Origin of the sequence: Pseudomonas sp. ANT_J28 (assembly GCF_008370005.1) — a bacterium.
In the GTDB taxonomy this organism is placed as follows: domain Bacteria; phylum Pseudomonadota; class Gammaproteobacteria; order Pseudomonadales; family Pseudomonadaceae; genus Aquipseudomonas; species Aquipseudomonas frigoris.
Genome location: NZ_VOBM01000018.1, coordinates 1 through 57,671 on the forward strand (window position 1 = coordinate 1; position 57,671 = coordinate 57,671).

General features: G+C 59.4%; 46 protein-coding genes, 2 tRNA genes and 2 pseudogenes (1 of these 50 running past the window's edge). 14 read left to right on the top strand and 36 right to left on the bottom strand.

What is annotated here, in order from left to right:
• Positions 1-197 precede the first annotated feature (197 nt).
• From FQ187_RS14585 to rnr, 11 genes are all read right to left on the bottom strand, one after another.
• Positions 198-1,088, bottom strand: coding sequence for a transglutaminase family protein (locus FQ187_RS14585; protein ID WP_149630022.1), 891 nt, complete (start codon positions 1,086-1,088; stop codon positions 198-200).
• Positions 1,088-3,574 carry a circularly permuted type 2 ATP-grasp protein gene (locus FQ187_RS14590; protein ID WP_149630023.1) on the bottom strand — a complete coding sequence of 829 codons (2,487 nt, stop codon included), beginning with the start codon at positions 3,572-3,574 and terminating at the stop codon, positions 1,088-1,090. Before FQ187_RS14590 ends, FQ187_RS14585 begins: the two co-directional genes overlap by 1 nt.
• Positions 3,575-3,662: 88 nt before the next feature.
• A complete protein-coding gene (locus FQ187_RS14595) occupies positions 3,663-6,938 on the bottom strand; it encodes a DUF2126 domain-containing protein (RefSeq protein WP_149630024.1) in 3,276 nt (1,091 codons plus the stop codon).
• Positions 6,939-7,325: 387 nt separating this feature from the next.
• Positions 7,326-9,629 carry a YgiQ family radical SAM protein gene (locus tag FQ187_RS14600; protein WP_149630025.1) on the bottom strand — a complete coding sequence of 768 codons (2,304 nt, stop codon included), beginning with the start codon at positions 9,627-9,629 and terminating at the stop codon, positions 7,326-7,328.
• A 101-nt stretch (positions 9,630-9,730) separates the two neighbouring features.
• Positions 9,731-11,125, bottom strand: coding sequence for a replicative DNA helicase (dnaB, locus tag FQ187_RS14605; RefSeq protein WP_046044831.1), 1,395 nt, complete (start codon positions 11,123-11,125; stop codon positions 9,731-9,733).
• Positions 11,126-11,246: 121 nt separating this feature from the next.
• Positions 11,247-11,693 carry a 50S ribosomal protein L9 gene (gene rplI / locus FQ187_RS14610; protein WP_003197251.1) on the bottom strand — a complete coding sequence of 149 codons (447 nt, stop codon included), beginning with the start codon at positions 11,691-11,693 and terminating at the stop codon, positions 11,247-11,249.
• 19 nt (positions 11,694-11,712) lie between these two features.
• Complete coding sequence (locus FQ187_RS14615) at positions 11,713-12,606, bottom strand: hypothetical protein (RefSeq protein ID WP_149630026.1); 894 nt, start codon at positions 12,604-12,606, stop codon at positions 11,713-11,715.
• A 36-nt stretch (positions 12,607-12,642) separates the two neighbouring features.
• Positions 12,643-12,873, bottom strand: coding sequence for a 30S ribosomal protein S18 (gene rpsR / locus FQ187_RS14620; protein WP_002551829.1), 231 nt, complete (start codon positions 12,871-12,873; stop codon positions 12,643-12,645).
• 28 nt (positions 12,874-12,901) lie between these two features.
• On the bottom strand, positions 12,902-13,324 hold the full coding sequence (gene rpsF / locus FQ187_RS14625; RefSeq protein ID WP_054595362.1) for a 30S ribosomal protein S6: 423 nt from the start codon (positions 13,322-13,324) through the stop codon (positions 12,902-12,904).
• Positions 13,325-13,642: 318 nt separating this feature from the next.
• A complete protein-coding gene (rlmB, locus tag FQ187_RS14635; RefSeq protein WP_149630027.1) occupies positions 13,643-14,410 on the bottom strand; it encodes a 23S rRNA (guanosine(2251)-2'-O)-methyltransferase RlmB in 768 nt (255 codons plus the stop codon).
• Positions 14,407-17,037 (bottom strand): ribonuclease R, encoded by a 2,631-nt coding sequence (gene rnr, locus FQ187_RS14640; protein ID WP_149630028.1) that lies wholly within the window; start codon positions 17,035-17,037, stop codon positions 14,407-14,409. The genes rlmB and rnr overlap by 4 nt, the downstream gene beginning before the upstream one ends.
• A gap of 226 nt (positions 17,038-17,263) precedes the next feature.
• On the opposite strand from rnr, the gene FQ187_RS14645 reads away from it, so the two are divergent.
• Together FQ187_RS14645 and FQ187_RS14650 are read left to right on the top strand one after the other, a co-directional pair.
• Positions 17,264-17,350, top strand: a tRNA-Leu gene (locus FQ187_RS14645).
• Between the two features lie 166 nt (positions 17,351-17,516).
• Positions 17,517-17,603 (top strand) — tRNA-Leu (locus tag FQ187_RS14650).
• 29 nt (positions 17,604-17,632) lie between these two features.
• Here the strand turns inward: FQ187_RS14650 and FQ187_RS14655 are convergent.
• Positions 17,633-17,842: a hypothetical protein gene (locus tag FQ187_RS14655; protein ID WP_149630029.1), complete on the bottom strand. Its 210-nt coding sequence runs from the start codon at positions 17,840-17,842 to the stop codon at positions 17,633-17,635.
• Between the two features lie 23 nt (positions 17,843-17,865).
• Here FQ187_RS14655 and FQ187_RS14660 point away from each other — a divergent pair, with 23 nt between their 5' ends.
• Complete coding sequence (locus tag FQ187_RS14660) at positions 17,866-18,876, top strand: iron ABC transporter substrate-binding protein (RefSeq protein WP_149630030.1); 1,011 nt, start codon at positions 17,866-17,868, stop codon at positions 18,874-18,876.
• Positions 18,876-20,441: an iron ABC transporter permease gene (locus tag FQ187_RS14665; RefSeq protein WP_149630031.1), complete on the top strand. Its 1,566-nt coding sequence runs from the start codon at positions 18,876-18,878 to the stop codon at positions 20,439-20,441. Before FQ187_RS14660 ends, FQ187_RS14665 begins: the two co-directional genes overlap by 1 nt.
• A 52-nt stretch (positions 20,442-20,493) precedes the next feature.
• On the opposite strand, the pseudogene FQ187_RS30915 reads toward FQ187_RS14665, so the two are convergent.
• The 13 genes and pseudogenes from FQ187_RS30915 to FQ187_RS14725 form a co-directional block, all read right to left on the bottom strand.
• Positions 20,494-21,039, bottom strand: a pseudogene (locus FQ187_RS30915) (methyl-accepting chemotaxis protein); the annotation flags it as partial.
• A 360-nt stretch (positions 21,040-21,399) separates the two neighbouring features.
• A pseudogene (locus FQ187_RS30920) lies at positions 21,400-22,092 on the bottom strand (methyl-accepting chemotaxis protein); the annotation flags it as partial.
• 485 nt (positions 22,093-22,577) lie between these two features.
• Positions 22,578-23,870, bottom strand: a complete 1,293-nt coding sequence (locus FQ187_RS14675; protein ID WP_149630033.1) for an adenylosuccinate synthase — start codon at positions 23,868-23,870, stop codon at positions 22,578-22,580.
• A gap of 54 nt (positions 23,871-23,924) precedes the next feature.
• Complete coding sequence (locus FQ187_RS14680) at positions 23,925-25,112, bottom strand: ATP phosphoribosyltransferase regulatory subunit (protein ID WP_149630034.1); 1,188 nt, start codon at positions 25,110-25,112, stop codon at positions 23,925-23,927.
• A 315-nt stretch (positions 25,113-25,427) separates the two neighbouring features.
• The gene (gene hflC / locus FQ187_RS14685) at positions 25,428-26,297 is read right to left on the bottom strand and encodes a protease modulator HflC (protein WP_056746351.1); all 870 of its coding nucleotides are present in this window, start codon (positions 26,295-26,297) and stop codon (positions 25,428-25,430) included.
• Entirely contained in the window at positions 26,297-27,466 is a 1,170-nt protein-coding gene (hflK, locus tag FQ187_RS14690) for an FtsH protease activity modulator HflK (RefSeq protein WP_149630035.1), read from the bottom strand. The genes hflC and hflK overlap by 1 nt, the downstream gene beginning before the upstream one ends.
• Before the next feature lie 96 nt (positions 27,467-27,562).
• The gene (gene hflX, locus FQ187_RS14695) at positions 27,563-28,864 is read right to left on the bottom strand and encodes a ribosome rescue GTPase HflX (RefSeq protein WP_149630036.1); all 1,302 of its coding nucleotides are present in this window, start codon (positions 28,862-28,864) and stop codon (positions 27,563-27,565) included.
• Between the two features lie 12 nt (positions 28,865-28,876).
• A complete protein-coding gene (gene hfq / locus FQ187_RS14700) occupies positions 28,877-29,137 on the bottom strand; it encodes an RNA chaperone Hfq (protein ID WP_007902656.1) in 261 nt (86 codons plus the stop codon).
• A gap of 94 nt (positions 29,138-29,231) precedes the next feature.
• The gene (miaA, locus tag FQ187_RS14705) at positions 29,232-30,203 is read right to left on the bottom strand and encodes a tRNA (adenosine(37)-N6)-dimethylallyltransferase MiaA (RefSeq protein ID WP_149630037.1); all 972 of its coding nucleotides are present in this window, start codon (positions 30,201-30,203) and stop codon (positions 29,232-29,234) included.
• The gene (mutL, locus tag FQ187_RS14710) at positions 30,203-32,113 is read right to left on the bottom strand and encodes a DNA mismatch repair endonuclease MutL (protein WP_149630038.1); all 1,911 of its coding nucleotides are present in this window, start codon (positions 32,111-32,113) and stop codon (positions 30,203-30,205) included. Before mutL ends, miaA begins: the two co-directional genes overlap by 1 nt.
• Entirely contained in the window at positions 32,110-33,537 is a 1,428-nt protein-coding gene (locus tag FQ187_RS14715; RefSeq protein ID WP_149630039.1) for an N-acetylmuramoyl-L-alanine amidase, read from the bottom strand. Before FQ187_RS14715 ends, mutL begins: the two co-directional genes overlap by 4 nt.
• A complete protein-coding gene (gene tsaE, locus FQ187_RS14720; protein ID WP_149630040.1) occupies positions 33,538-34,008 on the bottom strand; it encodes a tRNA (adenosine(37)-N6)-threonylcarbamoyltransferase complex ATPase subunit type 1 TsaE in 471 nt (156 codons plus the stop codon). It lies immediately after the preceding gene.
• Positions 33,996-35,495 carry an NAD(P)H-hydrate dehydratase gene (locus FQ187_RS14725; protein ID WP_149630041.1) on the bottom strand — a complete coding sequence of 500 codons (1,500 nt, stop codon included), beginning with the start codon at positions 35,493-35,495 and terminating at the stop codon, positions 33,996-33,998. Before FQ187_RS14725 ends, tsaE begins: the two co-directional genes overlap by 13 nt.
• A 63-nt stretch (positions 35,496-35,558) precedes the next feature.
• Here FQ187_RS14725 and queG point away from each other — a divergent pair, with 63 nt between their 5' ends.
• Positions 35,559-36,638, top strand: coding sequence for a tRNA epoxyqueuosine(34) reductase QueG (gene queG / locus FQ187_RS14730; protein WP_149630042.1), 1,080 nt, complete (start codon positions 35,559-35,561; stop codon positions 36,636-36,638).
• Here the strand turns inward: queG and FQ187_RS14735 are convergent.
• Together FQ187_RS14735 and orn are read right to left on the bottom strand one after the other, a co-directional pair.
• A complete protein-coding gene (locus FQ187_RS14735) occupies positions 36,620-37,231 on the bottom strand; it encodes a trimeric intracellular cation channel family protein (RefSeq protein ID WP_129438987.1) in 612 nt (203 codons plus the stop codon). The genes queG and FQ187_RS14735 overlap by 19 nt on opposite strands.
• Positions 37,232-37,426: 195 nt before the next feature.
• Positions 37,427-37,969, bottom strand: coding sequence for an oligoribonuclease (gene orn, locus FQ187_RS14740; RefSeq protein ID WP_008035288.1), 543 nt, complete (start codon positions 37,967-37,969; stop codon positions 37,427-37,429).
• A 107-nt stretch (positions 37,970-38,076) separates the two neighbouring features.
• Here orn and rsgA point away from each other — a divergent pair, with 107 nt between their 5' ends.
• The 4 genes from rsgA (at position 38,077) to FQ187_RS14765 (ending at position 41,175) form a co-directional block, all read left to right on the top strand.
• Entirely contained in the window at positions 38,077-39,108 is a 1,032-nt protein-coding gene (gene rsgA / locus FQ187_RS14745) for a small ribosomal subunit biogenesis GTPase RsgA (protein WP_008153263.1), read from the top strand.
• A gap of 211 nt (positions 39,109-39,319) precedes the next feature.
• The gene (locus tag FQ187_RS14755; RefSeq protein ID WP_149630044.1) at positions 39,320-39,727 is read left to right on the top strand and encodes a TIR domain-containing protein; all 408 of its coding nucleotides are present in this window, start codon (positions 39,320-39,322) and stop codon (positions 39,725-39,727) included.
• Between the two features lie 3 nt (positions 39,728-39,730).
• On the top strand, positions 39,731-40,690 hold the full coding sequence (locus FQ187_RS14760; RefSeq protein WP_149630045.1) for a caspase family protein: 960 nt from the start codon (positions 39,731-39,733) through the stop codon (positions 40,688-40,690).
• The gene (locus FQ187_RS14765; protein ID WP_149630046.1) at positions 40,690-41,175 is read left to right on the top strand and encodes a toll/interleukin-1 receptor domain-containing protein; all 486 of its coding nucleotides are present in this window, start codon (positions 40,690-40,692) and stop codon (positions 41,173-41,175) included. Before FQ187_RS14760 ends, FQ187_RS14765 begins: the two co-directional genes overlap by 1 nt.
• A gap of 40 nt (positions 41,176-41,215) precedes the next feature.
• Here the strand turns inward: FQ187_RS14765 and FQ187_RS14770 are convergent, their stop codons facing one another.
• The 7 genes from FQ187_RS14770 to motA form a co-directional block, all read right to left on the bottom strand.
• Complete coding sequence (locus FQ187_RS14770) at positions 41,216-41,485, bottom strand: hypothetical protein (RefSeq protein ID WP_149630047.1); 270 nt, start codon at positions 41,483-41,485, stop codon at positions 41,216-41,218.
• Positions 41,486-41,819: 334 nt separating this feature from the next.
• Entirely contained in the window at positions 41,820-42,800 is a 981-nt protein-coding gene (locus tag FQ187_RS30395) for a hypothetical protein (RefSeq protein ID WP_256667316.1), read from the bottom strand.
• Positions 42,791-45,484 carry a toxin VasX gene (locus FQ187_RS14780; RefSeq protein WP_149630048.1) on the bottom strand — a complete coding sequence of 898 codons (2,694 nt, stop codon included), beginning with the start codon at positions 45,482-45,484 and terminating at the stop codon, positions 42,791-42,793. The genes FQ187_RS30395 and FQ187_RS14780 overlap by 10 nt, the downstream gene beginning before the upstream one ends.
• Positions 45,481-46,047, bottom strand: coding sequence for a DUF4123 domain-containing protein (locus FQ187_RS14785; protein ID WP_149630049.1), 567 nt, complete (start codon positions 46,045-46,047; stop codon positions 45,481-45,483). The genes FQ187_RS14780 and FQ187_RS14785 overlap by 4 nt, the downstream gene beginning before the upstream one ends.
• The gene (gene tssI / locus FQ187_RS14790) at positions 46,044-48,137 is read right to left on the bottom strand and encodes a type VI secretion system tip protein VgrG (RefSeq protein WP_149630050.1); all 2,094 of its coding nucleotides are present in this window, start codon (positions 48,135-48,137) and stop codon (positions 46,044-46,046) included. Before tssI ends, FQ187_RS14785 begins: the two co-directional genes overlap by 4 nt.
• 237 nt (positions 48,138-48,374) lie before the next feature.
• Positions 48,375-49,409: a flagellar motor protein MotB gene (gene motB / locus FQ187_RS14795; RefSeq protein ID WP_149630051.1), complete on the bottom strand. Its 1,035-nt coding sequence runs from the start codon at positions 49,407-49,409 to the stop codon at positions 48,375-48,377.
• Positions 49,410-49,412: 3 nt separating this feature from the next.
• A complete protein-coding gene (gene motA / locus FQ187_RS14800; protein ID WP_046045709.1) occupies positions 49,413-50,264 on the bottom strand; it encodes a flagellar motor stator protein MotA in 852 nt (283 codons plus the stop codon).
• A 166-nt stretch (positions 50,265-50,430) separates the two neighbouring features.
• Between motA and FQ187_RS14805 the strand changes: the two genes are divergently transcribed.
• From FQ187_RS14805 to asd, 3 genes are read left to right on the top strand one after another with little or no spacing between them, the layout of a single operon-like run.
• On the top strand, positions 50,431-51,969 hold the full coding sequence (locus FQ187_RS14805; RefSeq protein WP_149630052.1) for an HDOD domain-containing protein: 1,539 nt from the start codon (positions 50,431-50,433) through the stop codon (positions 51,967-51,969).
• A gap of 42 nt (positions 51,970-52,011) precedes the next feature.
• The gene (locus FQ187_RS14810) at positions 52,012-52,827 is read left to right on the top strand and encodes a rhodanese-like domain-containing protein (RefSeq protein WP_149630053.1); all 816 of its coding nucleotides are present in this window, start codon (positions 52,012-52,014) and stop codon (positions 52,825-52,827) included.
• 19 nt (positions 52,828-52,846) lie between these two features.
• Positions 52,847-53,707: an archaetidylserine decarboxylase gene (gene asd / locus FQ187_RS14815; RefSeq protein ID WP_149630054.1), complete on the top strand. Its 861-nt coding sequence runs from the start codon at positions 52,847-52,849 to the stop codon at positions 53,705-53,707.
• A 56-nt stretch (positions 53,708-53,763) separates the two neighbouring features.
• Here the strand turns inward: asd and FQ187_RS14820 are convergent, their stop codons facing one another.
• Entirely contained in the window at positions 53,764-54,165 is a 402-nt protein-coding gene (locus FQ187_RS14820; protein WP_042932429.1) for a hypothetical protein, read from the bottom strand.
• Between the two features lie 199 nt (positions 54,166-54,364).
• Between FQ187_RS14820 and FQ187_RS14825 the strand changes: the two genes are divergently transcribed.
• Positions 54,365-56,143: a molecular chaperone gene (locus tag FQ187_RS14825; RefSeq protein ID WP_149630055.1), complete on the top strand. Its 1,779-nt coding sequence runs from the start codon at positions 54,365-54,367 to the stop codon at positions 56,141-56,143.
• Between the two features lie 26 nt (positions 56,144-56,169).
• Here the strand turns inward: FQ187_RS14825 and serB are convergent, their stop codons facing one another.
• Entirely contained in the window at positions 56,170-57,384 is a 1,215-nt protein-coding gene (gene serB, locus FQ187_RS14830) for a phosphoserine phosphatase SerB (RefSeq protein WP_008153333.1), read from the bottom strand.
• A gap of 135 nt (positions 57,385-57,519) precedes the next feature.
• Between serB and FQ187_RS14835 the strand changes: the two genes are divergently transcribed.
• Positions 57,520-57,671 carry the beginning of an AhpA/YtjB family protein gene (locus FQ187_RS14835; RefSeq protein WP_149630056.1) on the top strand. The gene runs 1,381 nt beyond the window's last position, so only the first 152 of its 1,533 coding nucleotides appear in the window; it begins with the start codon at positions 57,520-57,522; the stop codon falls past the right edge of the window.

Below are 57,671 nucleotides of genomic sequence, written 5' to 3' on the forward strand. Positions count from 1 at the left end.
ACATCGTTGGGTTTTACAACAACGAACGGCTGCACTCGAAACTGGGATATCTGCCACCGACCGTTTACGAACGGGCGATGGCGTCAAAATCACCTATCGAGGTGTCCGGAATTAGTTGACCACTACATGTCATTCAACATTAATATCGACTGACACACCGCTTTCGCGAGCAAGCCCGCTCCCACAGGGGATCTGCGTTAGTCCAGCGGCATTACGGTGACACGGACTTCCGGGTCATGATTACCCCCTCCCAGAATCACCCCACGCAACGGCGAGACATCGGAAAAATCCCGGCCCCAGGCCAAGGTGATGTGTTCCAGCGCCGGCTGCACGTTGTTGGTCGGGTCGAAATCCACCCAACCGAGCACCGGGCAAAACACTGAAACCCAGGCATGTGACGCATCGGCGCCGATCAGTCGCGGCTGGCCCGGTGGTGGCTGGGTCAGCAGGTAGCCACTGATGTACCGCGCCGCCAACCCACGGGAGCGTACGCAGGCGAGCATCAGGTGAGCGAAGTCCTGACAAACACCGCGCCGGCGCTCCAGCACTTCCACCAGCGGCGTCGCCACTTGGGTCGCTTCAGCGTCGAAGGTGAATTCGCTGAAAATCTTCTCCATCAGCGCCTGTACACCCAACAGCAGCGGCCGCCCCGGTGGAAAACAGCTTTCGGAAAACTCGACGAAGTTGCGCTTCAAATGCACGTAGGGTGATTCGAACCGGTAACGGCACGCTTCCAGCAATTCGGGGGAAAGCGGCTGACTGCTGTAGGTCAGCGCGTTGCGGGTTTCTCCCCACGCGGGGGATTGATTGAAATCCAGCACAGGCCGGGCCAGCACTTCGACGGTGAGCCGAGCATTGACCAGCAATTCATCATGCGGCCGCTCGAACGCCAACCGGGTCAGCGGATTACCGAACACATCCAGTTCATCGCGGCGCGAAGTCGGGTCGGGACTGATCTGCAGTTGCTGCTCGGTGCAACGCTGCCAGGCACATGCACGCGGCCACAGGTGCGCGAGCTGCTGAGCCAAGGACACCGGGCTGTCGTAGTGATAATGGGTGTCGTGGAGAATCTGGTAATGGGCGCTCATCAAACGGACACCGTGCGCTGGCTGACGTCATCGACATGGGCGAAATGGCGTAAGGCCAGACGATCCGAAACTTGCCCGCTGGCGTCGGCGATCTCTTGCAACAGGTCGGCCAGCCCCTCTATGGCTGCCCGAACGCTGGCTTCGCCGAACAGCGAGTTCTCCAGGCATCCCAGATCGAACTGTGCCAAGCGTTCCACTAACTGCGGCAACCCCGCTTCGCGAGGCACGTCGAAGTCGTCATTCAAGCGTTTCAAGGTACGAGTCACCAATTTCAACTGAAACAGCACGGCGTGGGGGTTCTGCTCGTCGAGCAGCAACAGGTCGAGCACCGGAATCAATTGCGCCACTGCCAGATACCGCGAACGGTAAGTGATGCTGCTGTTGCCCAGCTCCAGCAGCCATTCCAGTCCGGCCTGATCGAAAGCACCGGCACCGTGCAGAAATGCCGCCAGGCTGGCGCTGAGAAATTGCAGGCGTTCGATCCGGCGGCCGATCATCAGGAAGCGCCAGCCTTCGTCCCGGGTCATGTCGTCGAGGGCGAAACCGGATAACGCCGCCAGGGACATCACCAAACGGTTGAGGAAATCCAGCAATTCGCCGAAATCCGGCTCTTCGGCTTCCAGTTCCATGGCCTCGCGCTGCAGCTCCACCAGCGCTTGCCAGTTTTCCCGCGAGAGCTTGCCGCGCACCTGCGAGGCCGCCCACTGCAAACGTTGCAGGTTGGAGCGCAGGCTGAACGACCAGTCGTCGCCGAGCAATGCCGCCAGCAAACGCTCCGACAACTCGCCTTCATCGGGCAACAACATCAACCGTTCGCCCAGATCAACCGCCGCCTCCAGGGCTTGCGGGTCATCGCCATCGACGTAACGCGCCAGCATGATTCGCAGCAGCCGCGCGCTGTCATCACAGCGTTCGCAATAACGGCCGAACCAGAACAGGTTTTCCACCACCCGCGACGGCAGATACGGATCGCGTCTTACCAGGTCGTGCACACCGATCGTACGCTGGGTTTTCCATTGCTCACCGCTCGGAGGGCGATCGCCCAATACCCAGGTGTCTTTGCTGGCGCCACCGCGCTGCATCGACACCACTTCGGCGTCAGCCTCGGCGGCAACGCGGGTGAGGCCGCCGGGCAGAACCCGATAACCCTCACGGCTGGCCACGGCGTACACACGCATGCCGATGGCCCGCGGTTGCAGATGACCCTCTTCAGCCTGCCAGATCGGGGCTTGAGAGAGTTGAGCCAATTCTTGCGCAACATAGGCATAAGGCCGAGCCTGCATGCGCTCAGCCAGTTCCTGACGCTGTTTCTCACTCAAATCACGGCCAAATACCGGAGCGAAGCTCTGTGACGGGAAAGCCGGTTTGATCAACAACTCCGGCAATTTTTCCAGGGCCTGAGCCAGCACCGGTGCTTCACCGCACCACCAGGTTGCAATGGAGGGCAGGATCAGTTCTTCGCCGAAGAGGAATTGATTGATCTTCGGCAGGAAGCCCAACAATCCCGGTGACTCCAGCACACCGCTGCCGAGGGCGTTGGCCACCAGCACTCGCCCTTGGCGTACCGCTTCCAGTAATCCCGGCACGCCAAGGGCCGAGTCAGTGCGCAGCTCCAGCGGATCGCAAAAGTCATCGTCGAGCCGCCGCATGATTGCGTGGACCCGGCGCAGTCCGCTCAAGGTTTTCAGGTAAACCGTGGCATCCCGGACGGTCAGGTCGCCGCCCTCTACCAGTGGGTAACCGAGCTGACGCGCCAGATAGAGGTGCTCGAAATAGCTTTCGTTGAAACGTCCCGGTGTCAGCAGCACGATCAGCGGCGCTTCGTCATCACTAGGCGCCTGACGGGCCAGGGTTTCCTGAAGCGTGCGGAAGAACCCTGCCAGGTGCTGCACTTTCAAATCGCGGTACAACTCGGGAAAGGCCCGGGACACGATGGTGCGGTTTTCCAAGGCGTAACCGGCACCGGATGGCGCTTGCGTCCGGTCCGCCGTGACCCACCAGCGACCGTCGGGTGAACGCGCCAGATCCACGGCGTACAGATGCAGAAAAGCCCCGTTGGGCGGCGTGATGCCCTGACAGGGCCAGAGGAAATTGTTGTGACCGAAAACCAGCTCAGCAGGCAGAAGGCCCTCGGCGATCAACCGTTGCGGGCCGTACAGATCCGCCAGCACAGCATTGAGCAAGCGTGCCCGCTGGGCGATACCGGCTGATAACTGCTGCCATTCATCCGCAGCAATCACGTGCGGTAGCAGATCGAGTTCCCACGGCCGATCGGCACCCTTAGGGTCGGCGTAAACGTTGTAAGTCACGCCGTTTTCCTGGATCTGCCGGGTCAGCAGCGCCTGACGCTGCACCAATTGCGTTGGTGTGCTGCGTTGCAATTGGTCGAACAACCGACGCCAGTGCGGGCGCACCGCGCCGCTGTCGTCGAGCAGTTCGTGATAAGTGCCCGCCGTCAGCGGGTAGCGGTCAAGCAGGTCAGGCATGGAAAGCTCGGCAGACAGCAAAGAACGGTCAGACTAACGCAGGCTCATGACGCCCGGATATACGAAAAATCCGAGCGTCGCGTACGGTTTAGAAACGTCGTAAATCGAGAGTCATCGGCAGCTCGTCGTTAATTTCCATATTGGGTATAGGAAGTTTCCCAGGGCTGTGTCCGATGCGGAAGAAACGCGCCATGCGCCGGCTCTCTGCCTCATTGGCGTTCACCGGCAAGCTGTCGTAGTTGCGCCCGCCCGGATGGGCGACGTGGTACTGACAACCACCCAGCGAGCGCTGCATCCAAGTGTCGAGCAGGTCGAACACCAGTGGAGCATGGACCGGGATGGTCGGCTGCAGGCAGTTGGCCGGTTGCCAGGCGCGGAAACGCACACCGGCCACAAATTCGCCGACCCGCCCGGTGGGTTGCAATGGCACCGGGATGCCATTGCACGTCAGAAGATAACGCTGCGGCGCCAGGCCCGAGAGTTTGACCTGCAAGCGCTCCAGCGACGAATCCACATAACGCACCGTACCGCCGACTGCGCCCTCCTCGCCCAGCACATGCCAGGGCTCCAGCGCCTGACGCAATTCCAGCTCTATGCCACTGACGGCGTAATCGCCGACCTTGGGAAAACGGAATTCCAGATGCGCCGCAAACCACTCGGCGCGCACGGGATAACCGGCGGCATTGAGGTCCACGATGACGTCGGCGAAATCCTGTTCAATGAAGTGCGGCAACAGGAATCGGTCGTGCAGTTCAGTGCCCCAGCGCGCCAGCTTCGACGGCGCATAAGGCTCGCGCCAGAACCGAGCCACCAGCGCACGTAACAACAATTGCTGAGCCAGGCTCATGCGCGCATGGGGCGGCATTTCAAAGGCGCGCAATTCGAGCAATCCAAGGCGACCGGTAGCACCGTCCGGTGAATACAGTTTGTCGATGCAAAACTCGGCACGATGGGTGTTGCCGGTCACGTCGATTAACAGGTTGCGCAGCAGCCGATCCACCAGCCACGGCGCGCACTCCTCGCCCGGTTCAGGCATCTGGGCAAAGGCGATTTCCAGTTCATACAACGCATCATTGCGCGCTTCATCAACCCGTGGCGCCTGAGACGTCGGGCCGATGAACAATCCGGAAAACAGGTAGGACAAGGACGGGTGGTTATGCCAGTAGCTGATCAAGCTGCGCAGCAGATCGGGGCGGCGTAGAAACGGTGAGTCAGTCGGTGTCGCGCCGCCCAGTACGAAATGGTTACCGCCACCGGTGCCGGTATGCCGGCCGTCGATCATGAATTTCTCGGTGGTCAGTCGGGTCTGGCGTGCCTCTTCGTAAAGAAATTCGGTGCGCTCGACCAATTCATCCCACGTGGCAGACGGCTGCACGTTGACCTCGATCACACCCGGGTCGGGCGTGATCCGGAAGTTGCTCAGGCGCGGATCGCTCGGCGGCTCATAGCCTTCCAGCAATACCGGGCAATGCAGTTCCTCGGCGGTGGCTTCGATGGCGCTGACCAGTTCCAGATAATCCTCGACCCTTTCCAGCGGCGGCATGAACAGGTACAGCCGCCCTTCTCGCGCTTCGGCGCAGAACGCCGTGCGCGTCAGCCAGTCGGCGGATTCGTCGATCTTTGGCGTGCGTTCATCAGCAACCGCAGGCTCGCCTTGGCTCTGAAGTTGTGCAGTGTCGGGCAGTGCAGGGAAATCCTGATTCGGGTCCACTGGATGAATGAACGGGTACTCCGCCGCTTTCACCCAAGGCTGCGAGCCGAGCGGCAAGCGATAGCCCAGCGGCGAATCCCCCGGCACCAGTCGGCAATGCTCATCGCGCAGATACCAGCGGCCGCTTTGCCACTGATCACCCTTGGCGGTGCGCGCCAGCGGCAGGACCTGACCGATGACTTTGTCCAGCCCCTGACTGAAGACTTTGCGCAGGCGCGCACGCTCCAAAGGTTCTTCAAGGCGTGAGTCTTCGGCGCTGACGTTCTGCGGCAAAGTGCCTTCGCGCCAGAGGTAATAGAAATTGTCTTCGTAGGCCGGAAATACAAAGCGTGTCGGAATTTTCAGGCGCTCGGCGACGCTGGCCAGAAAACGCCCGGCCAGCTCGCCATTGGCACCGTAGTCTTGCTGCTCATCGGCAATTAACGCGCTGTTGTGCCAGATCGGCACATCGTCGCGGCGCCAGTAGCAGTTCAGCGACCAGCGCGGCAATTGCTCGCCGGGGTACCACTTGCCCTGACCGAAATGCACTAGGCCATTGGGGGCGTAGTGCTTGCGCATGCGCTGGAACAGTTCGGCGGACAGACGACGTTTATCTGGCCCTAGTGCCGCCGTGTTCCATTCGGCCCCGTCCGGATCGTCGATGGAAACAAACGTCGGTTCACCGCCCATGGTCAGGCGCACGTCACCCTCCAACAGGTCGGCATCGATCTGCCGACCCAACGTCTGAATCGCCAGCCATTGGTCTTCGGTGTAGGGCTTCGTTACCCGTGGCGCTTCCCAAATCCTCTCCACGGACATCTCGTGGGTGAATTCACACTCGCACGGTTCAACCAAGCCACTGATCGGTGCCGCAGAGCCCGGATCGGGGCTACAGGCCAACGGAATGTGTCCTTCACCGGCAAACAGCCCTGACGTCGCGTCCAGGCCGATCCAGCCGGCACCGGGCAAATAGACCTCACACCAGGCGTGCAGGTCGGTGAAGTCCACGTCAGTGCCCGACGGGCCGTCGAGGCTTTTGACGTCGGCAGTCAGTTGAATCAGGTAGCCGGAGACGAAACGCGCCGCCAGACCAAGGTTGCGCAGCAGTAGCACCAGCAGCCACGCCGAGTCGCGGCAAGAACCGGAGGCATGTTCGAGGGTGTGCTCGGGGGTTTGTACACCGGGCTCCATGCGGATCAGGTAGCCAATGTCTTCACTCAGGCGCTGATTGAGCGCGACGAGGAAATCCACACTGGGCAGTGGCGTGCGGTCGATGCCATCCAGATACGCCTTGAATTTCGGCGTCAGGGGCAAGGTTTCCAGGTACGGCGCTAGTTCCTTGCGCTCATCCGCGGCGTAGGCGAACGGAATCTTTTCCGCGTAGGGTTCAAGGAAGAAATCGAACGGATTGAAGACCGCCATCTCTGCCAGCAGATCGACTTCGATCCGCAGCTCATCGGTTTTCTCCGGGAACACCAACCGCGCCAGGTAATTGCCCTGGGGGTCTTGCTGCCAGTTGATGAAGTGCTGCTCGGGCGACACTTTCAGCGCGTAGGAGAGTATCCGCGTGCGACTGTGGGCGGCCGGGCGCAGGCGAACGATCTGCGGACCGAGCTCGACGGCGCGGTCGTAGCGGTAATGCGTGACATGGTGCAATGCGACATGAATCGACACGGCGTGCCTCCTGCGAGCCTTAAGCGTTATCGAAAGCGCGCAAGACTTATGCCATCCAGCAGCGCTGGCGCTTTCTCCGGTTGCTTGAGGCAGTACAGCACCAAAATCGGGCGATGCGGGAATTTGGTTTGCATCGATTGCACGGATTTGTGGCGTTCAGCTGCATAGTCGCCACCAACACCGGCCTCTTCGCGGGCAAGCCCGCTCCCACAGTGTTCGAGGTTGTCTCCGGTTCTGTGTTCACAGCAGATCCCTGTGGGAGCGGGCTTGCCCGCGAAGAGGCCGGTTGCCCCAACACAGCTTCCGACCCAGCGCCCCGGTTTTCCGTGGCGCAGAAACGCAAAACGCCAACCCGAAGGTTGGCGTTTTGTTCAGCTCAAGCGAGGCTTAGCGTGGTACGACGGGCTTACGCGCAGGCTTCGGTCCTTTGCCTTTGGCCGCGTCCTTGCGATCCTTGGCCGCCTGCTGGTTGCGGGCGAACGCCGCTGCCTTGGCCTGTTCACGCTTGTCCCACGGATTGCCGCCATCACTGGCGCGTGGTGGCAAGCCCGTGTGCTGAGTCAGGATCTTGGTGGTCTTTTCCCCGGCCACTTTGTGGCTGCCGGCCGGCGTCGAGTTCTTGCGACGGGCGCTCTGGTAGCTGTCGGTCGCCGGCTGATGCAGCGGGATCAACTGGTTCTTGCCCGGCCCGATCAGGTCGGCGCGGCCCATGCGGGTCAGCGCCTCACGCAGCATCGGCCAGCCTTTCGGATCGTGATAACGCAAGAACGCTTTGTGCAGACGACGCTGCTCTTCGCTCTTGACGATGGTCACGGCATCGCTCTTGTAAGTGACCTTACGCAGCGGGTTCTTGCCCGAGTGGTACATCGCGGTGGCGGTGGCCATCGGCGACGGGTAGAACGCTTGCACCTGGTCGGCACGGAAGCCGTTGCCCTTGAGCCACAGGGCCAGGTTCATCATGTCTTCGTCGGTAGTGCCCGGGTGAGCGGCGATGAAGTACGGAATCAGGTACTGCTCTTTCCCGGCTTCCTTGGAGTACTTCTCGAACATGCGCTTGAACTTGTCATAGCTGCCGATGCCCGGTTTCATCATCTGATTGAGCGGACCTTCCTCGGTGTGTTCCGGGGCGATCTTCAGGTAACCACCGACGTGGTGGGTCACCAGCTCCTTGACGTACTCCGGCGACTCGACCGCGAGGTCATAGCGCAGACCGGAAGCGATCAGGATCTTCTTCACACCCGGCAAGGCACGGGCGCTGCGGTACAGCTGAATCAGCGACGAGTGATCGGTGTTCAGGTTCGGGCAAATGCCCGGGAACACGCACGAAGGCTTGCGGCACGCGGATTCGATTTCCGGGGTCTTGCAGGCGATGCGGTACATGTTCGCGGTCGGGCCGCCGAGGTCGGAAATGACGCCGGTGAAGCCGGGGACCTTGTCACGGATCTCTTCGATTTCGCGAATGATCGACTCTTCGGAGCGGTTCTGGATGATCCGGCCTTCGTGCTCGGTGATCGAGCAGAAGGTACAGCCGCCGAAGCAGCCACGCATGATGTTCACCGAGAAGCGGATCATGTCGTAGGCAGGGATCTTTTCCTTGCCGTACACCGGGTGCGGAATGCGCGCATAAGGCATGCCGAACACGTAGTCCATTTCTTCGGTGGTCATCGGAATCGGAGGCGGGTTGAACCAGACATCGACTTCGCCGTGCTTCTGCACCAGCGCACGGGCGTTGCCCGGGTTGGTTTCCAGGTGCAGCACGCGGTTGGCGTGAGCATAAAGAACCGCGTCACCGCGGACTTTCTCAACCGAAGGCAGACGAATCACGGTCTTGTCGCGAGTCATCTTCGGGCTGGCGAGGATCTGCACGACCTTGGCTTCGCTCGGATCCTCAAGCGGACCCTTTTCCTGCTCGATGGCGCAGGCCTGGGTGTCCTGGGTGTTCACGTACGGGTTGATGATCTTGTCGATCTTGCCCGGACGGTCGATGCGCGTTGAATCGACTTCGTACCAGTCTTTCGGCGTATCGCGACGGATGAACGCGGTGCCGCGCACATCGGTGATGTCTTCGATCTTGTGACCATAAGACAGACGCTGGGCGACTTCGACGATCGCACGCTCGGCGTTGCCGTAAAGCAGGATGTCGGCGCAGGCGTCGATCAGGATCGAGTTGCGCACCCGGTCCTGCCAGTAATCGTAGTGGGCGATGCGGCGCAGGGAAGCTTCGATGCCACCGAGAACGATCGGCACGTCCTTGTAGGCTTCCTTGCAACGCTGGCTATAAACCAGGCTCGCGCGGTCCGGACGTTTGCCCGCCAGGCCACCGGGGGTGTAGGCGTCATCGGAGCGGATTTTCTTGTCGGCGGTGTAGCGGTTGATCATCGAGTCCATGTTGCCGGCCGCGACACCGAAGAACAGGTTCGGCTCACCGAGTTTCATGAAGTCGTCTTTGGACTGCCAGTTCGGCTGGGCAATGATCCCGACGCGGAAGCCTTGCGACTCCAGCAGCCGGCCGATGATTGCCATGCCGAACGACGGATGGTCAACGTACGCATCACCGGTGACGATGATGATGTCGCATGAATCCCAGCCAAGCTGATCCATCTCCCCCCTGCTCATCGGCAGGAATGGCGCTGGACCGAAACATTCGGCCCAGTACTTGGGATAGTCAAATAACGGCTTGGCTGTTTGCATGACGATGACCGGTGTTGAGATGAAAAATCGCGGGCGCGGAATATAGCACAAAAAATAACCAATTCCGACCGCTATGGTCGGAAATTGAAACCCTCGGCAACTTACTCGTCGTCGAAGTTGTAGCTGCCCGGCGCCAGGTTTTCGAAGCGCGTGTACTTACCGATGAACGCCAGTCGTGACGTACCGATCGGGCCGTTCCGCTGCTTGCCGATGATGATCTCGGCGATGCCTTTGTGCTCGGTTTCCGGGTGGTACACCTCGTCCCGGTACACGAACATGATCACGTCAGCATCCTGCTCGATCGCTCCGGATTCCCGCAAGTCGGAGTTGATCGGGCGTTTGTTCGGTCGCTGCTCCAGGGAGCGGTTGAGCTGGGACAACGCCACCACCGGGCAGTTGAATTCCTTGGCCAGGGCCTTCAAGGAACGGGAGATCTCGGAAATCTCGTTGGTCCGGTTGTCGCCACTCGAACCCGGGATCTGCATCAATTGCAGGTAGTCGATCATGATCAGGGCGACATCGCCGTGCTCACGCACCAGACGCCGGGTCCGCGCGCGCATCTCCGACGGGCTGATACCGGCCGTATCGTCGATGAACAGCTTGCGATCGTTGAGCAAGTTGACCGCCGATGTCAGGCGCGGCCAATCGTCGTCTTCCAGGCGACCGGCACGAACCTTGGTCTGGTCGATACGACCGAGGGACGACAACATACGCATGATCAGCGATTCGCCTGGCATCTCCAGCGAGTAGACCAATACGCACTTGTCGCTGCGCAGTACGGCGTTTTCCACCAGGTTCATCGCAAAGGTGGTTTTACCCATGGATGGACGGCCGGCGACGATGATCAGGTCAGACGGTTGCAGGCCGCTGGTCATTCCGTCGAGATCGGTATAACCGGTGGACAGGCCGGTAATGGCGTTGTCAGTGTTGAACAAGGTGTCGATGCGGTCGATGGCCTTGGTCAACAGGTCATTCACGCTCACCGGGCCACCGGTTTTTGGCCGGGCCTCGGCGATCTGGAAAATCTGCCGTTCGGCTTCGTCGAGAATCTCTTCAGCCGAGCGACCTTCCGGGTTGAAGGCGCTGTCGGCGATTTCGGTGGCAATGCCGATCAGTTGGCGCAACGTCGCCCGCGCACGAACGATCTGCGCATAGGCCTTGATGTTGGCGACGGACGGCGTGTTTTTTGCCAGTTCGCCAAGGTATCCGAGGCCGCCGACTTGCGAGGTCTGACCTTCCTTGTCCAATTGCTCGGCAAGGGTCACGACGTCGATCGGCGAGTTCTGGTCGGCGAGCTTGGCGATCGCACGGAAGATCAGACGGTGGTCATGTCTATAGAAATCGCCGTCCGAGACCTGATCCAACACGCGTTCCCAGGCGTTGTTGTCCAGCATCAAACCACCGAGCACGGCCTGTTCGGCCTCGATGGAATGCGGCGGCACCTTCAGGGCAGCGGTTTGCAGATCGTATTGCTCGGGAGCGGAGATATCGTTCATGGCCACTTGGAATTAGATGTGAAAATCAGGAACTGCAGAAAGACAAAGGGCACGACCTGTAAACAGGATCGTGCCCGATGTTACCGGCAAGCACCCGAGGGTGCCAGCCGACAAGTGCTGCTTAAGCTGCTACCACGACAACGCGTACGGTGGCTTCAACTTCGGCGTGCAGATGCACGGCTACGTCGAATTCGCCTACGTTACGGATAGTGCCGTTCGGCAGACGAACTTCGCTTTTTGCAACTTCAACGCCAGAGGCGGTCAGTGCATCAGCGATGTCGTGAGTACCGATCGAACCGAACAGCTTGCCTTCGTCGCCAGCGGTGGCAGTGATAGTCACTTCCAGCTCAGCCAGTTGGGCGGCACGGCTTTCAGCCGAAGTTTTACGATCTGCTGCGGCTTTTTCCAGCTCAGCGCGACGCTCTTCGAACGCAGCCAGGTTGGCAGCGGTCGCAGCGGTAGCTTTGCCGTAAGGCAGCAGGTAGTTACGACCGTAACCAGCCTTAACGTTCACTTTGTCACCCAGGTTGCCCAGGTTGGTGACTTTTTCCAGAAGGATCAGTTGCATGTGAAAATCCTCTTAACTTTTAACCTTCACCGTTCGCGCTATCGACGTCTTTCGGCGTCGAACGACCGCGAAAATCAATCAGGCTGTCGACGATGGCCAAGACCACCAGCAACGGATAGATCAGCTGCATGAACAGCAACAGCGTGACGTACAACCCCACCAGCCAGAATCTGGCCAGTCGCTTTTGCGCCACCAGCCCGTGAATCAGGGCCAGCCCGGCGAACACCAGCGGTACACTGCACAACGGCGTCAACATGGCCATCTGCGGACCGATATTCGGCCCCAGAAGCATGAACGCCAGCAGTAACATCGCCAGCCCCAGCGGGAATCGGATGGCGCGAAACTCGCGACCAAAACCACCCGGGTTGTACAACAACGCCTGCCAGTAGCGCCCGACAAGCAGGCTCAGCACACTGACGATTTGCAACAAGGCCGCAATCAGGCCGGTCAGGACCGGTGCGATCAGGGACGCAAAATGCGCTTGCTCGTCTACCGACAACTTCTGGTAGACATCACCGAGTAGCGACGGCATGACTTTTATCAAAGCCTGCGCCAGCATCTCGATTTGAGGACCAAAAGCCGTCCCCAGCACCACTGAAAACACCACTCCCATCGCTATGCTGACCAGCAGCACGCGGTTCCAGGACTCGCTTGCGCGCAAAACCAACGCAAGGCTCCAAGACCCCAGCAGCACCAGAAGTGCCCGTGGGTCATCGGAGTAAAGCCACCAGATCAACGCCGGCAGCAATCCCAGAGCAAGAACGCCGAGGGCGTCCTTCAATCCGCGCCGCAGGAGCACAAGGCAACCCGCGGCAGCACCCAACCAATACAACAACGGCAATGTTGCGCATCCGGCCACTACGAGAGTGGCCTGCATACGGCCGCGCATGATGAACTCAGCTAAGGCACGCATGCTTTCAATCCTTTGCTACGTGTCGACTGCCCGGTCTCAGCGGCCGTGGCTGTCGGTGTAGGCCAGCAGGGCCAGGAAGCGGGCGCGCTTGATAGCGGTGGCCAGCTGACGCTGATAACGTGCTTTGGTACCGGTGATGCGGCTTGGAACGATTTTGCCGGTCTCGGATACATAAGCTTTCAGAGTGTTGAGATCTTTGTAATCGATCTCTTTCACGTCTTCAGCGGTGAAGCGGCAGAATTTACGACGACGGAAGAAACGTGCCATGTAATAGGCTCCTCAAAAGGTCCGTGGATTACTCGTCAGCGTTATCGCTGTTGTCGCTGTCATCACTGTCAACGCTTTCAGCGCCTTCGTGCTCAGGACGGTCGCGACGCTCACGGCGCTCACTGCGGTTTTCTTCAGCCTTGAGCATCTCGGATTGGCCGGTAACGGCTTCTTCGCGACGGATGACCAGGTTACGGATCACTGCATCGTTGTAGCGGAAGTTGTCTTCCAGCTCGGCCAGGGCCTTGCCAGTGCACTCAACGTTCAGCATCACGTAGTGAGCCTTGTGAACATTGTTGATTGCGTAGGCCAGTTGACGACGGCCCCAATCTTCCAGACGGTGGATTTTGCCGCCGTCTTCTTCGATCAGCTTGGTGTAACGCTCTACCATGCCGCCGACTTGCTCGCTTTGATCCGGGTGGACCAAAAAGATGATTTCGTAATGACGCATGAATGCTCCTTACGGGTTGTAGCCTGCCGCTCAAAAGCGGTCAGACAAGGAGTGAATGACACTTATGGACTTGCTTGCGATAGACACATGCGTGCCTGCCGTCACAGCAAGGGGCGCAATTGTAGAGAAGGGACAGAAGAGGCGCAAGGCAATTGGTGATTATTTGAACAGTTCGTTCGCCCACCCATTTTTTGCCTCACCACAAACCACTGTGGGAGCGAGCTTGCTCGCGAATGCGGTGTATCAGGCAACATTTCTGTCGACTGACACTCCGCCTTCGCGAGCAAGCCCGCTCCCACAGTTTGGATCGAGTCTGGTTTAAGACTTTTTACCGGTTCCGGCGGCTTTGACGCCACGCTGGCGCAGGGCCTCGAACAGGCACACGCCGGTCGCCACGGATACGTTGAGACTGCTGACACTGCCAGCCATCGGCAAGCGCACCAGGTAGTCGCAAAGATCGCGAGTCAGGCGACGCATGCCGCTGCCTTCAGCACCCATGATCAGGATGGTCGGGCCAGTCATGTCTTGCTGATACAGACTCTGCTCGGCCTCGCCCGCAGTACCGACAACCCACAAGCCGCGCTGCTTGAGTTTTTCCAGGGTGCGCGCCAGGTTGGTCACGGCGACCAACGGAATCACTTCCGCCGCGCCACAGGCGACTTTTCGCACCGTCGGAGTCAGCGTGGCTGACTTGTCCTTCGGCACGATCACCGCCAATGCGCCGGCCGCATCGGCCGAACGCAGGCAAGCGCCGAGGTTGTGCGGATCGGTCACGCCGTCGAGCACCAGCAACAGCGGTGCGCCTTCGGTGCGATCGAGCAGCTCGTCGAGCATCGCCTCGCCCCAGACCTGGCTCGGGCTCACCTCCGCCACCACGCCCTGGTGCACACCTTCAACCCAGGCATCCAGCTCACGGCGCTCGGCGTTGCCGACGGCCACGCGATTTTCGTTAGCCAGTTCGATCAGCGTCTGAACGCGCGGATCACTGCGGCCTTCGGCCAGCCAGATCTGCTTGACGCGTTTTGGGTGGTGACGCAGCAACGCTTCTACAGCGTGCACGCCGTAGATCTTTTCCAACTGACTCATGACTTGGCCTTCGGTTTACGCGCCCCGCCGCTTTTGGCGGCTGGAGCAGAACCCGCTTTTGGCGGGCCTTTACGGTGTTTGCTCGGTTTGGCTGGCTTGCCGCCGGGAGCCTTGTCAGGCGCCGACCGTCCGGTCTTTCCCCCAGACGCCGCTTTACCGCCACTTTTCGCTTCAGACAGCAACGCCTGCTTCATCTCACGGCTTTTGCGCAATTCAGCATTTTTCGCCGCGGCATCGCTCGGGCGATAGGCTTCTACGGCTTTTTCCTTGGCAGGACGACGACCGGTTTTCGCCGGGGCCGGCTCTGCAGCCGTTTTGGTAGCGGGTGCAGCGGTTTCAGTCCCGCGCTTCTTGCGACCGATCGGCGCGCTGATGGTTTTTTCAGCCATCTCGAAGTCGATCTTGCGTTCGTCGAGGTCGACGCGCATGACACGCACTTCAACGGTATCGCCAAGACGGAAACTGCGACCGGTACGCTCACCGGCCAGGCGGTGGTGCACAGGATCGAAGTGGTAGTAATCGCCCGGCAGCGCGGTGACGTGCACCAGGCCTTCGACGTAGATATCGGTCAGCTCGACGAACAGACCAAAACCGGTCACGGCAGTGATCACACCCGGGAACGACTCGCCCACGCGGTCTTTCATGAACTCGCACTTGAGCCAGTTCACGACATCGCGGGTCGCTTCGTCGGCACGGCGCTCGCTCATCGAGCACTGCTCGCCGAGCTGCTCCAGAATCGCTTCGTCGTACGGGTAGATGCGCGCTTTCGGAATGGTCATCGCGCCAGCACGGCGAACGTGCGGGGTGTCCATTTTCGAATGGATGACGCTGCGAATCGCCCGGTGCGTTAGCAAGTCCGGGTAGCGGCGGATCGGCGAGGTGAAGTGGGTATAGGCTTCGTAATTCAGGCCGAAGTGGCCCTGGTTATCGGCGCTATACACCGCCTGACTCAACGAACGCAGCATGACGGTCTGGATCAGATGGAAATCCGGACGGTCCTTGATGCTCGCCAGCAATGCCTGGTAATCCTTCGGCGACGGGCCGTCCTTGCCTTTGTGCAGGGATAGGCCGAGCTCGCCAAGGAAAGCGCGCAGTTTTTCCAGACGCTCCGGTGGCGGGCCATCGTGAACGCGATACAGCGCAGGGATTTCGTGCTTTTTCAGGAATTCGGCGGTGGCCACGTTGGCCGCCAGCATGCATTCCTCGATCAGCTTGTGGGCGTCGTTACGAACGGTTGGACGGATTTCGGCAATCTTGCGCTCGGTCCCGAAGATGATCCGGGTTTCCTGCGTTTCGAAATCGATCGCGCCACGCACGTGACGAGCGGCCAGCAACACTTTGTACAGTGCGTAAAGCTGCTTGAGGTGCGGCAGAACGTCGGTGTACTCGCCACGGAGCTGACGCGCCTCGGTGAGTTTCGGCGTTTCCAGCATGGCACTGACTTTGTTGTAGGTCAGGCGAGCGTGGGAGTGAATCACCGCTTCGTAGAAGCAGTAGTCGGTCATCTCGCCGGATTTGGAGATGGTCATCTCACAAACCATGGCCAGGCGATCGACGTGCGGGTTCAGCGAGCACAGGCCGTTGGACAACTGCTCAGGCAGCATCGGCACGACGCGCTCAGGGAAGTACACCGAGTTGCCGCGAACCTGGGACTCATTATCCAGCGCCGAACCGATTTTCACGTAGCTGGAAACGTCGGCAATCGCCACGTACAACTTCCAGCCGCCGGAGAACAAGCGCAGTTTGCCCGGCTTGGCTTCGCAGTAAACCGCATCATCGAAGTCGCGCGCATCTTCGCCGTCGATGGTCACGAACGGCAGATGACGCAGGTCGATGCGCTTCTCTTTGTCTTTCTCTTCGACTTCCGGCTTGAGCTTGGCGGCTTCTTTCAGCACAGCCTCAGGCCAGACGTGAGGAATATCGTAGGTGCGCAGGGCAACGTCGATTTCCATGCCCGGCGCCATGTAGTTACCCACCACTTCAACCACGTCGCCTTGCGGCTGGAAGCGTGGTGTCGGCCAGTGAGTGATCTTCACTTCGACGAACTGACCGATCTGGGCGTTGGCGTTACGGCCCGGCGTGACCAGCACTTCTTGCTGGATCTTCGGGTTATCCGCGACGACGAAACCAATACCGCCCTCTTCGAAGTAGCGACCGACGATGGTCTCGTGGGCACGGGACACCACTTCGACGATCATGCCTTCGCGGCGACCGCGACGGTCGAGGCCGGAAACACGAGCCAAAGCACGATCGCCATCGAACACCAGACGCATTTGCGCCGGGCTCATGAACAGGTCGTCACTGCCGTCGTCCGGGACCAGGAAGCCGAAGCCGTCACGGTGACCGCTGATGCGGCCCAGGATCAGGTCGAGCTTGTCCACCGGCGCATAGGTGCCGCGACGGGTATAGATGAGTTGAGCGTCGCGCTCCATGGCGCGCAGGCGGCGGCGCAGGGCTTCGATCTGGTCTTCTGTGGTCAGACCAAACTCTTCGACCAGCTGTTCGCGGTTAGCAGGCGAACCCCGATCAGCAAGGTGCTGAAGGATCAGTTCGCGGCTAGGAATAGGGTTTTCATATTTTTCCGCTTCACGAGCGGCCTCGGGATCGAGGGACTGCCAATCGGCCATTAGAGAGTTTTCACCTTGTCTATATGCGGGTTAGTTTGGCATAGGCGTAATGAAACGGGAAATTTCAGGCTACGACAGCCCATCTAAAGCCCTTTATCGACACCGCAAAGCTGAATTAAATGCCACTGGTAAAATTTTCCAGGTTTTTTTGATGCCGGGGGTTTACAGTTAAAAAGACGCTCCGTATAGTGCGCGCCATCGACGACGCAGACGCATTGTCGATAATGCCCAGATGGTGAAATTGGTAGACACGCCAGCTTCAGGTGCTGGTGACCGCAAGGTCGTGGAAGTTCGAGTCTTCTTCTGGGCACCAATTTCGAGCTTGAGATTAGATCAATTTCAAGGCTCACACAAAAACCCGCGAAAGCGGGTTTTTTGCATTCTAAACCCCTGATTTATTAAAACTAAATCAGGGGTTTACAGATCAAAAAGCTCTCCGTATAGTGCGCCACATCAACAGCGGTAACGCTGAAGATTATGCCCAGATGGTGAAATTGGTAGACACGCCAGCTTCAGGTGCTGGTGACCGCAAGGTCGTGGAAGTTCGAGTCTTCTTCTGGGCACCAATTCAAATTCAAGGTCACGATCTTGAATTTCACAGAAACCCGCGAAAGCGGGTTTCTGCGTTTCCGGGGTTTGTGTAGGAGCTGCCGAAGGCTGCGATCTTTTGATCTTCAGCAATTTCAGCTCCACCAACAATCAAGATCAAAAGATCGCAGCCTTCGGCAGCTCCTACCAACCCCTCACCCGCTGCAAGGCGCACTTGAGAAACAATATCGTTTATCATTGTTTCAAGTTTTTGCAATGCGACAGTGAGGAACCTTGCGAATGATGTTTCGAAATACCCTACGCCGCGGCCTGACCATGACCCTGCTCGGCCTGGCACTCGCCACTCCCCTCACCCAAGCCGCCGAACCGGTTTCCCTGACACTCTATAACGGTCAACACAAAGAAGTCGGCGACGCCATCGCCAAAGCCTTCGAAGCCAAGACCGGGATTCACGTCAATGTGCGCAAAGGCAGCAGCAACCAGCTCGCCAGCCAGGTCGTCGAAGAAGGCGATCGCTCCCCTGCCGACGTGATCTACACCGAAGAATCGCCACCACTGAACAAACTCGGCGAACAAGGCCTGCTGGCACAGACCGATGCCGCCACCCTAGCCGTTCTGCCGAAAGACTATGTCGCCGGCAATGGCACCTGGATCGGTATCACCGCCCGGGTCCGCGTGGTCGCCTACAACCCCAAGCTGATTGACGAAAAAGACCTGCCCAAGTCGGTGATGGAGTTCTCCGACCCGAAATGGCAAGGCAAGGTCGGCTTCGTGCCTACCAGCGGCGCGTTCCAGGAACAGGCCGTGGCAATCATCAAAGTGCACGGAATGGACGCGGCCGAAGAATGGCTGACTGGCTTGCGGGCTTTCGGAAAAACCTACAGCAACAACATGGTGGCTCTAAAGGCGGTGGAAAACGGCGAAGTCGCTACCGTGCTGGTGAACAATTATTACTGGTTCGCCTTGCAACGCGAAAAAGGCCAGCTCGATTCGAAACTGCATTATTTCACCGGCGGCGACGTCGGCGGGCTGATCACTGTTTCCAGTGCGGCCGCGCTGAAATCCAGCAAGCATCCAAAAGAAGCCCAGCAATTTCTCGCCTACATGGCCAGTGAAGAAGGTCAGCGCGTGATCACTCAGACCACTGCCGAGTACCCGCTGCACAAAGGAATGGAATCGGATCGCGGGCTCAAGCCATTCAGCGAACTGCAAGCGCCGAAAGTGACGCCAGCCGACCTCGGCAATGCCGAAGAAGCCCTGGACCTGGAACGTGACGTTGGCTTGAACTGATGAGCGCATCGTTATCAGCCCCCGTCGCGCGCGGGAGTTATGTGCCAAGGCGCAAGCGGCCGTCGATCTGGCTGCTGCTACCGGTTTTGCTGCTGGTGGTGCTCAGCCTGTTGCCGCTCGCGTATGTCGGACTCAAAACCTGGCAGGCCGGCTGGGCCGAGGCGCTGCATTTGTTGTGGCGACCTTATGTGTTTGGCCTGCTGCGCAACACCTTGGCGCTGATGGTTGGCGTGACGCTCGCTTGCGGCGTGATCGGCTTGTCGCTGGCCTGGTTGCTGGAGCGCAGCAACTTGCCCGGACGGCGCTTGTGGGGCGTAATTTTGTGCCTGCCGTTCGCGGTACCGGCGTTTGTCAGCAGCTTTACTTGGGTTTCTCTGAGCGCTCACTTCGAAGGCCTGGGCGGGGCGATCCTGGTGATGACCCTGTCCAAGTATCCGCTGATCTTTCTGCCGGTCGCGGCGACCCTGCGCAATCTCGATCCCTCCCTCGAAGAGTCCGCCCGCACACTTGGGCAGAATCGCTGGGGCGTGTTTTTCAGAATCACTCTGCCGCTGCTCTGGCCGTCACTGCTCGCCGGTTCGCTGCTGATTGCGCTGCACATGCTGGTGGAATTCGGTGCGCTGTCGATCATCGGACTGCAAACCTTTACCACCGCGATCTATCAACAGTTCGAACTGGAATTCAGTAACGCGAATGCTGCAATGCTTTCCGCCGTATTGCTGGCACTGTGCCTGATATTGCTGTGGCTGGAACTGCGCGTACGCGGCAAGGGCCGACACGTGCGTACCGGTCAGGGCGCGGCCCGGCATGCGGAACAGGTTCGGCTGGGGCCTTGGGCTGCTGCCGGACAACTTTATTGCCTGGCGCTGGCGATCATCGGCAGCGGTATTCCGCTCGGGATGCTTGCGTACTGGCTGGCAGTAGGTTCGTCGGCAGCATTCCCGGTGGCGGCGATCAGCGAGGCGCTGCTCTCCTCCCTGGCGTTGTCACTGGGCGGCGCGTCGCTGTGCCTAGTGCTGGCAGTGCCGGTGGGGTTGTTGGTGGTGCGCTACAAAGGCCAGTTGGCAATCTGGGCCGAACGCTTGCCTTATCTGCTGCATGCGCTGCCAGGATTGGTGATTGCGCTGACGCTGGTGTACTTCGCCCTGCACTATGTGCCAGCGCTCTACCAGACTTCGGCGCTGCTGCTGATCGCTTATGCGCTGCTGTTTCTGCCGCTGGCTCAGGCGCCGATTCGCACGGCGCTGAACAAGGCTGCACCGCAATTGGAAGAGGCGGCACGCACGCTGGGGGCGTCGTCCTTCAGCGCGTTTTGCCGGGTGACGCTGCCCATTATCTTTCCCGCATTGGGCGCGGCGTTTGCGCTGGTGTTTCTAGATGCGATGAAGGAACTGACGGCCACGCTGCTGCTGAGCCCAACCGGGCTCAATACGCTGGCTACTGAAGTGTGGGCGCATACCGCGAATGTGGAGTTTGCGGCAGCGGCGCCTTATGCGGCGTTGTTGATTTTGGTGTCGGGGTTGCCGGTTTATCTGCTTACTACCCGGATGTATTTGAGCCGCTGACATTGTCATCGCGAGCTTGCTCGCGATGACTTCTGACGCAGCAATACAAATCTTAAGCCCGGAACTGCCCCAGGCTCGCCTTCAACTGCGCCGCCAATCCATCCAGCACCTTGCCGCTGGCAGTGGTTTCCACCACCGCTTGAGCCGCTTTCTCTGCCTGCGCATGAATGGTCTCAACCCGACCGCGCACCGCTTGCGCGCCTTGCGCCTGATGCGCCGCCGCCTGCGTTGCCAGACCTATCGCCGTATGCACTTGCTCGACCGACGCCTGCACCGATTGCTGCAACCGCGCGCTGTCACGCAGCACCAGCAATCCTTCGCTGGCCTGACGCCCGGCCTGACCGATCGCTGCCACCGCCTCACGCGCACCTTGCTGCAAGGCAACGATGTGCGCCTGAATGTCGCCAGTGGAACTCTGCGTCTTGCTCGCCAGCGCCCGCACCTCATCTGCCACCACGGCAAACCCACGACCGGTCTCGCCCGCACGCGCCGCTTCGATCGCCGCGTTCAGCGCCAGCAGGTTGGTCTGCTCGGCGATCCCGTGAATCACCGTCAGCACCACTTCAATCTGCTCACTCTGCTGCGCCAGCCGCTCGATGACTTTCGCCCCGGTGTCGACCTGCCCGGCCAACGCCTCGATCAGGCTGCCGACTTTCGCCGAGGTCCGCGTGTTTTCATCCGTGGCCGAACGAATATCCACCACTTGCTGCAAGGCTGCCTGCATGGCATGACTTTCAGACTGGGCTTCGTCAGCCATTTGCGACAACGCACGCAGGCTCTCGGCCACTTCATCACGTTGCATGCCCGCCGCTTTATCGGCCCCGGCATTGCGTAAAGTCATGGCGCCGATTTCCACGCCAGTGCGTTGAGCCACATCGCCCGCTTCACGCACGATCGGCTGCAACTTATCCACAAAGCGATTGACCGCCGAGGCCATGTCGCCGATTTCGTCCTTACTGTTGATCTGCACGCGCTTGGTCAGATCGCCCTCGCCCGCAGCCAAATCATCCATGGCCGCAATCAGCAATTTCAGGCGATTGACCACTCGACGACCCAGGACCACGGCCAGCAACAGCAACACACCGAAACCCACCACCGCCAGACCCATGCCGATGCGCCAACGCAAAGTGCCCGCCGCTTCCTGCACAGTGCTGGTGGTGTTGGCTTTCATTTCAGAGGCCGTGACTTGCGCCGACTGCAAGCGCGCGCCCATCGCGGCTGCACTATCAGCTGCCGCACCCTTGAGGCTGTCGCCCACCAATTGATCACTGTTGGCGATCAGAGCCGAAAAGCGCTTGTCCAGGGCCGCCAGATCGGTTTCCACCGAGGCGGTCGAGACGCCCATCAAGACCTTGCCGATTTCCACGCCGTTAGGATTGATCGAGGCTTCGAGGTAATAGACCGATGGATCGTTCTTCGCCGCATCCAGCACCTTGTCCAGGGCGCGCTCGCCCTGACCCTTCTCAAGCAGCGCCTTGTTGATCGGGTTCTCGCGGTTGAGGTAGCGCGTCAGATGCTGCCCCGTCGCGTCGTCGTAGACCACGAATAGCACGTTGGGATTACGCTGAGCCCGGCGGGCAAATTCGGACAGGGTTGGAACGTCGCTGTCCCACATGGCGCGGGGTGCGACCGAAGCCAAAAGCTGCGCCATATCATTGGCAGAGTCCTTCAGATCCTTCTCCAATGTCGAACGCAGTTGCGCCTGCTCGTCCTTCAATCGCGAGGACAAGCCGGCCGTAAGGCGCTGACGTGTGCTGGTGGAGAGGCTGTCGAGGCTCGACGTGACTTCACGCCCTGCCTGTTCAAGTTCGCCAGAGAGTTTTTGACTGTCGGCACCCAGCCGCACGCCGAGATCAGCTTCCAGTGCGGTCACTGTGCTCCGGGTCAGGGCGACGGCCACCAGCACCTGCACCAAAAGGGCGATACCTAGGGTAACGAACACAGGCCGCAATAGACGGCTTTGTAACAGTGAGAGAATGGCTGACACTTAAAATCCCTCTGCTTGGCGCCATTAAATTGATGGCGCGCTGGAAGCGATGCTTTTAATCAACATCACAGCAAAGGTCATGCCGTCCAACAGGCATAAACGACAAAGGGCCCCATTAGGGGCCCTTTGTGTTTTACATCAACGACTTATTAAGCGAACGGGTGACGCAGAACGATGGTTTCGTTGCGGTCCGGGCCCGTCGAAATAATGTCAATCGGTGCACCCACCAACTCTTCGACGCGTTTGATGTAGTTGCGTGCAGCCTGTGGCAGCTCTTCCAGGGTCTTGGCGCCGACGGTGGATTCGGTCCAGCCCGGCATCTCTTCGTACACCGGCTCAAGGCCGATGTAGCTGTCGGCGTCAGTCGGCGCGTCGATCACTGCACCATCCTGGTTCTTGTAGCCAACGCAGATGTTGATGGTTTCCAGACCGTCCAGCACGTCGAGCTTGGTCAGGCACAGGCCCGAGATGCTGTTGACGTCGATAGCGCGACGCAGGATGACGGCATCGAACCAGCCGCAACGACGGGCACGGCCAGTGGTAGCGCCGAACTCGTGGCCACGTTTGGCCAGGAAAGCACCCACATCATCAAACAACTCAGTCGGGAACGGACCCGAACCAACGCGAGTGGTGTAAGCCTTGGTGATACCCAGGATGTAATCCAGGTACATCGGGCCAAAACCCGAACCGGTGGCAATGCCGCCCGCGGTGGTGTTGGAGCTGGTGACGTACGGGTAGGTACCGTGGTCGATGTCCAGCAGGGAGCCTTGGGCGCCTTCGAACATGATGTCTTTGCCAGCGCGACGCAGTTCGTGCAGCTCAGCGGTGACGTCGAGCATCATCGGCTTGAGCAGCTCGGCGTATTCCATGCACTCGTCGAGTGTTTTCTGGAAGTCGATCGCAGGCTCTTTGTAGTAATTGACCAGAACGAAGTTGTGGTAATCCAGCAACTCGCCCAGCTTGGCGGCGAAACGCTCGCGGTGGAACAGGTCACCGATGCGCAGGCCACGACGTGCAACCTTGTCTTCGTACGCCGGGCCGATGCCGCGACCGGTAGTACCGATCTTCAGCTCGCCACGGGCCTTTTCACGGGCCTGGTCCAGCGCTACGTGATAGGACAGGATCAGCGGGCAGGACGGGCTGATACGCAGGCGCTCGCGCACCGGTACGCCTTTCTCTTCCAGCTTGATGATTTCCCGCAGCAGAGCGTCGGGTGCAACCACCACGCCGTTGCCGATCAGGCACTGCACGCCTGCGCGCAGCACGCCCGACGGGATCAGGTGCAAGACGGTTTTTTCGCCATCGATCACCAGGGTGTGACCAGCGTTGTGGCCACCCTGGTAGCGCACTACGGCGGCAGCATGTTCGGTCAGCAGATCAACGATCTTGCCTTTGCCCTCATCACCCCATTGGGTGCCCAGGACTACGACATTCTTACCCATAACACTTGTCCTCATTCGCGCAAACTTGGTGCCGGCCGCGGCCGGCAGGAAAACTCAAGAAGCCAGTGGCGATACTTGCCACAGCCCGTTCTGCTGAATCAATTGCCGGTCGCAGTCCGCTTCACGGGCGGCGGCCAAAGGTTGCCCAGGCAATGCCTGAACGACACGCTGACCCTCACTGCGCAACTGGCAAACCTGCTGCCAGAGTGCCGCATCCGTACTGTCAGGCATCCAGATACCGCCAGACGGTAACTCGATCTCAGCACGCCCCAGGGTCACCAGGGTTTTCAAATCGGTAGAGAAGCCGGTTGCCGGACGAGCCCGACCGAAGTCGGCACCGATGTCGTCGTAACGACCGCCCTGAGCAATGGACTGGCCAACACCCGGTACGAATACCGCGAACACCACACCGGTGTGGTAGTGGTAGCCGCGCAACTCGCCCAGGTCGAAATACAACGGCAACTCAGGGAAACGCGTGGACAGACGCTCGGCAATCGCCAGCAAGTCGTCCAGAGCTGCCAGCACCGGCGCCGGCGCATCCGCCAGACGCTCGCGGGCAGCGCTCAATACTTCACGGCCACCACAGAGGTCAACCAGCGCCCGCAACATGCCCGACAGATCGGCAGGCAAGCCTTCGGTCAAGGTAATGACCTCGTCGATGGCTTTACGTTGCAATGCATCGAACAGCTGTTGCTCGACTTCACCGGACAAACCGGCAGCGCGAGCCAGGCCACGGTAGATACCAACATGACCGAGATCCATGTGCACATCCGGCACATCGGCCAGTTGCAGCATAGCCAACATCAGGCTGATGACTTCCACATCGCTGCTCGGACTGGCATCGCCGTACAATTCGGCACCCAGCTGGATCGGGCTGCGCGAGGATGACAAGGCGCGTGGCTGAGCGTGGAGCACGCTACCGGCATAGCACAGACGGCTCGGGCCTTCGCGTCTCAAGGTGTGCGCATCGATACGTGCCACTTGCGGCGTGATGTCGGCACGGAAACCCATCTGCCGGCCCGATTGCGGGTCGATGACCTTGAAGGTACGCAGGTCGAGGTCCTGGCCCGCGCCGGTCAGCAGGGATTCCAGGTACTCGATATGGGGAGTCACGACAAACTCGTAACCCCAGCTCTGGAACAAATCCAACACCTGACGACGCGCAATTTCAATTCGCGCCGCCTCTGGTGGCAGTACTTCTTCGATGCCATCTGGCAGCAGCCAGCGGTCTACCGTTGCCATTACGCCATTCCCCTATGATCCGGGCGGCCAGCCTTTGGGCGAGCCTTGAGTGAAGCAGAAAATGATCGGCTCATGCGCAAACCACGCGCATGAACAACGGGGCGAAAAGCCTGAAATCGGCTTCGCCAACCACTTTCCTCGAAAAACCTGTCGAGTCATTCAACTCGGACGCCTGCATAAAAAAACCAATCAAACGTGCAGACGCAAAAAAGCCGGGAATTTCCCGGCTGCCGCATCATACACACGTTTTCCCAAAGGATCACCCCGCCCGAAGCGTTAGCCGCCAGGCGGGGGATGATTCAGGTCAACGTCGTATCAAGGCTTGGCTTTTTCCAGGTAACGGAAGAAGTCGCTGCTTGGGTCCAGGACCATGACGTCGGATTTGTTAGCGAAGCTTTCACGGTAGGCGCGCAGGCTACGGTAGAAACCGTAGAACTCCTGATCCTGGCCGTAGGCCTTGGAGTAGATCGCAGCCGCCTGGGCATCACCGTCACCGCGAACCTCTTCAGATTCACGATAGGCTTCAGCCAGCAACACGCGGCGTTGACGATCAGCGTCGGCACGAATGCCTTCCGACAGTTCGTTACCCTTGGCGCGGTGCTCGCGAGCTTCACGCTCACGCTCGGAACTCATGCGCTCGAACACGCTGCGGTTCACTTCTTTCGGCAGATCGATAGCCTTGACCCGAACATCGACAACTTCGATGCCCAGCTCTTTTTCCGCCATCTTGTTCAGTGAAGCCGTGATATCGGTCATCAGCGCATCGCGCTCACCGGAAACCACTTCGTGCAGCGTGCGCTTACCGAACTGGTCACGCAGGCCCGACTCCAGACGACGGGAAAGACGCTCGTCAGCAATCTGCTTGAGGCCGGAAGTCGCGGTGTAGAAGCGCTCGGCATCTTTCACGCGCCACTTGGCGTAGGCATCGACCATGACGGCTTTCTTTTCCAGCGTCAGGAAGCGTTGTGTCGGTGCATCCAGCGTCATCAGGCGTGCGTCGAATTTGCGCACCTGGTTGACGTAAGGCACTTTCACATGCAGGCCCGGCTGAACATCAGCCTGGACCACACGACCAAACTGCAGTAACACCGCGCGCTCGGTCTGAGCCACGATGTAGAAGCAGTTCCAGGCAGCGATCGCCACGACGACGCCGACAATAAGGGCGATCAGCGATTTATTGCTCATCAGCGACTCTCCCTGGTACGTGCTTGCTGTTGCTGCAGATCGACTGCACGCACATTCGCTTCATTGCTGTTGGCTGCCGCGCCGGTCACCGCAGTGCTGGTGTTGCGACCGCTTTCGACCATCTTGTCCAGCGGCAAGTACAGCAGATTGCTCTGGCCATTCTTGTTGCCGGTCACGAGAACCTTGCTGGTGTTGCTGAAGACTTCCTGCATGGTGTCCAGGTACAGACGCTGACGGGTCACTTCAGGTGCCTTGCGATACTCGCTCACCAGCTTGGTGAAGCGATCAGCCTCACCCTTGGCGCGCGAGACGGTTTCGTCACGGTAACCATTGGCATCTTCGATGATGCGCTGGGCCTGACCACGGGCTTCCGGCACGACGCCGTTGGCGTAGGTTTCAGCCTGGTTACGCGAACGCTGCTCGTCTTCACGGGCGCGGATCACGTCATCGAAGGCTTCCTGCACTTCACGCGGTGCGGCTGCGCTCTGTACGTTGACCTGGGTGACGGTGATACCGGTGCGATAGGTATCCATGAAGCGTTGCAGACGCTCCTTGATTTCGCTGGCCATCAATTCACGACCTTCGGTCAGCACCTGATCCATAGCGGTGGAACCCACCACATGGCGCAAGGCACTTTCGGTCGCGTGCTGCAGGCTGATTTCCGGCTGATCAACGCTCAGCACGAAGTCTTGCAGGTTGCTGATCTTGTACTGCACGGTCAGCGGCACTTCGACGATGTTCTCGTCTTCAGTCAGCATTTGACCCTGCTTGGTATAGGCACGCTCACGCGTGACGTTTTCCAGGTACTTGCGATCGATCGGAGGGAAATAGATGTTCAGGCCCGGGCCGACGGTTTCGTAGTACTTGCCGAAGCGCAGCACCACGGCCTGCTCCTGCTCGTCGACTACATAGACCGCGCTGTACAGCCACACGGCCGCCAACACGACCAGGCCGATGCCGAGCAGACCGCCGAAGCCGCCACTCCTGCCCGAACCGCCACCGTCATCACCGCGTTTCTTACCACCACCGAACAACCCGTTCAGGCTTTCCTGCAGCTTTCGGAAGGCCTCGTCGAGATCCGGTGGTCCCTTGCGGTCGCCGTTATTGCGGCGTTTGCCACCCCAAGGATCCTGATTATTCGAGTTGCCACCCGGCTCATTCCAAGCCATAGCGCTCTCCATCTGATAAAGCAAAGACGCACCCACGGCGCGCCGACCAATGCTACAGAATGCCTGTCACCACGGCACAACCGCTTTTCCAGGCTTTTATTGCAAAGTGTGTTGCTCGATGAACTCCATCGGCTGCAGACCTTCGCGGCTCACCAGTCGATTCAACTCGACCCGCGGCAAGCGAACGGCCAGCAGGCTGATGCCTTCTTCGTCGTGTTCTTCTTTCTGCACCGCACCGAGTTCGAAAAACTGCGCACGCAGTCGAGCAAAACGTTGCGGCAAGCGCAAGGTGCCAACAAACAAATCACCGCCCAGCAACTCGGAAATGGCTTGCTCAAGCAATTCCAGACCACTTCCATCACGCGCCGACAGCCAGACCCGTTGGGGCTTGCCGTTTTCGTCGCGCTGGATTTGTGGCTCAACGCCTTCAAGCAAATCGAGTTTGTTATAGACCTCGAGGATCGGCAAGTCCTGGGCTCCGATCTCGCCCAGCACCACCATCACCTGCTCGATCTGCAACATGCGATCCGGTTCGGCCGCATCGATCACGTGCAACAGCAGGTCTGAGTTGCTCGACTCTTCGAGCGTAGACCGAAATGCCTCGACCAGTTTGTGGGGCAAGTGGCGTATGAAACCCACCGTGTCGGCCAGAACAATCGGCCCCAGGTCGTCGAGCTCCAAACGGCGCAAGGTCGGGTCCAGCGTGGCGAACAACTGGTCAGCCGCGTACACGTCGGATTTCGTCACGTTGTTGAAGAGCGTGGATTTGCCGGCGTTGGTATACCCCACCAGGGACACGGTAGGAATATCCGCACGCGAACGGCCGCGTCGCGACTGCTCGCGCTGACTGCGCACTTTTTCCAGCCGGCCCTTGATCTGTCGCAGGCGAACCCGCAGCAAACGGCGGTCGGTTTCCAACTGGGTTTCGCCCGGGCCACGCATACCGATACCGCCACCTTGACGCTCAAGGTGGGTCCAGCCGCGAACCAGCCGAGTGCTCATGTGGTCAAGCTGGGCCAGTTCGACCTGGAGCTTGCCTTCATGGGTACGGGCACGTTGGGCGAAAATATCGAGAATCAGACCGGTACGGTCGATCACGCGACACTCGAAAACACGTTCGAGGTTACGTTCCTGACTGGGCGTGAGGATGTGATTGAAGATGACCAGATCTGCCTTTTCGGCATGGACCAGGTCGCGCAGTTCCTCGACCTTGCCGCTGCCAATCAGGAATTTGGCGGTTGGCCGATGACGCGGCACGTTGAAAAACGCGACGGTCTCGGCGCCGGCCGAATTAGCCAACTCCTGAAACTCCTGCGGATCTTCGCGCGCCTCAGGGTCCTGTCCATCCAAGTGAACGAGGATTACTCGCTCACCACCACCGTGGCGCTCAAAGAACAAAGGAGACTCCTATCAGGCGTTACCTGGCTCAGCGTCACCTGCTTCGGATTCGGTTGCGCTAGGCAGACGAATTGGACGAACCGGCACCACTGTAGAGATAGCGTGTTTGTAAACCATCTGGCTGACGGTGTTTTTCAGCAGGATAACGAACTGGTCGAAAGACTCGATCGTGCCTTGCAGTTTGATCCCGTTGACCAGGTAGATGGAAACCCCCACTTTCTCTTTACGTAAAGTATTCAAGTAAGGGTCTTGTAGCGAATGCCCTTTTGACATGTGCCGCACTCCTTTAAGGATTCAATATAAAAAATAGGTAAACAAATGGCTTGTGGCCGTCACACCCCCAAGGATAGACGGCAAATGCAAGGACTCAGCTCAATATGGAGATGGTCCCAAGGTATTTCAAGGCGCGCGGCAGATTGTCGCAATCGAGGCTGTCCAACCAGTGTAAATCAGCCCAACTGCGCAGCCAGGTGAACTGGCGCTTCGCCAATTGGCGCGTAGCAATGATTCCACGCTCCTGCATCTCGGCTTGCGTCAGCTTGCCATCCAGGTAGTCCCAGACTTGTCGGTAGCCTACTGCACGTATAGACGGCAACCCGGCATGCAGGTCACTTCGCTTACGCAGGGCTACGACCTCGTCAATGAATCCCTGTTCCAACATATTCGTGAATCTTTGTTTAATTCGCTCGTGCAATACCTGACGATTTGCCGGAGCAATGGCCAAGTTCGCGACAGTATAGGGCAATTGTTGCAGTCCCGAAGCGGCTGCTTCAGTACTTTGCGCAGATTGTCGCAACCTTAGTGCAGTCATGCTCTGACCACTGACACGATAAACTTCCAACGCTCGACTGAGTCGCTGCGGATCGTTCGGATGAATACGCGCGGCGGATTCCGGATCGATGACTGCCAGTTGATCGTGCACGGCTTGCCAGCCAAGGCGTGCAGCTTCTTCTTCAATCTGTGCGCGAATGGCCGGGTCAGCCGCTGGCATGTCTGCCAGACCTTCAACCAAAGCCTTGTAATAGAGCATTGTGCCGCCCACCAGCAGCGGAATTTTGCCCCGCGCGGTGATCTCGGCCATGGCTTCGAGGGCGTCACGACGGAAATCGGCGGCCGAATAGCTCTCTGCCGGGTCGAGAATATCGATCAACCGGTGTGGAAATTCAGCCAGAAGCTCTTTTGAAGGCTTGGCGGTGCCGATATCCATACCACGGTAGACCAGCGCCGAATCGACGCTGATCAGCTCGCAAGGCAAGACTTTGGTGAGTTCGATAGCCAGGTCGGTCTTGCCGGCGGCGGTCGGCCCCATCAGGAAAATCGCAGGAGGGAGCTGGTTCATCAACGACCGCGCAAGAACAGTTTGTCCAGATCGTCCAGGCCCAGTTGGGTCCAGGTCGGTCGGCCATGGTTGCATTGACCGCTGCGTTCGGTGTTTTCCATGTCCCGCAGCAGACCGTTCATTTCCGGCAGGGCCAGACGCCGATTCGCACGAATCGCGCCGTGGCAGGCCATGGTCCCGAGCAGTTCGTTCAGGTGCGCCTGAATCCGGTCGCTGGTGCCGTATTCCATCAGATCCGCCAGAACATCACTGACCAATCGATTGGCTTCAGCTTGCTTGAGCAAGGCTGGAATCTGCCGGATGGCCAGGGACTCCGGGCCCAGACGTTGCAATTCAAAGCCCAGGCGCTGGAACCACGCGACGTGTTCTTCGGCGCAATCGGCTTCACGCTGACTGACCGCCAGAGACTCCGGCACCAGCAGCGGCTGACCGCTCAGGCCTTCGCTGGCCATGGCGATTTTCAGGCGTTCGTACATGATTCGCTCGTGAGCAGCATGCATGTCCACCAGCACCAGGCCCTGGGCGTTTTCCGAAAGAATGTAGATGCCTTTGAGCTGCGCCAGTGCATAACCCAGCGGCGGAACATCGTCCTGCCCGGCCGGTAACGCGACCGCATTGGCTTCGGGCAACGGCGCAAAAAACTCGCGGTAGGCAGCCTGAGCTTCAGCCACAGGCACACCCGATTGAGGTCGCGGCGAATACTGATATTGATAACCGGCACCAGCGCCCGAGCCTGCCGGCGTATTGAACGACGGCTGGGCCTGAGGCTGTTCCAGCAAGGCATTGGCCGCCAGACGCATTTCGCCTTGCGGACCGAACTCACCAGCATCAATGCCGGTCGGTCGAACGATGGCCGTCGCGACAGGCGCGGCCAGATGGTCTTCCGGCCGCACATCGCCCAAGGCGCGGTGCAGGGTGCCATAGAGGAAATCGTGAACCATGCGCCCGTCACGGAAGCGCACTTCGTGCTTGGTCGGGTGCACGTTGACATCAACGCCTGCAGGATCGACTTCGAAAAACAGTACGAATGTCGGGTGCCGACCGTTGAACAGCACGTCGCGATAGGCCTGACGCACCGCGTGAGCCACCAGTTTGTCGCGTACCGCACGGCCGTTCACAAAGAAATACTGCAAGTCTGCCTGGCTGCGGTTGAACGTCGGCAAGCCGACCCAACCCCACAAATGCAGGCCATTGCGCTCGATCTCGATCGGCAGTGCCTGCTCGAGGAAACCCGAACCGCAAATCGCCGCCACACGTCGGGCACGGGCCGCGTCGTCATGGGCTTCGTGCAGGCTGAGGATGGTTTTGCCGTTGTGGCGCAAATGGAACGCCACGTCAAAACGCGCCAGGGCCAGACGCTTGATCACTTCTTGCAGGTGATCGAATTCGGTTTTTTCGGTCTTGAGGAATTTGCGCCGCGCCGGGGTGTTGAAGAACAGGTCGCGCACTTCCACCGACGTGCCCACCGGATGGGCCGCTGGTTGCACGCGAGGCGCCATGTCCCGGCCTTCGGTTTCAACCTGCCAGGCCTGATCGGCCTCTTTAGTGCGAGAGGTGAGGGTCAGACGCGCCACGGAGCTGATGGATGCCAGGGCCTCACCGCGAAACCCGAGGCTCATGACCTGCTCGAGGTCTTCCAGATTGCGGATCTTGCTGGTGGCGTGACGCGCCAAAGCCAGCGGCAGGTCATCGGCAGAAATGCCGCTGCCATCGTCGCGCACCCGCAGCAGCTTGACGCCGCCCTGCTCCACATCGACATCGATACGCTTGGCGCCGGAGTCGAGGCTGTTTTCCAGCAACTCCTTGATCACCGAAGCCGGACGCTCAACCACCTCACCGGCGGCAATCTGGTTCGCCAGTCGCGGGCTGAGCAGCTCGATGCGAGCCGTGTTGGTCAGCACCTGGTTCATTCTTTGGCCGCCAGTTCAGTGCCGGGAATGGTCAGGGTCTGACCGATTTTCAGCTCGTCACTCTGCAGGTTGTTGGCGCTGCGCAGGGTGGCAGGGGACACCTGATAACGCACGGCGATCATTGCCAGGGTCTCGCCCGGGCTTACCCGATGGTCACGTGGACCTTGAACGATTTTGCCGGAATCACGCAGCCAGGCGATGTAGGTGCCCGGTGGCGGATTCTGCTGGAAGAACTGACGCACGCCGCTGCTGATCGAACGCGCCAACGCTTGCTGGTGATTCGCTGCAGCAAGCTTGGACGCTTCGTTGGCGTTGGAGATGAACCCGGTTTCCACCAGGATCGATGGAATGTCCGGCGACTTCAGCACCATGAACCCGGCCTGTTCCACGCGCTGTTTGTGCAGCGGCGTGACGCGGCCGATGTTGCTCAGAACCTTTTGGCCGACGTTCAGGCTGGAGGTCAGTGACGCGGTCATCGACAGATCGAGCAGCACGCCCGCCAGCATGCGGTCCTTGTCGTCGAGGCTGACGTTGCCGGCACCGCCGATCAAGTCGGAACGGTTTTCGCTGTCGGCCAGCCAGCGGGCCGTTTCCGAGGTAGCACCGCGATCAGACAGGGCGAACACCGAGGCACCGAAGGCTGCGGCCGAAGGCGCGGCGTCGGCGTGAATCGAAACGAACAGGTCGGCGCCCTTCTTGCGGGCGATTTCGGTACGGCCACGCAATGGGATGAAGTAGTCGCCGGTGCGGGTCAGTTCGGCGCGGAAGCCTTTCATGCCGCTGACCTGACGCTGCAGTTCGCGGGCGATGGCCAGCACCACGTCTTTCTCGCGCTGACCGCGAGAGCCCGAGGCTCCCGGGTCTTCGCCGCCGTGACCGGCATCGATGACTACAATAATGTCGCGCTTGCCGGCCGGTGCTGGCGGCAGCTTCACCGCAGGCTCCACCGGAGTGACCGGTACCGGGGCTACCGTCGCAACGTTGGTCGGCACCGGAATTGGCGCGGCGTCGGCGGCGTTATCGAACAAGTCGACCACCAGGCGATTGCCGTACTGGGCGTTTGGCGCCAGGGTAAAACTTTTCGGCGTCACGGCTTTTTTCAAGTCGATAACCACCCGCAGGTCGGTCGGCGTGCGTTGAGCCGAGCGCATGGCCGTGATCGGGGTGTTCGAAGTGTTGACGTTCAACGGCGCACCGAGGGTCGCGCCATTGATGTCGATAACCAGCCGATCCGGGGAGGTCAGGGTAAAAACACTGTGCTGGACAGGACCGGTCAGGTCGAACACCAGTCGTGTGTTGTCCGGAGCCCGCCACAGGCGAACGCTGTTGACCTTTGTCTCGGCCACAGCGTCGACGGTCACCGCCAAAAACAACAATCCTACGGCAGCTACCATCGCGCGAAAGCGCATACCTAACCCCATCATTTAATTGGTTTCCAATGCCAAAGCGGCACACCACGACTCGCCACGCGAGCCCTGGGACAAAATTTTCAGCGAACGCCCGCTGTCATGCGGGCTAATGGTAATGGTCAGGTCGGGCTTTGGCAAAAAGCCTGCACCCTTTTCGGGCCACTCGATCAGGCACAACGCGTCGTCTTCGAAGTAGTCGCGGATGCCGAGGTACTCCAGCTCTTCAGGGTCGACCAGGCGATAGAGGTCGAAATGGAAGGCCCGGACGTCACCAATCTCGTAGGGTTCGACCAGGGTAAACGTAGGGCTTTTTACCGACCCTTTATGCCCCAGCCCCCTGATGATGCCCCGGGACAGCGTGGTTTTCCCCGCTCCCAGATCTCCCTCGAGAAAAATCAGACCGTGCCCTTCGGTGGTTTGCGCGATGCGTGCGCCAAATGCGGTCATCGCCTCTTCATCAGCCAGGTACAGGGTTACTTCAGACACGGTGCTTGCTCCTCCAACAACAGACGAATGGCTGGAATCAGATCACTGGCCGCCAGCCCACGGCCCGATTTACCTTCTTGCGCACCGGCATTGGCGTGCAGCCAGACGGCCAGGCAGGCGGCGTCGAACGCCTCCATGCCTTGCGCCAGCAACGCGCCGACCAGACCGGCCAGCACATCACCCAAACCGGCGGTGGCCATGGCCGGATGGCCCTGATGACACAACGCCAGGCGCCCATCGGGGCTGGCGATCAGGCTGCCGGCACCTTTTAGCACCACGACAGCTGTATATTTTTTGCTCAAGGCGTGAGCCGCCGCTGGACGATCGGCCTGCACTTCAGCAGTGCTCATCCCCAACAAGCGCGCCGCCTCGCCAGGATGCGGAGTGATCACACAATCCTTGGGCAAGCTCACGTGCTCTGTGGCCAGCAGATTCAATGCGTCGGCGTCCCAGACTTGCGGCAGCGGCGCGTTGGCAGCCACCGACAAAAGGCTGCGCCCCCAGGAAGCCTGACCTAAGCCTGGGCCGACCACCAGCACGGAAACCTTTTGCAGCAGTTCCATCAGTTGATTGGCCGACGAAGTGCCCAACACCATGGCTTCGGGGATTCTCGCCAGCGCGGCCGGAACATGCTCACTGCGCGTCGCCACGGACACCATGCCCGCACCGCTACGCAGCGCACTTTGCGCGCTTAGCAGGATGGCGCCACCAAAGCCACGATCACCGCCGATCAGCAGGACGTGGCCGAATTTGCCTTTATGAGAGGTTGGAGCTCGGCCCGCCAGGCGCGGCAAGGAACTGGCCGTCAGGCGACGCGCACTGATGGCGACTCCGTTAAACGACTCGGGGGAGGCTTGCAGATCGTTGAACACCAACTCGCCGACCACGTCTGCAGCATCGCCGGCGAACAGACCCAGTTTCAGGCCGATGAATGTCACCGTCAGCTCAGCCCGCACCGCAGCGCCGAGTATTCGGCCGGTATCAGCGCACAACCCCGAAGGGATATCCACCGCCGCAACCGGCAACCCGCTGCCATTGATCGCCGCGATGGCGCCCGCGTAGGGCTCTCGCACCTCACCCGTCAAACCAGTGCCGAGCAAGGCGTCCAGTACGATACCGCGCAACTCGGACTGTGCGCTCCAGGCTTGAACCGCGACACCTTCGGACACGGCCTCGGCATGGGCCAATGCCGCATCACCTTGTAAACGTTTGGGATCACCGACCGCCAACACCCGCACATGCCAGCCCGCACGTCGGGCCAGCACGGCCACCAGATAACCATCGCCGGCGTTATTGCCATGACCGGCCACGACACTCAATTCATTCGCCGACGGCCAATGACGGACCAGTGCACGCCAGGTCGCCCGCGCCGCGCGCTGCATCAATTCGAAGCCCGGTGTGCCGGCCGCGATCAGGCTTGCATCGAGGGCTCGGACTTGCGCGGCGCTATACAGCGCGTCGGGTAAATCATCTTTAGTGTGCGGCATGCGTCTTCGGGCTCCGATGTCTGGCAGAATTATACGCACCTCAGCTCCGGTTTCTCTCGTCTCATGCCCGCAATTACCACAGACCTGCCCGCCCTCGCCCAATCCATCAAGGACTGGGGCCGCGAGCTGGGCTTTCAGCAAGTTGGCATCAGCGGCCTCGACCTGGCCGAGCATGAGCAGCACCTGGAGCGCTGGCTCGCGGCCGGCTACAACGGCGAAATGGACTACATGGGCGCCCACGGCAGCAAACGCTCACACCCGGAAGAGCTGGTGCCCGGCACGCTTCGGGTCGTTTCCCTACGCATGGACTACCTGCCGGGCGACACCGAAATGGCCAAACGTCTGGCACAACCAGAAAAAGCCTACGTCTCGCGCTATGCCTTGGGCCGCGATTACCACAAATTGATCCGTAAACGCGTGCAACAACTGGCCGATAAAATTCAGGCCGAGATCGGCCCGTTTGGTTTCCGCGCCTTCGTCGACAGCGCCCCGGTACTGGAAAAAGCCATCGCGGAACAGGCCGGTCTTGGATGGATCGGCAAAAACACCCTGGTATTGAATCGCAAGGCCGGCAGTTACTTCTTTCTCAGCGAACTGTTCGTCGACCTGCCGCTGCCCGTCGACCCTCCTCACGCCACCGAACATTGCGGCCGCTGCACAGCGTGCCTCGACATCTGTCCAACCAACGCCTTTGTCGGCCCGTACGTGCTGGATGCCCGACGCTGTATTTCCTACCTGACCATCGAACTGAAAAGCGCGATCCCGGAAGATTTGCGGCCACTGATCGGCAATCGGGTGTTCGGTTGCGATGACTGCCAGATCGTCTGCCCGTGGAACCGCTTCGCCCGTCCGTCCGGGGAAAGCGACTTCAAGCCACGACACAATCTGGACAACGCAGAGTTGGCCGAACTGTTCATGTGGGACGAGGACAAGTTCCTCAGCAGTACCGAAGGCTCGCCGTTACGCCGGGCCGGTTACGAGCGCTGGCTGCGAAATCTGGCGGTGGGCCTGGGGAACGCTCCGTCGAGCATTCCGGTGTTGGAAGCGTTGAAGGCTCGCAAGGATTACCCGTCGGAGTTGGTGCGAGAGCATGTCGAGTGGGCGCTCAAGCAACACGCCACACGTCAGGCTTCGTCGTTATAAACGAACTTCGGCATTTCCCAGTGAAAACGGATCGCCAGTAACCGCAGCAGGAAGCCACCAAACAAGGTGATGAGAATCGCCTGTTCGCCGGGCAGTTGCAGATAGATGCAGAGCATGTAGCACCACGCCGCCGCGAACGAGACGCTGGCGTAGAGTTCACGGCGGAAGATCAGCGGGATGTCGTTGCAGAAGATGTCGCGCAGGATGCCGCCGAACACCCCGGTGATCACGCCGCTGACCGAAGCCACGAGCATGCCGTGACCCATTTCCAGCGCGGTCATGCAGCCGATCAGCGTGAACGCCACCAGGCCCACGGCGTCGAGCACCAGAAACAGCGAGCGCAGGTGGCGCATCCAGCGCGCAGCGAACACCGTGAACATCGCCGCCACCGAGGTCAGCACCAGGTATTCCGGGTGCTTGACCCACGTCAACGGGTAGTGACCGAGCAACACGTCACGCACCGACCCCCCACCCAAAGCCGTGATGCAGGCAATCAGCACCACGCCAAACCAGTCCATCCCGCGACGACCGGCAGACAGGGCACCGGTCATGGCTTCGGCGGTAATGGCGATCAGGTAAAGCATCAGCAACATGGTGGCGGTCCTTGCAAGAAGGCGCGCAGTCTACTCACTTCACTGAGGCCCCAAAAGAGGGCAGCCGTTACGCGCCCCCTGTAGGAGCTGTCGAGTGAAACGAGGCTGCGATCTTTTGATCTTGTTTTAAAAGCAAAATCAAAAGATCGCAGCCTCGTTTCACTCGACAGCTCCTACAGGGACCGGGTTGCCGGATCAGAACTTGATGAAATGCTTGCGGTAGTGTTGCAGCTCGGCAATCGATTCGCGAATGTCGTCCAGGGCCAGGTGAGTGCTGCCCTTTTTGAAGCTGTCGCGCACGTCCGGCGCCCAGCGTGCGGCCAATTCTTTCAGCGTCGACACGTCAAGGTTGCGGTAGTGGAAGAAGCTTTCCAGGGATTTCATGTGGGTATAAAGGAAGCGACGGTCCTGGCAGATGCTGTTGCCGCAGATCGGCGACTTGCCTTTCGGCACCCATTTTTCCAGGAAGGCAATGGTCTCGGCTTCGGCTTCGGCCATGCTGATGCGGCTGTCGCGAACCCGTTGGGTCAGCCCGGAGCCGCCATGTTGACGGGTGTTCCACTCGTCCATGCCGGCGAGAATTTCGTCGCTGTGGTGGATGGCAATCACCGGGCCTTCGGCCAAAGTGTTCAGGTCACTGTCGGTGACGATGGTGGCCATCTCGATGATGACGTCGGTATCAGGGTTCAGACCGGTCATTTCCAGGTCGATCCAGATCAGATTCTGCGGATTTTGCATGTGTCGGCTCCTAGGCAATGCTGCGCAGTTTAGCCTAGGCCGGTGGCCGGGCGTGCTAAACTCGCGGCCGTTTTACCTAATCGCTGCATTCTTGATACGGAACACCCATGGCCAAACGCCAACTCAATCGTCGTCAAAACTGGCGCATCGAAAAGATTCAGGGCGAACGCGCTGCCCGCGCCGCCAAACGCGAGTCCTCGGCTGTCGAGGCACTTGAGGGTGGCGACCTGGGTCCGGAACAGACCGGCCTGGTGATCGCGCACTTCGGTGTGCAGGTCGAAGTCGAAGCCCTCGATGGCGATTTGGCCGGCCAGGTGTTCCGCTGTCACTTGCGCGCCAACCTGCCGGCGCTGGTGACCGGCGATCAGGTGGTCTGGCGTGCCGGCAACCAGGGCATCGGCGTGATCGTGGCGCAACTGCCGCGTAAAACCGAACTCTGCCGTCCGGACAGCCGTGGTCAGCTCAAACCTGTAGCCGCCAACGTCGACATGATCGTCATCGTCTTCGCGCCGCTGCCCGAGCCTCACGCGAACCTGATCGACCGCTATCTGGTCGCCGCCGAGCACGCAGGGATTCGGCCGCTGCTGTTGCTCAACAAGTTCGACTTGATCGACGAGCAGAACGCCCCGGCGTTGAATGCCTTGCTGGCGGTTTACCGCACGCTGGGTTACCCGGTGCTGGAAGTGTCGGCGCACCACGGCAACGGCATGGAGCAACTGCAAGAACAGCTGGACGGGCGCATCAGCGTGTTCGTCGGCCAATCCGGCGTCGGCAAGTCTTCGTTGGTCAACAGCCTGTTGCCGGAAGTCGAAGCCCGTGTCGGCCCGCTGTCCGAGTTGTCCGGCCAGGGCACTCACACCACCACTACCGCGCGGTTGTTCCACTTCCCCGGTGGCGGTGAGCTGATCGACTCCCCGGGTATCCGCGAATTCGGCCTGGGCCACGTCAGCCGTGCCGACGTCGAAGCCGGCTTCATCGAGTTCAACGACCTGATCGGCACCTGCCGCTTCCGCGACTGCAAGCACGACCGCGAGCCGGGTTGCGCCCTGCTCAAGGCCCTGGAAGAGGGTCGCGTGCAGCAGCAACGGATGAACAGCTACCGCTCGATCATCGCCAGTTTGCCGGAAACCAGCTACTAAACAGACACTCCAGCCGCTCCGATGCAAACGGGGCGGCGGGCTGTTCGTTGCGACCTGCAAATCCCCCGCCTTTTAAACGTCAGACATCTCTGTAGGACATTTGCGCGCCTGTTTGAAGGACCCGTCTCTTTAACCGCGCAGGCCTTGTTGCTGCCATCCAAGTGCATACATTCAAGCCCTCTTCGCATTCCGGCGATACCGAGGGACATCCATGCAAACCTATCATTTGTTCATCAGCCACTCGTGGAGCTACCCCCACGCCCACGACAACCTCGTGCGGCTGCTCAACGCCAAACCCGGCTTCACGTTCAAAAATTTTTCAGTGCCGCCGGACAACCCGATCATCGGCGCGCAGACCGACAAACAACTGGAAACAGCTATCGAAAACAAGATCCGGCCCTGCTCGGCAGTGCTGATCATGGCGGGGATGTATTCGACCTACAGCAAGTGGATCAACAAGGAAATCGAGATCGCCAAACGAATGGACAAGGTGATCATTGCGGTCAAACCATTTGGTGCGGAGCGGATTTCTACTGTAGTACGCCAGGCCGCACATGCCGAATGCGCCTGGAACACCAACAGCATCATCAGTGCCATTCGCACTCACGCGGCGGGTTGAACCATGCGCAAGGGATTGTTCATCGGGATAAACCATTACGCCCACGTCTCTCCATTGAGCGGATGCAATAACGACGCGATGGCCATGGCCTCGGTGCTGGAGCGTCACGCCAACGGGCGGCCGAACTTCAGCAGCAAGGTGCTGACCTCAGCCGAAGATGACCTTTCGCTGACGGCCATGAAGCAGCATATCCAAAGCCTGTTTTCCGGCGATTGTGATGTGGCGCTGCTGTACTTCGCTGGCCACGGTCAGTTTGATACCAGCATCGACGAAGGCTTGCTCATCCCCCAGGACTTCGGACACGGCGTAGAAGGCATACGCATCAGCGATATTTTGAACTGGGCGGACAACGCCCCCCACATCAAGAACAAAATCATCATTCTTGATTGCTGCCAGGCTGGCGCGGCAGCGGCCATGCGCGGGTTGCGCGGCGGCAGTAGTATGATCGGCGAAGGCATGACTATCCTGACGGCCTGCAAAAAAGAACAGGTCGCGCTGGAAGGTGGTGGTCACGGTGTCTTTACCGGGCTGTTGCTACAAGCACTGCACGGCGGGGCTGCCAATGTACTGGGCAAGGTCACTCCCGGCAGCGTGTATTCGTTTGTCGACAATGCGCTGGGAGCGTGGGAACAACGGCCGGTGTTCAAAACCAACGTCTCGCAATTTGTCCCCTTGCGCGAAGTCACGCCCCTGATCGCCGAAGAGACCCTGCGCAAACTCAAGGACTGGTTCCCGGAACCCAGCCATGTCTTTGCGCTGGACCCCAGCTACGAACCTACGGAAGCCGCGTTCGACCCGGACCACGGCGAAGTCTTCGCCCAGTTGCAAAAGTGCAATCGCCACAGCCTGATCGAACCGGTGGACGCCGAGCACATGTACTACGCCGCCATCCATTCCACCGGCTGCCGCCTCACCGCCCTCGGCGCCTATTACCGCGAACTCGCGATCAAGGGACATTTCTGATGCCTGTATTTATCAGTTACCGCCACACCGACCGCGTCCAGGCGATGGCCATCAATGCGCGCCTGAAACTGGCGAACATCAAGACCTATCTCGACGTGTTGGACACAGAATCCCAGCAAACCGACGACATTACAGCCGTCATCACCCGCAACATTACCGAATGCACGCACTTGCTGGCGGTGGTTTCGCAGGAGACCGCCATGTCCTGGTGGGTGCCGTTCGAAATCGGCGAGGCAACCATCAGTGATCGCAGGATCTGCTCTTACAAGATCGGTTCCAGCGCGCTGCCGCTGTACCTCGATAAATGGCCGAAGCTGAGTGGTGATACCGATCTCGACTTTTTCATCGATGCCTACCGCAAAGAGGCCATGTCGGAGCGCTCGTTAGGAATGGAGTCCTTCAGCGAATCCATTCGAGGCACCTACAAGAGTGATGCCGATCTGTTCCATGACCAGCTCAAGAACCGCATTCGTCGCGGTTACTGACAGGCACAAAAAAGCCGCGATGATCGCGGCTTTCTGATCTTCAGAGTACGGCTTTTTCCAGCTTCCAGCCCAAGGCATCCAAGGCGTCACAACCGTCTTGGATCAACATATGCGCAGCGTTGGCGAAATGCTCCAGGTCGTGTCCTTCGGCGTCTTTGACGCACAGGCAGGTGACGCTGTTAAGCAGATTTCGCGCGGCTTTGAGTCGGTGAACGGCGGTTTCAAGAAGATCGGAAGCGCGGGCTTCGGTGTCGATGTACAGCGTCGGGCCGACGCTGAAGTTGCCTTGGAGCGGGTGGTATTTGGACATGGCTTGAATCTCATCTGATAGGCGAAACTCCCACCCTTTCGCGGCTAAACGAATTGGGGTGGTAGCTGTACGCGGGTTAGCCGACCGGACAGATGAACCCGGCACACCCGAAGGTGTCCCACGCACAGCCACCATAGACATGTAGATGCCAGGCAGCAAAAAGCGCCACGATTATACGGGCGCTTGTGCATCATCTGTAACGACCGGCTAAAGTCGATCACCGATTCGTCGGCGACGGGCAAACTATAGGTGAGCCTCCAGCGAAGTGAAACCCGGTTTATGCGTCTCGGAGTCGTCCTACACCTTTCTCGGAAATGCCTCTTTCTTTGATTTTTTACCGCTCATAGGGGATAGATCCACCTTCTTTCGGTACGCCATAACCCTGCTCGTGTTCCAGATCGACAAGCCGAGTGGTAGGGCCATTGGCTTGAAGGCGGTCAGTGACAATCTTTGGCCATAGGTTGCGGGAGCGGCGTTTAGCAAGACTGTAGGTGAGTTCTTGAATTCGGTCCTGCGGGTAGAGCAGTGGCTCGAGTATCAGTTTTGCAACATCGCTGGCGCCTAAGTAGTTTTTTCCACCCGCGTCGTTCTTCGCCTGTTTTAACTGCGCCAGTGTTTGCTTGAAGCTGTCGCTCATTTTGAATCGCACGGCCAACTGGCTTTTTACAAACGCATCCGACTCACTGTGGTTACCGTGCTCATCGAAATAAGGGCCATTGTTCATATAGGAGCGAATGTACTCCCAAAAACCTTTTTGCATCGCCAGTGACTTGCCGAAGGGTGGACCAAGGCTGACCATCAGCGCCGTTGCCGGATCTTCAAACTTCCACATGCGAATTTCCAACGAAGCGTTTTGCATGCCACCGATTTGAGTGCCTACCAGTTGAAACTCATTGGCAACGGCTGAAATGCCATCCCACGGGGCGTGGTACAGGTCGCCGTCGTGATCGAAATACACTTCACGGGTGCGGCGGTTAAACAAAATTGGAAGAGGTAATGGACGAAGGACTTCCCATAGGAACGGCACCAAAAACATCGGCAAACCAATTCCAAGCATTATGTACAGCCCCTTCAGTTCGGCGCTTTGAATAAGACTGTAAATTCCTACGGCTATACAACCAATGAAAACCCACCCACAGAGCCCGGCCATTGCCCCTCTATCAAATTCACCTCCTGTTTGTAACGCCAAGTAATGCTCGGTGTGCTCATCGGTAATAAACAGCTCCATCGGCTGTTCACCAGTCGGTTTGTCCGCTGCCAGCATGACTGTGGGGGTAGCACTGTGGCGATGTGCCTCTTGCGTACTCATATCCATGCTCGCTCCATGATTTTTACCGCGGGTAGCGTCAGCCCATCTTGTGGGGAATAGATCAATTCTCCCTCAATACACTTCAAGTCCCTTACTCCATCCTCATGGTAAACACGGCGGTAAGGAGTAATGCCGGCGGATACAGGAATACGGGTACCGCTGTGTCTAGCAAAGTCTTTGCCCGTCCATTCAACCTTTTTGATCTGATCGGAATGATAGCCGAGTGTATCGCCCCAGACTTCGACACCCTTGAAGTGAATCATGGCGTCGGTCAGTTGCACATTTTCTCCCGGCAGTTTCAGCATTAGGTAGGTGGAGGTTACTTGTCCTTGATAGGGATGCATTTCTGCCAACCGGCAGGCGTCAAAGCTGATGGGAAACAGAACTGGGTACAGCTTATCCATGGACAGCGCATAGTCGTGGGACCAGGTGTCGTCGGGACGTATGCCGAAACGGCTGCTCTTCACCCATTTTTCTAGCGACGAGTCAGTCGTATAAAGACGGGCGATAACTCCGCCCACAATTAAAACGGCTAAACCCAATAACTTGGCTCCCAAATGGGGCACCACGTTGACTCCTCTGGCAATAGTCGCCACATCCCCTGCGATTACAGCAGCCCGCGCGACTCGTAGTGCCCGGAAGGCCTGGACCTGGAGCTTGATACTGGCCAGCGAAGCACCTGCTACCGTCAAATTCGCGGCCATCGTGTCGAAATCGCCCGCTTTGTAGGCCTCAAAGGCGTCAATCCCATAAAGCACGACGTCGAACGCCAGAAAGAGGCCTTGCGCCAAAGCAGCAGCTGCAGCGCGCCCCAAAGCCTTGACCAAAAGTAGTCGTGATGAAATTGAGACGCTACCGCTTTGGCGGACGGCTGATTCCCAATCAACCTCGGCCACCCTCTGAAGCACGGCGGCTGTTGCAGCACCAACACCAACCAGAGCCCCTGCGACACCGAATCCACCTTTGGCTGTTAAATGGCCGGCAAACTGCTCCGTAGCCCAAACAAAATTCACCCCCGCCACCAACGTTACAATCGATTTGATCGGCGCTTTACTGAGCGCGCCTTTCAAATCAAACAAACCACTCAGCTCAACCCCCGCCGCCAGATTCGCCGGTAATGGTGGCAGCTTGGTGCTGGCCGGGACCAAATGCATGAACGGAATACCATCAGCCACTCCGCTAGCCAGTGGTGCGACATTTAATTGAGCAGGCACCGCAGGCCGCGTCCCCATTAGATCGCTGTACCACTCGCCTAACTGACGCGATGTGACACCCGAGGTCTGGATGCGCTGATCGCTACGGGCTAGTGCTGCCGCCATGTACAAACGCCCAGCCGCACCACTGGCATTTTCACTCTGATGCAATTGCAGCCCAGCCACCGGGGCTATGGACAGAAACAAAGCCTCAACGCTTGAGGCCGGCTTGTGTTGCTTCAGTTTGTCGGCGGTTTTGTTCAGCGCATCAGCATAACCAAAGGCTCTGGCAAGTTTGCTGGCGCCCTCTTGAACAGCAGCCTGGTTATCTCGGGCCACATCACTGAAGTCCACAAGGTATTTGATTTCGCCAACACCCAGCCGTGACGGCAACCCAAGCAATGCCCAAAGCAACCATGGCTTACCGGCCTTGTCACCTTCAAGACTGAGGGTAATGGCCTCGGCCCCGACACTGGTGCTGGCCGGCCCCAGGCAGGCTTCGGCGAAATGCAATTCCAGTGCCTCACGCGCCATCGACTGAGTGATGTCGAAATGGCCGCAAGCCGTGTCCATGCTCGACGGTCCAGCCAATTGCAGGGTGTTGAACCACGCCACCCAGAGTTGGGCCAGACGCCGCGTGTCGGCGGTATACCGGTCGTTCTGGGTTTCTTGATCTTTCCACGCCCGCTGAAGTTCGTCATAGCGAGTGATGGACGGCAACTGTGCCTTCAGTTGGCGGTCGCCTTCGCTCAGTGACTTGATGACACTGGCCATCGCCCACGTTTCAGCGTGATGTTCCTGGTAACTGTCGAATGCTTCTTTACGGACACGCATCAATGCGGCGAGGTCGAGCAGCACGCCCCATGCATCATCTATGACGGCGAAGGTCTGCTGTTCGCAACGCCCCATCTGTTTGAGCACTTTCAACCAGTCGGGTGCGTGCTCCGTTTCGGGCTCCGCGCTCCAGCCATAGCTCGTCGCATCGGTGTATTCGCCAATCTGCTTGGTGACGGTGTCGACCTTGCCACTGAACGGCGCAACACCCGGCACAAAACTGCGCATGATGCGCTGACGCACCGCGGGGTCTTTTCTGGCGGCCTGGTATTGCGCCTCACTCCAGCGAACGGGCGACCAGACCAATCCGGCAGGGTCGCCAGCTCTTAACACCAGATGCGGTTTGACCCGGGTGTCGATCACCCTGCCCGCACGCGGGGTTTGGGTGAGCTGAGCTTTTTCGACCTGATACTCCACCAACTTGGGTGGGCTGCTCTCCCAGACGTAGAGCCAACCGTCGCGCAACAAACGCGAGGTGTAATTGAGCGCGTGCCCGGTCAAGTCAGGATGACGAGGCCCCAACTCGGGAAACGAGCCGCTCAACGCTGGCAAGTCGTAGGCATCGCTATCGACAGCGACGGTTGGGCCGAGGGCGTATCGCAGGGGCAAAACGGCAGCGAACAGCGGGCAGGTTCCAACGCGGATTTTATTCTTGGCACTCATGGTTTTTTCTCCGGGTTGGCGGGAAGGCTCAGCGCATGCAGAAGCGGCTCAGGCAAGGTAATTTGCGCGGCCAGACCTTTATTGGCCGGTGCTGAGTCGAATTCCGGCGCTTCGTTTTCCCAAGCGCACACTGGCGCGTTGCCATGGCGTAGCCAGACGCTTTCCACACCAAACCAAAAGCCTGCTGGCCATTGCGCTCCCGCTAAACAGGCGCGTCGCAGAACCGAGCCATCCGCAAGGCGCAACCACAGCTCTCGCTGGTATTCATCAAAAATGCGCAAGCGACGTTGCAGGATCGGGAGCAATTGCTGAATGCTCAGGGGAGAAGCTAGCCAAACACCGTGTTGCAAGTCGGTGCCGCCCCACCACGCGGCATAGGCTGCGCTGCCAATCGAGGCATTCAGCAGAAAAGGCCCTGCTGCGCTGATCGGCTCATAAGCGGTCCCCTTGAATAGCGACTGAGGAGAATCTGCGGCGTAGTGCTCGTTAAGCCAATCGATAGCGCCTTCGTACTGGGCGCCATCAAGCAGGAGCAATCCTTTGTTCGGGACGACCGGGGTCATACTTCACCCCTCTGTGCTTCCTGGGTTTCCTGGGCGACGGTGCATACCGGGCAAATGCCGGAATCGGCCTCACGAAAGACGATGTTCTGTTTGAGTAGCGCTTCCATGGGAAGGGTGTCGATAACCACAGCTTCGGCGGCTTGGGGAGCTGCTGACAGTGCCGCCTGCCCGGGTAGGCCAGTTAGCGGTGAACCACCCACGACAATGGCCACGCTGCTGAATATCCCGCTTGCGTTGATGATGATGTGGTGACCGCCACATTCCCACGTCAAGCTCTGGTCACCCTTTATCACCACATTGGCGGCAGTGACATGAGCGTGCGGTCCAGCCTGAATCACGAGCGTGCCATCCGCTGTTGTGCTGCTGTTGCCGGTGATAGAGATCACCTCGTTGCCGCCGATCACTGTGTTGCGAGCACCTTGGGTGGTGTGCAATTCGTCGCCCTTGATCAGGCTAGTGCTGTGGTTGTCCACCTGTTCGAAGCGGTCGTTACCGATCAGGCTGTGGCTGTCGCGGGTGATCTGTTCGCGGCGGTCGTTGCCAATCTTGGTGTCGCTGTCGTTGAGGATCAGTTGGTCGAGGTCGCGTTCGGCGCGCAGGTAGATTTTTTCCTGCCCGGCGCGGTCTTCAATCGACAGTTCGTTGTAACCGCCTGTTTTCGGGGAACTGTAGCTGCGCAATACGGTTTTGGTTTTGTGCTCGGGCAAGGGGTATGGCACCGCATTGACCTTGTTCGGCACGCACCCGGTAATGAGCGGATTATCGGGATTGCCGTCCAGAAAAGTGACGGCGACTTCCATGCCGATACGCGGAATGGTCACCGCGCCAAAATTTTTACCTGCCCAGTTGGTCGATACCCGCAGCCAGCAACTGCTTTTTTCACTGTTGAGTTCGGCCCTGTCCCAATGAAATTCGACTTTGACGCGACCATACTCATCGCAATAGATCTCCTCGCCGACCGGTCCGGTCACACGGGCAGTCTGGCTGACCAGCAGCGTTTTTCTTGTACGCATCGGCGGCCGGTAAAACACGTCCCACGGAATGACGCTGAAGCTGTTGCAATAGCCCTGGGTAAAGCCGTCTTCAGGTTTGACGTCGCTGGTGATGGCCTCTTCCAGTGACTGAGGCTGTTTTCCAGCGTGTGTCACGTTGAGCAATAACCACAAATCGTTGCAGCCTTCGCGCGGATGCTCTGTCAAGTCGAACAAGTGACCGCAGCGCAGAGTCGGCTGATCGCTGTTGCCCTCGACCAACTGGTAATCGGCACGGTGACGCTCCAAGGCCTGGCGAGCGAGTTGTTTGCCGCGTTTTTCGTTCTCGATCAATGCGGGGTAGCGATAGTCTTCGAGCTCAGGGCTGAACTCGGCAGTGAAGCGGCTTTCCAGCAACAGACTCGGGCGTTGAAAGTCGTAGTGCCGACGCGTTGTCGTGCTGGTTCGGCTGCGAAAACCCGTGGAAAACTGGCTGACGACCGGGTTGTCCGCCACCATGCCGGAGTCTTGTTGGTAAGGGGTTTCGCCCAGTTTGGGGAACCAGGTCTGGTCGTCGGTGAACACCAGCACATGACCGTCTGCCGAATGCTGGTGATGCCATGCGATGCCGTCCTCGGCGCACAGGCGCTGGACTAGCTCGAAATCGCTTTCCCCATATTGCGTGCAGTATTCGCGCTCGGGGCTGGTGCTGACATGGAACGCAAACGCATCGGCCTGAATGCCGTGACCTTTGAGCACCTGAGCAATAATTTGCGGCACCGTCAGGTTCTGGAAAATCCGTTGGTCGTAGCTGAACTGCAAGTAGTGCAGCGTCGGTACAAGGGTCAGGTGATAACGGGTCAGGCGTTTACCGGGTTCACCGACGAACACCTCTTCGATATGGCCATGAAGGCCTTCGCCGTTAAGACCGAACTGGAGGAATGCAGGTTGGCTGAGCAGACTCTCCAGATCGAAATCAGGATTTTCGCTGACCAGTTCAACCTGGATCGCATACAAAGCACTGATGGCCTCAACACCGTCAAAGGCGAGGACTTTGAAATCGTTACGAACAGTGGGAATGTGCAGCGCGAAGTGCGCCGTATTGGCCGATCCGAACATACGCTTATCCTTAAGCAAAGAGGAGATGAAGCGCGATGTCCAAACCGTCCATGGTCTGTGCACGCGAAATTGGCGAGCACCCTACCAAGGGGATTATCGGATAGATGTAGGAACGGTCCCCAACCCACGAAGGACGTTTCCCAACGGGGGATCGGCGCTCAATGAACCGCAGGCAATCTCCCGACGCACAAACGACAGGCACAAAAAAGCCGACATCACTGTCGGCTTTTTCATGGGTCACTGCTTGGGCGGCTCACCCGGTTTCGGTGCCGGATTATCAAACAGATTCAACCGCTCGCGAAGCTCATGCGCCGGCAACGGTTCTTTATCCGCCGGCAACGCATTCGGATCGACTGGCGTGGCGGGCACTTCGCCCGGGCCGCCCTGCCCTTGCGTCGGCGTTGGTTCTGAAGCCGGCTCCGCACCTTGCGAACCTTCGATGGCACGCTGGGCTTTCTTGGTCAGCACAATAATGTCGATACGGCGATTGACCGGATTGAACGGGTGCTCGCGATCGAACAACGCCGACGAGGCATAACCGACGACCCGCGCCACCTGTGCATCAGGATAGCTGCCAGCGATCAGCGCACGACGTGCCGCGTTGGCACGGTTGGCCGAGAGCTCCCAGTTACCAAAGTCACCGGTGCCCGTGTACGGCTTGGCATCGGTGTGGCCGCTGATGCTGATCTTGTTCGGCACCGCTTTGATGGTGTCAGCCATGGCCAGCAGGATGTCTTCGAAGTACGGCTTCAGACGGGCACTGCCGGAGTCGAACATCGGCCGATTTTCGGCGTCCACGATCTGGATGCGCAAACCGTCCGGCGTGATCTCGAACAGGATCTGGTCTTTGAATTTCTTGAGTTGCGGGTTCTCTTCGACCTTGTTCTGCAGTTCTTGCAGCAACAGTTCGAGACGTTCCTTCTCGACCTGTTCGGCCATGCCTTCAACCTGCTCGGCGTCGATGGTCACCTTGTCTGGCTGCGGCTGAGATTTCACCTCGGGGTTGAGGGTGTTCTCCGGCGCCAGGGTCGGCGTGCCGCCCAGATCGATGATGTACGGCGTGCCGCTTTCGGAAAAGCCGACCGGGTCCTTGAAGTAACCGGCGATGGCGATCTTCTGTTCGGGTGTTGCGGTGGACAGCAGCCACAGCACCAGGAAGAACGCCATCATCGCCGTCGCGAAGTCCGCGAAGGCGATTTTCCAGGCGCCCCCGTGATGCCCGCCGGCGATGCGCTTGACGCGCTTGATGATTATCGGCTGGTTATTTTCCATGACTTAACGACCGCGAACCGCTTGTTCCAGCTCAGCAAAGCTAGGACGGTGCGCCGGGTACAGAACCTTGCGACCGAACTCTACCGCCAGCGATGGCGGCATACCGGAAGCCGAAGCGACCAGCGAGGCCTTGATGGCTTCGTAGACGTTGAGTTCTTCCTTGGCATCGTGAGCCAGGGAGTGGGCCAGCGGACCGAAGAAACCGTACGCCGCGAGAATACCGAAGAAGGTACCGACGAGGGCCGCACCGACGTGCAGGCCGATGGATTTCTGATCGCCCTCACCCAGGGAAGCCATGGTCACCACGATACCGAGTACCGCCGCGACGATACCGAAACCAGGCATGGCGTCGGCAATGCCGTTTACCGCGTGGGACGGATGCTCGAGGTCTTCCTTGAGGCTGTAAAGCTCCATGTCGAACAGGCCTTCAAGCTCATGGGGAGCCATGTTGCCGGAGGACATGATGCGCAGGTAATCACAGATGAACGCGGTCATGCGTTCGTCTTTGAGCACAGCCGGGTACTTGGCGAAAATCGGGCTCGCAGCGGCATCTTCGATGTCGCCTTCGATTGCCATCATGCCTTCGCGGCGGCTCTTGTTGAGGATCTCGTAGATCAGGCCCAGCACTTCCAGATAGAACGTGTGGTTGAAGCGCGAACTGAACATGCCCAAGGACTTCTTGAGCACGTGCATCGTCATGTAACCGGGGTTGGCCTGCAGGAATGCACCAAGGGCCGCACCACCGATAATCATCACCTCGAAGGGCTGGATCAGGGCGGCAATTTTGCCGTGGGAGAGCACGTATCCGCCGAGCACGCTCGCGAATACGACGATGATGCCGATTATTTTAGCCATAGGTAGGAGAGCACTTACTGAGTCGGGTTCAAGGTCATATTCGGAAGTTAAAAAATCTCTTCTTCTACTTATCGGCAAAACTGCGCCAGACTATAGCCAGTTCAGGCGAAAAGCCAATTTGGCCCGCTCCGGGCATAGGTAATGCAGACGGTGATCGCGTCCAACCATGGCTAACGAAACGAACGTTCCAACTCCAAAACCAACCACTCTCGAAGGCTGGGTCAAGCTTCTCGATGGCGTGCGCCTGCCGGTTCCGCAAGCCAGTCATGACCGTGTCTGCAAGGCCATCGCCAACAGCCGCAGCTCCCTGCGCGATATCGCCGAACTGATACAGGACAGCCCGGCGCTGGCCTTGAGCGTGATTCGCGAAGCCAATCGCCACACCCATGGCAGCATGACCGAGCCTGCGGAAAACCTTGAGGTGGCGATCAATCGCCTCGGTTTGAAGCGCACCGAAGAATTGCTCGCCCGCCTGCCTGCCGAACCTCAATCCGAAATCCCGGTTGCCCTGCGTCAATTGCAGCTGATCAGCCAGCACGCGACCCAACAGGCCAACGGTTTTTTCGCCAGTCGCCTGGCGCGGCTGTGGCAGGACATCCACTGGGGCAGCCTGCTGTTTCTCTCGCCGCTTTGGCCGATGGCGTTGACCCATCCGCAGTTGCTCGAAGAGTGGGAGCTGCGGGTCATGCACAAAGGCGAGTCGGCGCGCAAAGTCGAAAAGCAATTGTTCGGCGCTCGCCTGCTGGAAATCTGCCTGGCGCTCGTGGACATCTGGCGCCTGCCGATCTGGGTGCAGCAGGGGTATCGGCTGCTGCTCAACGAGCAACGTGAGCTGGTGAAAGTGCTGCGCATCGCGCGCGACAGCGATCATCCATTACGCCAGCAGAACCGCCTCGATGACGATCCGACCCTGCGCCGCTGGCTCAATCAACCGGCCAATACGGTGCTGCTGGCCAACGGTCTGGCGCTGTCGGCGCAACAGGCCTGGGACAGTCCACACAGTGAGCGCTGGCAGTACCTGACCAGTCTTTACCTGCAAATGCCGATGGATGAAGTGCAGCAGCAGTTGCACCAACAGGCCGCCAACAGCGCCCGTCATCATGCGATGCCAGACCTTTGGCACCCGGCCGTTTCACTGATCTGGCCGTGGGGCATGAACCGCGTTCACGCCGGCTTGCTGCCGGCCCCGGCACCGACTGCCGAAGACCTGGCGAAATGGCGCAGACAGTGTGCCGAGTTGCTGGTCGAGCCCAGTCGTTTCACCAATGCCATGCACTTGACCACCTCTGCCCGGGACGCTTTGGTCGCGTGCGGCATGCGTCGGGTGATGATCCTGATGGCCGACCGCACCCATGACAATCTGCGAGTGCACCAGACGGCCGGGCTGTCAAAAGAAGTGGCCGGTCTGAACTTCGTCGTCAGCCAGAGCACCGTGCTGCAACGCCTGCTCTCGCAGCAGGCCCAGGTACGCCTGACGCCGACCAACAACGCACAATTTTCCGCCCTGTTACCGGCCAGCCTGCGCTCACAGTTCGGCGGCGAACACTTGCTGCTGCGTTCACTGGTCAATAATGGTCGGGTGATCATGATTGTGGTGGCGGATCAGAGCGGCGGGCCGTTCTCTGAAATCACCGTGCAAGCCTTCGGCAAAACCGCGCAGTGCATCGAAAAGGCACTGCACAGCTTTAGCCACCGCGGCCAATGACGCTGCGCTACAATCCTCCCCTTTGTGTTCTGGAGACCTCACATGTCTGACTTCTCTGGCTTGCCGCTGGTGATCGAGCCGAGCGACTTGCTCCCCCGTCTCGACGCCCGCGAACTGATTCTGGTGGACCTGACCAGCAGCGCCCGCTATGCCGAAGGGCATATCCCAGGTGCGCGCTTTGTCGATCCGAAACGCACGCAACTCGGTCACGCGCCTGCGCCGGGACTGATGCCGCCGCAAGCGGCGCTCGAAGCGTTGTTCGGTGAGCTGGGACACAGCCCCGATGCGGTCTACGTCGTCTATGACGACGAAGGCGGCGGTTGGGCCGGGCGCTTTATCTGGCTGCTGGATGTCATCGGCCACAGCAAGTACCACTATGTCGACGGCGGCCTGAAGGCCTGGCTGGCAGAAGGCTTGCCCATGTCGATCCAGATCCCGGCAGCGGTCGGCGGCCCGGTTGCGTTGACCTTGCACGACGAACCCACCGCCACCCGCGAGTACCTGCAAAGCCGTCTCGGTGCCGCCGACCTGGCGATCTGGGACGCACGCGGGCCGCTGGAGTACTCCGGCGAGAAAGTCCTGGCGGCCAAGGCCGGGCACATTCCCGGCGCGGTCAATTTCGAATGGACCGCGGGCATGGATCAGGCGCGCAACCTGCGCATCCGCACCGACATGCCGCAGATCCTGGAAAAGCTCGGGATCAGCAAAGACAAAGAAGTGATTACCCACTGCCAGACTCACCATCGTTCTGGCTTCACCTATCTGGTGGCCAAATCCCTCGGTTATCCGCGGGTCAAAGGCTACGCCGGTTCCTGGGGCGAATGGGGCAACCACCCCGATACGCCCGTAGAGATTTAAGGTTTTTTAAGGACAGTTAATGAATAAGCGTTTGTTTATCCTCAGCCAATACCTGCTGCCCCATCACCTGTTGTCGCGACTGGCCGGCTGCATTGCCGAATGCCGCGTGCGCTGGTTCAAGAACGCCTTCACCGCCTGGTTCGCCAAGCGTTATCAGGTGGATATGTCGCAGGCACTGGTCGAAGACCTGACGGCCTACGAGCACTTCAATGCGTTCTTCACTCGCGCCTTGAAGGACGGCGCTCGCCCGCTGGACGAAACGCCAGGCGCGATCCTCAGCCCGGCCGACGGCGCGGTCAGCCAACTTGGCCCGATCGAACACGGTCGTGTGTTCCAGGCCAAGGGCCACAGCTTCAGCGTGCTGGAATTGCTGGGCGGCGACGCTGCCAACGCAGCGCCGTTCATGGGCGGTGATTTCGCGACTATTTATCTGTCGCCGAAGGACTACCACCGCGTGCACATGCCGCTGGCCGGCACCCTGCGCGAGATGGTCTACATCCCGGGCCGGATCTTCTCGGTCAACCAGACCACCGCCGAAAACGTTCCGGAGCTGTTCGCCCGCAACGAGCGTGTGGCGTGCATTTTTGACACCGAGCGCGGGCCGATGGCCGTGGTGCTAGTGGGCGCGATGATCGTTGCGTCGATCGAAACCGTCTGGGCCGGGTTGGTCACGCCGCCAAAACGCGAGCTGAAAACCTTCCGCTACGACGAAGCCGCCCGTGCGCCGATCCATTTGGAGAAAGGTGCAGAACTGGGTCGGTTCAAACTGGGTTCGACCGCTGTCGTGCTGTTCGGGCCTGATCAAGTGAAGTGGGCTGAAGAGCTGGCAGCCGGTTCGCCGGTGCAGATAGGCCAGAGCATGGGCCTGGCAAAAGCCTGATCCCCTGATCCGACCCCGCGAACGTCTTCGCGGGGTCGGACATTTCGGTGGTGCCGTTACTCTATCTGTCCACGGAAGCCGATCGGCCCTTCGTTGGCGTAGGTATTGGTGCCACTGAGGTTTTTCCCTCCATCACTGGAGGTTACGCTCAACGCCACAACGTTCTGATTATCCCGACCTCCGATGACCCATTTGCCACCCGGATGCCAGGGGGCATCGTTGCCGCCCCACTGATTTTCAACGTTGTACTGGTTCTGGCCCGTGCGCTGAGCCTTGAAGCCAATGGGACCTTCACCCGCATACGTCATGGTGCCGGTGAAACTCTTCCCGCCATCGCCCGATTTGATCTCGATCGCGACAACGTTCTGGTTGTCCCGCGCGCCTAACGTCCAGTCTCCGCCCGGATGCCAGGGTGCCGAACTACCGCCCCATTGATTTGCTACTACGTATCTAGACATAAACTTCATCTCCTTGAAGTTACAAAGAGACCTGCCCTGCGTAGGCAGCAGGCCGTACGACTGTGCGTATCCAGTCGCACGAGTGTCAGATTAGTAGTACGTCCGGATGGCACTCGACTGACAGACAAACGGTAAAAATCCATAGCTGCTACAGTCAGGTTATTCACTGCCCATTTACCGGTTGGAGTTTTTCCACGGCATGGATGAGACCAGTCCCCACCTGTTGCTACGCGCCCCGATCCCGTCGCAGTTGCGCCTGTCGTTCTGTGAAGCCACCCCGCGTGATCTCAAGCGCTGGATCGCCAACCTGCCCAAAGCCAACATCGGCGAAACCGCTCGCCAGCTGTATCAAGGCTTGAGCGAACTCAACCAGCTGCTCACGCCCAGCGATAATCGCCTGCAATTGCTCGAACTGCTGCGGCCCGAGGTGTATTACGTCTGCAGACACCTTGAGCAGCATTTCCTGCATCAGTCGATTGCCCTCGACGAGCGTTCGCGCAAGATCGCCAACCTCTGTCAGGCGCTGCAGAGTCATTTGGCCATTGGTTATAAACAGATTGTCGTGCGCATCACACCGAAGCTCAGCAAGGACCGTGCGCCGCTGCTGACCCAGGCGCTGCAACGGGCGATCCATTGCCTGAACGGGCCGCTGATTCGCTCTACCAAACTCTATTGCCCCGTGCCGGAAGGCCTGTGGCTGGAACTGCATCAGCTCTACCGGATCGCCTGCGCGCACCGACTCCAGCACACGAGCCTGCGCGATGAGTTGGCCAGCCAGACGCAAAACCTGAGCACCGAACAGACGTACGTGGTCGCCTTGCTGCTGGGCGCCTCACGCTGCAACCAACTGCGCCAGCACCAGATTGCCCGGGTTGCCGAGGTGCTGGAGCCCTGGAGCCAATGGATCAAGCTGCAACCCGGCAAACCGGCCACCGGGCTGTTTGCCGTCTCGCCAGACCTCGACACCGGACCGCGTTACCGCACCAAGTTCCGGGCCGAGCAGCAAGAGAGCTTATTGGGGATTGATCCGCAGCCGTTGGTCGCGGCGATTGAAGCTCATTTGCAAAAAAATGACAGTTCATCGCCACTGCCCGTGCCAGCAGGGTTAAGCCTGGATACGTTGCAACACCTTTATGCCGCCTGGGGCCAGACTGCCGAGCGCAGTTTCCAGCGCACCGTCGGCCAAGGCACGCTGACCCTGTGCATAGGCATGAGCGCGCTGCACTTTTATCTGGGTGGGCAACGCTCATTCAGCGACATCCTGAAAAACCACGGCGCCCGGCCTGCACAATTTTCGGTAACGTCGGCGTCCGGCCGGGAAAAGGACCAATGGCACCAGGCCTTCGACGCCGCCCCCCAAGGCAATGCAGACGCTCTATTGCCCTACGAAGAGATCGAATACCCGCAGCTTCAGAATGACGACAGCCACGAAGCAGCCGACCGCAATCAGCACTTCCCGACCCATGTCCTGTCAGTGGTCAATCACAGCCCCGGCGGTTACTGCCTGGCCTGGCCCGCCGCTGTGCCGGCCGAATTACAGGCGGGTGAGATGGTCGGTATCGAGGACGCGGCCGGTCAGGGTTGGAGCATCGCGGTGGTGCGCTGGATCCGCCAGGTGCGCGGCGGTGGCACGCAGATGGGCGTCGAGCAGGTAGCGCCCTGCGCCGAGCCTTGCGGCCTGCAACTGGTGCGCACCCATGATGACCACAGCCAATACCTTCGCGGTCTGTTACTGCCGCAAATCAGCGCCATCGACCTGCCGGCCACTCTGCTCGCACCGCGCCTGCCCTTTCAGGAGGGCAACAAGATCATGATCAATACCCACGGCGAGGAACGCCGGGTCGGGCTGGAACGGCGGGTGGCGAGCACTAACAGTTTTAATCAGTTCGCCTACCGTCCACTGGAGGTAGCCAAAAACGACAACGCCGCGGTGAGCGGCGCTGAGGAGGATTTTGATTCGTTGTGGAAGTCGCTTTAACCGGGGGCCACAAAAGCAAATCTTTCTTAGAGCTGCCCGTCGCGATCCCGGAAGCCCAGCAGATAAAGCACGCCATCCAGCCCAAGAGTGGAAATCGCCTGCTTCGCCGACTGCTTGACCAGCGGCTTGGCACGGAAAGCCACGCCCAACCCGGCAATCGCCAGCATTGGCAAATCGTTGGCGCCGTCGCCAACCGCAATGGTCTGCTCCAGACGCAAACCTTCCTTGTGCGCCAGTTCCTTCAGCAGATCCGCCTTGCGCTGCGCATCGACAATTGGCTCGACCGCTACACCGGTGACCTTGCCGTCGACCACTTCCAGTTCGTTGGCGAACACATAGTCGATACCCAGCTTGGCCTGCAATTGCTTGGCGAAGTAGGTAAAGCCGCCCGACAGGATGGCGGTCTTGTAGCCCAGACGCTTGAGTTCGGCGAACAGGGTTTCGGCACCTTCGGTCAGACGCAGGGAGGCGCCGATGGAATCCAGTACGCTGACGTCCAGCCCTTTCAACAAGGCCAGGCGCTCCTTGAAGCTGGCGCGGAAGTCCAATTCGCCGGCCATCGCCCGCTCGGTGATCGCAGACACCTGATCGCCCACACCGGCAGCCTTGGCCAGTTCGTCGATCACTTCGGCCTCGATCAGCGTCGAGTCCATGTCGAACACCGCCAGACGGCGGTTACGACGGAACAGCGAATCTTCCTGGAAGGCGATGTCGACGTTCAGCTCTTGCGCGACGCTGAGGAATTCGGCCCGCAGCGCTTGTGGATCAGCCGCTTCGCCACGAACGGAAAACTCGATGCAGCCCTTGCCCTGATCGGCCGGGGTGTCCAGTGGCATGCGCCCGGACAGACGATCGATGTGGTCGATGTTCAGGCCATATTTAGCGGTGATCGAACTCACGGCCTGCAATTGCCCGGCGGTCACTTTGCGGGTCAACAGGGTCACTATGTGGCGTTTCTTGCCCTGATTGCCGACCCACTGCTGGTAATCCTCTTCGGACACCGGCGTGAAACGCACCTGCTGATCGAGCTTGTACGCCGTGAACAGGATGTCCTTGAGCACCGACTTGCCTTGCTCGGTGTCAGGAATTTCAACCAGGATGCCGAACGACAACGTGTCGTGGATCACCGCCTGACCGATGTCGAGAATGTTCACACCACCCTGGGCCAGAACGCCGGTAATGGCCGCAGTCAGACCCGGACGGTCGACTCCCGTGATGTTTATCAGGACGATTTCGCGCAAGGCGCACCCCCGCAGGTGGAAAAAAACCGCATTCTACCCACTTTCAGTGACCATCGGGCACCGTGAGCGCTTTGACGGTCTAGGGCCTGTCGCTATACTGCGCGTCAACTTCACGGACAAAAGAGCCGAGCTCAAGTGAACCGGCCCACGCCAGTAAAAACCGATAACTTCTTTCTGCTGATCTTCCGTGCACTGCGCCACCGCCGTGTACCGATTGCATTGCGCATCGCCAGCCATAACGTGATCCTGGTCGCTCTGGCCCTGGTGATCTATGCCTGTGTGATGGG

Coding starts and splice junctions, on each gene's coding strand:
- FQ187_RS14680 (WP_149630034.1), bottom strand. CDS start 25,112: ATGGCAACGGTAGACCGCTGGCTGCTGCCAGATGGCATCGAAGAAGTA.
- FQ187_RS14715 (WP_149630039.1), bottom strand. CDS start 33,537: ATGATGGGGTTAGGTATGCGCTTTCGCGCGATGGTAGCTGCCGTAGGA.
- FQ187_RS14785 (WP_149630049.1), bottom strand. CDS start 46,047: ATGACCCCGGTCGTCCCGAACAAAGGATTGCTCCTGCTTGATGGCGCC.
- orn (WP_008035288.1), bottom strand. CDS start 37,969: ATGCAAAATCCGCAGAATCTGATCTGGATCGACCTGGAAATGACCGGT.
- rplI (WP_003197251.1), bottom strand. CDS start 11,693: ATGCAACTGATCCTTCTGGAAAAAGTCACCAACCTGGGCAACCTGGGT.
- FQ187_RS14665 (WP_149630031.1), top strand. CDS start 18,876: ATGAGCGCATCGTTATCAGCCCCCGTCGCGCGCGGGAGTTATGTGCCA.
- mutL (WP_149630038.1), bottom strand. CDS start 32,113: ATGAACCAGGTGCTGACCAACACGGCTCGCATCGAGCTGCTCAGCCCG.
- FQ187_RS14760 (WP_149630045.1), top strand. CDS start 39,731: ATGCGCAAGGGATTGTTCATCGGGATAAACCATTACGCCCACGTCTCT.
- FQ187_RS14755 (WP_149630044.1), top strand. CDS start 39,320: ATGCAAACCTATCATTTGTTCATCAGCCACTCGTGGAGCTACCCCCAC.
- FQ187_RS14675 (WP_149630033.1), bottom strand. CDS start 23,870: ATGGGTAAGAATGTCGTAGTCCTGGGCACCCAATGGGGTGATGAGGGC.
- FQ187_RS14820 (WP_042932429.1), bottom strand. CDS start 54,165: ATGTCTAGATACGTAGTAGCAAATCAATGGGGCGGTAGTTCGGCACCC.
- motA (WP_046045709.1), bottom strand. CDS start 50,264: ATGGCTAAAATAATCGGCATCATCGTCGTATTCGCGAGCGTGCTCGGC.
- asd (WP_149630054.1), top strand. CDS start 52,847: ATGAATAAGCGTTTGTTTATCCTCAGCCAATACCTGCTGCCCCATCAC.
- FQ187_RS14600 (WP_149630025.1), bottom strand. CDS start 9,629: ATGCAAACAGCCAAGCCGTTATTTGACTATCCCAAGTACTGGGCCGAA.
- rpsR (WP_002551829.1), bottom strand. CDS start 12,873: ATGGCACGTTTCTTCCGTCGTCGTAAATTCTGCCGCTTCACCGCTGAA.
- queG (WP_149630042.1), top strand. CDS start 35,559: ATGCCCGCAATTACCACAGACCTGCCCGCCCTCGCCCAATCCATCAAG.
- rsgA (WP_008153263.1), top strand. CDS start 38,077: ATGGCCAAACGCCAACTCAATCGTCGTCAAAACTGGCGCATCGAAAAG.
- FQ187_RS14810 (WP_149630053.1), top strand. CDS start 52,012: ATGTCTGACTTCTCTGGCTTGCCGCTGGTGATCGAGCCGAGCGACTTG.
- FQ187_RS14725 (WP_149630041.1), bottom strand. CDS start 35,495: ATGCCGCACACTAAAGATGATTTACCCGACGCGCTGTATAGCGCCGCG.
- dnaB (WP_046044831.1), bottom strand. CDS start 11,125: ATGAACGATATCTCCGCTCCCGAGCAATACGATCTGCAAACCGCTGCC.
- FQ187_RS14660 (WP_149630030.1), top strand. CDS start 17,866: ATGATGTTTCGAAATACCCTACGCCGCGGCCTGACCATGACCCTGCTC.
- hfq (WP_007902656.1), bottom strand. CDS start 29,137: ATGTCAAAAGGGCATTCGCTACAAGACCCTTACTTGAATACTTTACGT.
- motB (WP_149630051.1), bottom strand. CDS start 49,409: ATGGAAAATAACCAGCCGATAATCATCAAGCGCGTCAAGCGCATCGCC.
- hflC (WP_056746351.1), bottom strand. CDS start 26,297: ATGAGCAATAAATCGCTGATCGCCCTTATTGTCGGCGTCGTCGTGGCG.
- FQ187_RS14770 (WP_149630047.1), bottom strand. CDS start 41,485: ATGTCCAAATACCACCCGCTCCAAGGCAACTTCAGCGTCGGCCCGACG.
- rpsF (WP_054595362.1), bottom strand. CDS start 13,324: ATGCGTCATTACGAAATCATCTTTTTGGTCCACCCGGATCAAAGCGAG.
- FQ187_RS14765 (WP_149630046.1), top strand. CDS start 40,690: ATGCCTGTATTTATCAGTTACCGCCACACCGACCGCGTCCAGGCGATG.
- tssI (WP_149630050.1), bottom strand. CDS start 48,137: ATGTTCGGATCGGCCAATACGGCGCACTTCGCGCTGCACATTCCCACT.
- FQ187_RS30395 (WP_256667316.1), bottom strand. CDS start 42,800: ATGGATATGAGTACGCAAGAGGCACATCGCCACAGTGCTACCCCCACA.
- FQ187_RS14615 (WP_149630026.1), bottom strand. CDS start 12,606: ATGCGTGCCTTAGCTGAGTTCATCATGCGCGGCCGTATGCAGGCCACT.
- FQ187_RS14590 (WP_149630023.1), bottom strand. CDS start 3,574: ATGCCTGACCTGCTTGACCGCTACCCGCTGACGGCGGGCACTTATCAC.
- FQ187_RS14585 (WP_149630022.1), bottom strand. CDS start 1,088: ATGAGCGCCCATTACCAGATTCTCCACGACACCCATTATCACTACGAC.
- FQ187_RS14780 (WP_149630048.1), bottom strand. CDS start 45,484: ATGAGTGCCAAGAATAAAATCCGCGTTGGAACCTGCCCGCTGTTCGCT.
- FQ187_RS14825 (WP_149630055.1), top strand. CDS start 54,365: ATGGATGAGACCAGTCCCCACCTGTTGCTACGCGCCCCGATCCCGTCG.
- FQ187_RS14735 (WP_129438987.1), bottom strand. CDS start 37,231: ATGTTGCTGATGCTTTACCTGATCGCCATTACCGCCGAAGCCATGACC.
- FQ187_RS14805 (WP_149630052.1), top strand. CDS start 50,431: ATGGCTAACGAAACGAACGTTCCAACTCCAAAACCAACCACTCTCGAA.
- rnr (WP_149630028.1), bottom strand. CDS start 17,037: ATGGCCGATTGGCAGTCCCTCGATCCCGAGGCCGCTCGTGAAGCGGAA.
- hflK (WP_149630035.1), bottom strand. CDS start 27,466: ATGGCTTGGAATGAGCCGGGTGGCAACTCGAATAATCAGGATCCTTGG.
- miaA (WP_149630037.1), bottom strand. CDS start 30,203: ATGAACCAGCTCCCTCCTGCGATTTTCCTGATGGGGCCGACCGCCGCC.
- rlmB (WP_149630027.1), bottom strand. CDS start 14,410: ATGAGTCAGTTGGAAAAGATCTACGGCGTGCACGCTGTAGAAGCGTTG.